This window comes from Streptomyces pimonensis, from assembly GCF_041380215.1.
Lineage (GTDB): Bacteria > Actinomycetota > Actinomycetes > Streptomycetales > Streptomycetaceae > Streptomyces > Streptomyces pimonensis.
The window spans coordinates 171938-218045 of record NZ_JAHWZY010000011.1 but is presented as its reverse complement, the minus strand read 5'-3'; the positions used below and the strand labels follow the sequence as shown (position 1 = coordinate 218045).

The 46108-nt window shown below is 72.0% G+C and carries 39 protein-coding genes, 1 pseudogene and 1 riboswitch (1 of these 41 only partly in view); of the genes and pseudogenes, 23 read left to right on the top strand and 17 right to left on the bottom strand.

What is annotated here, in order from left to right; all coding sequences use genetic code 11:
* Window positions 1-65: 65 nt before the first annotated feature.
* The 4 genes and pseudogenes from KYY02_RS13995 to KYY02_RS13980 all read left to right on the top strand — a co-directional run.
* Window positions 66-638, top strand: a pseudogene (locus KYY02_RS13995) (1-deoxy-D-xylulose-5-phosphate synthase N-terminal domain-containing protein); the annotation flags it as partial.
* Window positions 639-760: 122 nt separating this feature from the next.
* Window positions 761-2164 (top strand): aspartate aminotransferase family protein, encoded by a 1404-nt coding sequence (locus tag KYY02_RS13990; RefSeq protein ID WP_371238243.1) that lies wholly within the window; start codon window positions 761-763, stop codon window positions 2162-2164.
* Window positions 2165-2238: 74 nt separating this feature from the next.
* Window positions 2239-2862 (top strand): helix-turn-helix domain-containing protein, encoded by a 624-nt coding sequence (locus tag KYY02_RS13985; protein ID WP_371238242.1) that lies wholly within the window; start codon window positions 2239-2241, stop codon window positions 2860-2862.
* Window positions 2859-2987 carry a DUF6126 family protein gene (locus KYY02_RS13980; RefSeq protein WP_371238241.1) on the top strand — a complete coding sequence of 43 codons (129 nt, stop codon included), beginning with the start codon at window positions 2859-2861 and terminating at the stop codon, window positions 2985-2987. The genes KYY02_RS13985 and KYY02_RS13980 overlap by 4 nt, the downstream gene beginning before the upstream one ends.
* Before the next feature lie 9 nt (window positions 2988-2996).
* Here KYY02_RS13980 and KYY02_RS13975 read toward each other — a convergent pair whose 3' ends face one another.
* Window positions 2997-3794, bottom strand: a complete 798-nt coding sequence (locus tag KYY02_RS13975; RefSeq protein WP_371238240.1) for a tyrosine-protein phosphatase — start codon at window positions 3792-3794, stop codon at window positions 2997-2999.
* 171 nt (window positions 3795-3965) lie between these two features.
* Here KYY02_RS13975 and KYY02_RS13970 point away from each other — a divergent pair, with 171 nt between their 5' ends.
* The 4 genes from KYY02_RS13970 to KYY02_RS13955 all read left to right on the top strand — a co-directional run bounded on the left by KYY02_RS13970 (window position 3966) and on the right by KYY02_RS13955 (window position 9708).
* A complete protein-coding gene (locus KYY02_RS13970; RefSeq protein WP_371238239.1) occupies window positions 3966-6038 on the top strand; it encodes an alpha-galactosidase in 2073 nt (690 codons plus the stop codon).
* A 315-nt stretch (window positions 6039-6353) separates the two neighbouring features.
* Window positions 6354-6512: riboswitch (cyclic di-AMP (ydaO/yuaA leader) on the top strand.
* Window positions 6513-6516: 4 nt separating this feature from the next.
* Entirely contained in the window at window positions 6517-7431 is a 915-nt protein-coding gene (locus KYY02_RS13965; protein ID WP_371238238.1) for a M23 family metallopeptidase, read from the top strand.
* A gap of 203 nt (window positions 7432-7634) precedes the next feature.
* The gene (locus KYY02_RS13960) at window positions 7635-8420 is read left to right on the top strand and encodes an SGNH/GDSL hydrolase family protein (RefSeq protein ID WP_371238255.1); all 786 of its coding nucleotides are present in this window, start codon (window positions 7635-7637) and stop codon (window positions 8418-8420) included.
* A gap of 94 nt (window positions 8421-8514) precedes the next feature.
* Window positions 8515-9708, top strand: a complete 1194-nt coding sequence (locus KYY02_RS13955; protein WP_371238237.1) for an MBL fold metallo-hydrolase — start codon at window positions 8515-8517, stop codon at window positions 9706-9708.
* A 1145-nt stretch (window positions 9709-10853) separates the two neighbouring features.
* Here KYY02_RS13955 and KYY02_RS13950 read toward each other — a convergent pair.
* The gene (locus KYY02_RS13950; RefSeq protein WP_371238236.1) at window positions 10854-11129 is read right to left on the bottom strand and encodes a hypothetical protein; all 276 of its coding nucleotides are present in this window, start codon (window positions 11127-11129) and stop codon (window positions 10854-10856) included.
* 104 nt (window positions 11130-11233) lie between these two features.
* On the opposite strand from KYY02_RS13950, the gene KYY02_RS13945 reads away from it, so the two are divergent.
* The 3 genes from KYY02_RS13945 (at window position 11234) to KYY02_RS13935 (ending at window position 17584) form a co-directional block, all read left to right on the top strand.
* Complete coding sequence (locus KYY02_RS13945; protein ID WP_371238235.1) at window positions 11234-14344, top strand: SCO1167/SCO6262 family helicase; 3111 nt, start codon at window positions 11234-11236, stop codon at window positions 14342-14344.
* Window positions 14341-15681 (top strand): SWIM zinc finger family protein, encoded by a 1341-nt coding sequence (locus KYY02_RS13940; protein WP_371238234.1) that lies wholly within the window; start codon window positions 14341-14343, stop codon window positions 15679-15681. The genes KYY02_RS13945 and KYY02_RS13940 overlap by 4 nt, the downstream gene beginning before the upstream one ends.
* Before the next feature lie 538 nt (window positions 15682-16219).
* Window positions 16220-17584, top strand: a complete 1365-nt coding sequence (locus KYY02_RS13935; protein ID WP_371238233.1) for a COG1361 family protein — start codon at window positions 16220-16222, stop codon at window positions 17582-17584.
* 283 nt (window positions 17585-17867) lie between these two features.
* Here the strand turns inward: KYY02_RS13935 and KYY02_RS13930 are convergent, their stop codons facing one another.
* Genes KYY02_RS13930 through KYY02_RS13915 form a run of 4 tightly spaced genes read right to left on the bottom strand, consistent with a single transcriptional unit; the run spans window position 17868 to window position 21826 of the window.
* Window positions 17868-18443 carry a GTP-binding protein gene (locus KYY02_RS13930; protein WP_371238232.1) on the bottom strand — a complete coding sequence of 192 codons (576 nt, stop codon included), beginning with the start codon at window positions 18441-18443 and terminating at the stop codon, window positions 17868-17870.
* Between the two features lie 26 nt (window positions 18444-18469).
* Window positions 18470-18838, bottom strand: a complete 369-nt coding sequence (locus tag KYY02_RS13925; RefSeq protein ID WP_371238231.1) for a DUF742 domain-containing protein — start codon at window positions 18836-18838, stop codon at window positions 18470-18472.
* Window positions 18835-19236 carry a roadblock/LC7 domain-containing protein gene (locus tag KYY02_RS13920; protein ID WP_371238230.1) on the bottom strand — a complete coding sequence of 134 codons (402 nt, stop codon included), beginning with the start codon at window positions 19234-19236 and terminating at the stop codon, window positions 18835-18837. The genes KYY02_RS13925 and KYY02_RS13920 overlap by 4 nt, the downstream gene beginning before the upstream one ends.
* Window positions 19237-19249: 13 nt before the next feature.
* Entirely contained in the window at window positions 19250-21826 is a 2577-nt protein-coding gene (locus KYY02_RS13915; RefSeq protein WP_371238229.1) for a sensor histidine kinase, read from the bottom strand.
* A gap of 1071 nt (window positions 21827-22897) precedes the next feature.
* On the opposite strand from KYY02_RS13915, the gene KYY02_RS13910 reads away from it, so the two are divergent.
* The 8 genes from KYY02_RS13910 to KYY02_RS13875 all read left to right on the top strand — a co-directional run bounded on the left by KYY02_RS13910 (window position 22898) and on the right by KYY02_RS13875 (window position 30299).
* On the top strand, window positions 22898-24661 hold the full coding sequence (locus tag KYY02_RS13910) for a sensor histidine kinase (RefSeq protein ID WP_371238254.1): 1764 nt from the start codon (window positions 22898-22900) through the stop codon (window positions 24659-24661).
* A gap of 56 nt (window positions 24662-24717) precedes the next feature.
* Window positions 24718-25152, top strand: a complete 435-nt coding sequence (locus KYY02_RS13905) for a roadblock/LC7 domain-containing protein (RefSeq protein WP_371238228.1) — start codon at window positions 24718-24720, stop codon at window positions 25150-25152.
* Window positions 25153-25154: 2 nt separating this feature from the next.
* On the top strand, window positions 25155-25526 hold the full coding sequence (locus KYY02_RS13900) for a DUF742 domain-containing protein (protein WP_371238253.1): 372 nt from the start codon (window positions 25155-25157) through the stop codon (window positions 25524-25526).
* Entirely contained in the window at window positions 25504-26133 is a 630-nt protein-coding gene (locus KYY02_RS13895) for a GTP-binding protein (RefSeq protein WP_371238227.1), read from the top strand. Before KYY02_RS13900 ends, KYY02_RS13895 begins: the two co-directional genes overlap by 23 nt.
* Before the next feature lie 58 nt (window positions 26134-26191).
* A complete protein-coding gene (locus tag KYY02_RS13890) occupies window positions 26192-26767 on the top strand; it encodes a GAF domain-containing protein (RefSeq protein ID WP_371238226.1) in 576 nt (191 codons plus the stop codon).
* 184 nt (window positions 26768-26951) lie between these two features.
* The gene (tdh, locus tag KYY02_RS13885) at window positions 26952-27980 is read left to right on the top strand and encodes an L-threonine 3-dehydrogenase (RefSeq protein WP_371238225.1); all 1029 of its coding nucleotides are present in this window, start codon (window positions 26952-26954) and stop codon (window positions 27978-27980) included.
* A 177-nt stretch (window positions 27981-28157) separates the two neighbouring features.
* The gene (locus tag KYY02_RS13880) at window positions 28158-29357 is read left to right on the top strand and encodes a glycine C-acetyltransferase (RefSeq protein WP_371238224.1); all 1200 of its coding nucleotides are present in this window, start codon (window positions 28158-28160) and stop codon (window positions 29355-29357) included.
* A gap of 36 nt (window positions 29358-29393) precedes the next feature.
* Entirely contained in the window at window positions 29394-30299 is a 906-nt protein-coding gene (locus KYY02_RS13875) for a LysR family transcriptional regulator (protein ID WP_371238223.1), read from the top strand.
* Window positions 30300-30602: 303 nt separating this feature from the next.
* On the opposite strand, the gene KYY02_RS13870 is transcribed toward KYY02_RS13875, so the two are convergent.
* Both KYY02_RS13870 and KYY02_RS13865 read right to left on the bottom strand, forming a co-directional pair.
* Window positions 30603-31772, bottom strand: a complete 1170-nt coding sequence (locus tag KYY02_RS13870; protein WP_371238222.1) for a 4-hydroxybenzoate 3-monooxygenase — start codon at window positions 31770-31772, stop codon at window positions 30603-30605.
* A gap of 120 nt (window positions 31773-31892) precedes the next feature.
* Window positions 31893-32648 (bottom strand): IclR family transcriptional regulator, encoded by a 756-nt coding sequence (locus tag KYY02_RS13865; protein ID WP_371238221.1) that lies wholly within the window; start codon window positions 32646-32648, stop codon window positions 31893-31895.
* 251 nt (window positions 32649-32899) lie between these two features.
* Here KYY02_RS13865 and KYY02_RS13860 point away from each other — a divergent pair, with 251 nt between their 5' ends.
* Complete coding sequence (locus KYY02_RS13860) at window positions 32900-33580, top strand: TetR/AcrR family transcriptional regulator (protein ID WP_371238220.1); 681 nt, start codon at window positions 32900-32902, stop codon at window positions 33578-33580.
* A gap of 164 nt (window positions 33581-33744) precedes the next feature.
* Window positions 33745-35319, top strand: coding sequence for an MDR family MFS transporter (locus KYY02_RS13855; protein WP_371238252.1), 1575 nt, complete (start codon window positions 33745-33747; stop codon window positions 35317-35319).
* A 370-nt stretch (window positions 35320-35689) separates the two neighbouring features.
* On the opposite strand, the gene KYY02_RS13850 is transcribed toward KYY02_RS13855, so the two are convergent.
* The 7 genes from KYY02_RS13850 to KYY02_RS13820 all read right to left on the bottom strand — a co-directional run bounded on the left by KYY02_RS13850 (window position 35690) and on the right by KYY02_RS13820 (window position 40992).
* On the bottom strand, window positions 35690-36025 hold the full coding sequence (locus tag KYY02_RS13850) for a TcmI family type II polyketide cyclase (protein ID WP_371238219.1): 336 nt from the start codon (window positions 36023-36025) through the stop codon (window positions 35690-35692).
* A 25-nt stretch (window positions 36026-36050) separates the two neighbouring features.
* On the bottom strand, window positions 36051-36533 hold the full coding sequence (locus KYY02_RS13845) for an SRPBCC family protein (RefSeq protein ID WP_371238218.1): 483 nt from the start codon (window positions 36531-36533) through the stop codon (window positions 36051-36053).
* 2 nt (window positions 36534-36535) lie between these two features.
* Window positions 36536-36796, bottom strand: a complete 261-nt coding sequence (locus KYY02_RS13840) for an acyl carrier protein (RefSeq protein ID WP_030829979.1) — start codon at window positions 36794-36796, stop codon at window positions 36536-36538.
* A 27-nt stretch (window positions 36797-36823) separates the two neighbouring features.
* Entirely contained in the window at window positions 36824-38068 is a 1245-nt protein-coding gene (locus tag KYY02_RS13835) for a ketosynthase chain-length factor (RefSeq protein WP_371238217.1), read from the bottom strand.
* A complete protein-coding gene (locus KYY02_RS13830; RefSeq protein ID WP_371238216.1) occupies window positions 38065-39333 on the bottom strand; it encodes a beta-ketoacyl-[acyl-carrier-protein] synthase family protein in 1269 nt (422 codons plus the stop codon). Before KYY02_RS13830 ends, KYY02_RS13835 begins: the two co-directional genes overlap by 4 nt.
* The gene (locus KYY02_RS13825; RefSeq protein ID WP_371238215.1) at window positions 39330-39797 is read right to left on the bottom strand and encodes a cupin domain-containing protein; all 468 of its coding nucleotides are present in this window, start codon (window positions 39795-39797) and stop codon (window positions 39330-39332) included. Before KYY02_RS13825 ends, KYY02_RS13830 begins: the two co-directional genes overlap by 4 nt.
* Window positions 39798-39867: 70 nt before the next feature.
* Entirely contained in the window at window positions 39868-40992 is a 1125-nt protein-coding gene (locus tag KYY02_RS13820) for a SchA/CurD-like domain-containing protein (RefSeq protein ID WP_371238214.1), read from the bottom strand.
* A gap of 232 nt (window positions 40993-41224) precedes the next feature.
* Here KYY02_RS13820 and KYY02_RS13815 point away from each other — a divergent pair, with 232 nt between their 5' ends.
* Complete coding sequence (locus KYY02_RS13815) at window positions 41225-42916, top strand: FAD-dependent oxidoreductase (protein ID WP_371238213.1); 1692 nt, start codon at window positions 41225-41227, stop codon at window positions 42914-42916.
* A 22-nt stretch (window positions 42917-42938) separates the two neighbouring features.
* On the opposite strand, the gene KYY02_RS13810 is transcribed toward KYY02_RS13815, so the two are convergent.
* Both KYY02_RS13810 and KYY02_RS13805 read right to left on the bottom strand, forming a co-directional pair.
* The gene (locus KYY02_RS13810; protein WP_371238212.1) at window positions 42939-43907 is read right to left on the bottom strand and encodes a hypothetical protein; all 969 of its coding nucleotides are present in this window, start codon (window positions 43905-43907) and stop codon (window positions 42939-42941) included.
* A gap of 161 nt (window positions 43908-44068) precedes the next feature.
* Window positions 44069-45514 (bottom strand): glyceraldehyde-3-phosphate dehydrogenase, encoded by a 1446-nt coding sequence (locus tag KYY02_RS13805; protein WP_371238211.1) that lies wholly within the window; start codon window positions 45512-45514, stop codon window positions 44069-44071.
* 198 nt (window positions 45515-45712) lie between these two features.
* Between KYY02_RS13805 and KYY02_RS13800 the strand changes: the two genes are divergently transcribed.
* On the top strand, window positions 45713-46108 hold the 5' portion of the coding sequence (locus KYY02_RS13800; protein WP_371238210.1) for an SseB family protein. It continues 9 nt past the right edge of the window; the window shows 396 of its 405 coding nt (coding positions 1-396); its start codon is at window positions 45713-45715; its stop codon lies beyond the right edge, outside the window.

Below are 46108 nucleotides of genomic sequence, written 5' to 3'. Positions count from 1 at the left end.
ACCGCGCCGGGGGAGCCGGCCGTCACCGTGAGCTGAGCAGCACGGAATCCGAAGGGGGACCGAGTGTGACGATCCTGGAGAGCATCCGGCAACCACGTGGCCTGAAGGCGCTGTCCGAGGCGCGGCTCGGGGAACTGTCCCACGAGATCCGGGAGTTCCTGGTGCGCGCGGTCGCCAGGACCGGCGGACACCTCGGACCCGACCTCGGGGTGGTGGAACTCACCGTCGCCCTGCGCCGGGTCTTCGAGCCGCTCGTGGACCGGGTCCTGTGGGACACCGGCCACCGGAGCTACGTCCACAAGCTCCTGACCGGGCGTCAGGACTTCTCCAAGCTGTGCGGCAAGGGCGGCCTGTCCGGCTGTCCCTCCCGCGAGGAGTCCCAGCACGACGTCATCGAGAACAGCCACGCCTCCACGGCCCTCGGCTGGGCCGACGGGCTCGCCAGAGCCCGCCAGGTGCGGGGGGAGAAGGGCCATGTCGTCGCGGTGGTCGGCGACGGCGCCCTCACCGGCGGTATGGCCTGGGAGGCGCTGAACAACATCGCCGCCGGGGACCGGCCGCTGATCGTCGTCAACGACAACGAACGCTCCTACGCTCCCACCATCGGAGGGCCGGAACAGTTCCTCGCCCACGCCAGACGCGGTGAGGTGCTCGCCGGCATCGGCCTCACCCCGGTCGAGATAGCCGGCCGGATCGGCGCGGGCCTCGCCGTCGGCGAGGAGCCGGCGAAACAGTCACCGGACCCACAGGAGCCCCAGGAATGACCACCGCGGAGTCCTCGCAGACCGGGGGGTTCGACCTCGGCGCGCTGCTGGCCGAGCGCGGAGCCGAGCGCTACGAGCTGCACACCCGGTACCTCAACCACCAGCTCCCGCGCATGCTGCACACCATCGGCTTCGACAAGGTCTACGAGCGTGCCGAGGGGGCGCACTTCTTCGACGCGGACGGCAACGACTACCTGGACATGCTCGCGGGCTTCGGGGTGATGGGCCTGGGCCGTCACCACCCCGTGGTCCGCAAGGCGCTGCACGACGTCCTGGACGCCTCCCTCGCCGACCTCACCCGCTTCGACTGCCAGCCGCTGCCCGGCCTGCTGGCCGAGAAGCTGCTCGCGCACAGCCCTCACCTGGACCGGGTGTTCTTCGGCAACAGCGGCACGGAGGCCGTCGAGGGCGCCCTGAAGTTCGCCCGGTACGCGACGGGCAGACCGCGCGTGCTGTACTGCGAGCACGCCTTCCACGGCCTGACCACCGGCTCGCTCTCCGTCAACGGGGAGTCCGGCTTCCGGGACGGCTTCGCCCCGCTGCTGCCCGACACGGCCGTACCGCTCGGCGACCTCGACGCGCTGGCGCGGGAGCTGCGCAAGGGGGACGTGGCCGCCCTGATCGTGGAGCCGGTCCAGGGCAAGGGCGTGCACGAGGCCCCCCCCGGTTACCTGCGGGCCGCACAGGAGCTGCTGCACCGGCACAAGGCGCTGCTGATCGCCGACGAGGTGCAGACGGGGCTGGGCCGGACCGGCGACTTCTACGCCTACCAGCACGAGGCGGGGGTCGAGCCGGACCTGGTGTGCGTGGCCAAGGCGCTCTCCGGCGGCTACGTACCGGTGGGCGCCACGATCGGCAGGGACTGGATCTTCAAGAAGGTCTACTCGTCGATGGACCGGGTGCTGGTCCACTCGGCCAGTTTCGGGGCCAACGCCCAGGCCATGGCGGCGGGTCTGGCGGTGCTGTCGGTCATGGAGGACGAGCGGATCGTCGACCGGGTCCGGAGCACCGGCGAGCTGCTGCGGTCCCGGCTGGCCGCACTGACCGAGAGGTACGAGCTGCTCGCCGACGTCCGCGGCCGGGGCCTGATGATCGGCATCGAGTTCGGCCGTCCCCGGTCGCTGAGACTGCGCTCGCGCTGGACCGTGCTCCAGACAGCCCGCAAGGGGCTCTTCGCGCAGATGGTGGTCGTCCCGCTGCTGCAACGGCACCGCATCCTCACCCAGGTCTCCGGAGACCACCTGGAGGTGATCAAACTGATCCCGCCGCTCGTCATCGACGAGCGGGACGTGCACCGGTTCGTGGACGCCTTCACCGCGGTGATGGACGACGCGCACGAGGGCGGCCTGATGTGGGAGTTCGGCAGGACGCTGGTGAAACAGGCCGTCGCCGACCGCTGACCCCGCACCCGCGCCGGGTTTGCCCCAGAGGCAAAAAAATTGCCCCTGGGACAAATTCGGGGCTCAATGGAGCCATGAGCTCCTCCGAGGCCGGGCCGCCGGCCGAACCGGCCGGTGCGCTCCCCGCGGTCGCGCCGCAGCTGCGCGCCCTGCGGCGACGGGCCTGCCTCACCCTCGAGGCCGCCGCCCGCGACGCGGGTCTGTCGCCCGCCCACCTCTCCCGACTGGAGACCGGACAGCGCCAGCCCTCGCTGCCGATGCTGCTCTCCCTCGCCCGCATCTACGGTACGACGGTCTCCGAGCTGCTCGGTGAGTCGGCCGCCGGCCGGGACGCCGTGGTGCGCGCCGCCGGCATGGAGCCCACGACTGCGGGCGGCTGGACGTACCGGCAGGCCGGCGCCGCCGGACGCGGCATGCAGGCCCTGCGGGTCCAGGTGCCGTACGGCTCCCAGGGCGACATCGTGCGCGTCCACCCCGGCGAGGAGTGGCTGTACGTCCTCAAGGGGCGGCTGCGGCTGCGCCTCGGGGACACCCCGCACCGGCTCGCCCCGGGCGACAGCGCGCACTTCGACTCGCTGACCCCGCACCGCATCGCCGCTTCCGACTCCGACGGGGTCGAGCTGCTGTTCGTCCACACCCTGCTGCAGAGTCCCACGGCCGCGCTGTGCCTGGGCCCGATCCACGGAGAAGCGACATGACCGGCAGAGACATGGAAGAGAAGCTCCCCCGGGCCCTGTGGGTGCGGCTGTTCATCTACGTGGTGGTGGGACACCTCTTCGCGGCCTTCGTCTACTTCCTCTTCGAGATCGCTCCGAAGAAGTAGGCGCCCGTCTCAGTCGAGCAGGCGCTCACGCAGCTGCTCCCGGTCCTCGGGAGTGAGCCCGAGCGCCTGCTCCAGATACGGGTCCGCACCGCCCCAGGTCTCCTCGATGGTCTCGAAGGCCGCCGACAGGTACTCCGCGCGCGCGTCGAACAGCGGGCTGAGCAGCTCCATGACCTCGGGGGAGTAGGCCGAGGCGGAGCTGCCGCTGCGGCGCACCTTGTAGCGGCGGTGCTTGGCGTTGGACTTCAGGTAGTCGTCGAGGATCGCGTCGCGTTCGACGCCCACCGCGAGCAGCGTCACCGCCACCGAGAGTCCCGCGCGGTCCTTGCCCGCCGCGCAGTGCATCAGTGCCGGAACGCTGTCCTCGACGAGCGAGCGCAGCACCCGGGCGTGCTCGGCGGTGCGCTCCTTGATGATCAGCCGGTAGGAGCTGATCATCCGGTCCGCGCCCTTGCCGTCCGCGAGGATCGAGCGCAGCTGCTCCAGATCGCCGTCGCGGACCATCTTCCAGAACTCGGCGCCGTCCGCCGGGTCGCTGAGCGGCAGGTTCACATTGCGCACGCCCGGCAGCTCGACGTCCGGACCCTCCAGCTTCTGGTCGGCCGCGTTGCGGAAGTCGAAGACCGTGTGCAGTCCGAGCGAGGACAGGAAGGCGGTGTCCTCCGCGGTCGCGTGGGCGAGATGGCCGCTGCGGAACAGCACCCCGTGGCGTACTCGCCGGCCGTCGACGGTCGGCAGTCCGCCCACGTCGCGGAAGTTGCGCACTCCGGCCAGCTCGGGTTCGGTCGACGGCACCTGCTGCGTCACGAAGGACTCCTCCCACTCGGCGCCGTCGGCGGGGCTCGCCGGCGGACGCCACTCGACGATACGACATGCCTGCCTGGGACAATGAGTTCTTCACAGGCATTGCCCGACCGCCCTCGCACCCCCGATGATGTTGGTGTCTGATCGCATCTGTTCGTGTCTGTTGGAGGTTCGGTGACGCAGGTCTCCCAAGACGGTCGTACATGGCTCCTGTCGGGGCAGGCCAGCAGTTACGCGCTCCACGTCACGGACCGTGACGAGCTGGTGCACCTGCACTGGGGCGCGCGCATCGCGCTCGCCGACGCGGAAGCCCTCGCCGCGCGCCCGCTGCCGGACGACTGGCCGTTCGAGTCCCGGCTGGACGGGCGCGAGGAGTACCCGGTCGAAGGCGGCCCCCGCTTCGTCCGGCCCGCCCTGTCCGTACGCGCCGCCGACGGGCGGCGCGGCACCGAGTGGACCTTCGAGGGCCACGAGACCGACAACGGTGAACTCCGCCTCCGCTTTCGCGACGGCGATCTGACCGTCACCCTGCACTACCGGATGTGCGACGACGTGATCGAACGCCGGGTGACCCTGCACAACCGGGGCCCGGCGGTCGAGCTCCTGCGCGCGGACTCCGCCACCTGGACCCTGCCCGAGCGCGAGCACTGGCGGCTGTCCCAGCTGCACGGCCGCTGGGCCGCCGAGTCCCGGCTGACCCGCGTCCCGGTCGGCTACGGCGAGAAGGTCATCGGCAGCCGCCGCGGCCACACCGGACACCAGCACCTGCCCTGGGTCGCGCTGGACACCGACGCGACAGAGGAGCGCGGCGAGGTCTACGGCTGCGCCCTCGGCTGGTCCGGGTCCTGGCGCATCTGCGTCGCCCAACTCCCCGACGCCCGTGTGCAGGTCACCGGCGGCGCGGGTCACGACGACTCCGGCCTGCTGATGCTGGGCACGGACGAGACGTACGTCACGCCGGTCTTCGCCGGCCTGTGGAGCGACGCCGGCTTCGGTGGTGCCAGTCGTGCCTGGCACGCCTACCAGCGGGCGTACGTCGTCCCGGACGCGGACCGGGACCGGCCCGTGCTGTTCAACTCCTGGGAGGCCACCGGGTTCGACATCTCCGAGGAGCAGCAGCGGACGCTCGCGCAGCGGGCTGCCGCGATGGGCGTCGAGCTGTTCGTGGTCGACGACGGCTGGTTCGGGGCCCGTACGAGCGACCGGGCCGGACTCGGCGACTGGACCCCCCACCCCGGCCGCTTCCCCGGCGGCCTGAAACCGCTCGCGGACCATGTGCACGGGCTCGGGATGCGGTTCGGCATCTGGGTCGAGCCGGAGATGGTCAACCCCGACAGCGACCTGTACCGCGCGCACCCCGACTGGGTGCAGTTCCAGCCGGACCGCCGGCGTACGGAGTTCCGCAACCAGCTGGTGCTCAACCTCGCGCGTGACGACGTCCGGGAGTACCTCTGGGAACGGCTGGACGGGCTGCTCTCCGGCACCCCCGTCGACTATGTGAAGTGGGACTTCAACCGCTGCTTCAGCGACGTCGGCTGGCCGGACGACCCGTATCCGCAGCGGCTGTGGATCGACCACGTGCGCGGTCTGTACGCCCTGCTGGACCGGTTGCGGGCGGCCCATCCGGGCGTGGCCTTCGAGTCCTGCTCGGGCGGCGGCGGGCGGATCGACCTGGGAGTCCTCTCCCGTACCGACCAGGTGTGGACCTCGGACAACACCGACCCGCTCGACCGGCTCGCCATCCAGCACGGCTTCAGCCAGATCCATCCGGCCCGGGTGATGGCCGCCTGGGTCACCGACAGCCCCAACGCGATGCTCAACGGGCGGGTCAGTTCGCTGCGCTTCCGGTTCGTCAGCGCCATGGCCGGGGTGCTCGGCGTCGGCGGCGACCTCGCGCGGTGGACGGAGGAGGAGCTCGCCGAGGCGCGGGAGTGGGTCGCGCTCTACAAGGAGATCCGGCCCCTCGTCCAGCGCGGCGACCTGTACCGGCTGCGTCCTCCGGAGGGCGGGCTGAGCGCGGTGCAGTACGTCCTCGGCGACGAGACCGTCGTCCTCGCCTGCCTCCAGGCCCAGCACCACGGAGAGCCCGTTCCGGCCCTCCGGCTGCGCGGCCTCGATCCGGAGGCGTCGTACGAATGCCGTGAAAGCGGCGAAACGCACCGGGGCGCCGTCCTGCTGCACCACGGGCTGCACACCGGTCTGCGGGGAGACCTGGACGCCGCGGTGTTCCGGCTGCGGCGCCGGTGATCGCATGATTGGCGCGTCATGTCCGATTGATGCGCTTCGCCGTAATGTGCCCCGAAAGAAAGGGGGATGGGGAGGGGTGCGTGAGCATCGTCATATCCGTGACGATGTGTTGTCGCCATGCTCACGTAATTCCGTGGAGGGGCAGGGGAATTCGTGCGGGAAGGGAATCCCGGCTGACGCTCGGTGACGTCTTTTCCGTATGTCGATCACGAAAAAGCGTGTTCGCGGTGAACCTCGCGCTTGTCCCACCGCGTCCGGGTCGCTTACGTTCGCCACCGATCCGGACGGACGCCTAATCCTGCCGCCGCCCGGAGCCCGCACACACTGACCCGTCCACGGCAGGAACGGGGGACCCACAGGTACGACTGCCTGTTCCGGTTCCCGGAACGGCTTGGGGTTAAGCCACGCGACAGCGCGGCCGGGCATCTCCAGCCCGCACCCGACAGCTCACCTCGTAGGCGCCGGAGAGGAATTCGACATGCCCGCGAAGGGTAAGCACCGCCGTACCAGGACCCAGCGTTTCACCCGCTCCATCGCCGTCGCCGGAACCGGTGGCGCCGCACTCGCCCTGCCGCTCCTCGGCACCACCGGCGCGCACGCCGCCACGCCGCAGAGCGCCCCCGAAAAGGCCGTCCAGTCCCTTTCCGCCGGCCAGAAGACCGTCACCGACAAGGGCGGCGAGGCCCGCACGTACACCGTGAAGGCCGGGGACTACCTCGCGAAGATCGCCGAGGCGGAGAACGTCGACGGCGGCTGGAAGAAGCTCTACGCGGACAACCGCGAGGCCATCGGTGCCGACCCGTCACTCATCCACCCCGGTCTGAGGCTCTCCGTCGACGTCGGGGCCGCCACGGCCGCGCCGCAGGAGTCGCCCTCCGCCGCGGCCCCGCAGGCCCCGGAGCGGAAGACCGAGCAGCCCGCCGAGCAGCCCTCCCCGGACACCTCCACCCGGACCACGAACACCGACCAGGCCGCGAGCGCCTCCGGTTACAGCTCCCCGGTGCCCGGCGCCGGCCTCGGCACCGCCTACAAGGTGGCCGGCAGCATGTGGTCCAGCGGCTACCACACCGGCGTCGACTTCGCCGTCCCGACCGGCACCTCCCTGAAGGCCGTCGGCGCCGGCACCGTCGTCTCCGCGGGCTGGGCCGGAGCGTACGGCAACCAGGTCGTCCTCAAGCTCGACGACGGCCACTACGCCCAGTACGCCCACCTGTCCTCGCTCTCCGTCTCGGCCGGCCAGGCCGTGACCGGCGGCCAGCAGGTCGGTCTCTCCGGCTCGACCGGCAACTCGACCGGCCCGCACCTGCACTTCGAGATCCGCACCACCCCGGACTACGGCTCGGACGTGGACCCGGTCTCCTACCTCCGCTCGAAGGGTGTCGCCATCGGCTGACCCCCGACGACCTCCCCGACGCGCGCGCCGGAGGCCGGACCCCGATTCCCGGGTCCGGCCTCCGGCGTATTCCGGAGTTGGCCAACATTTTGGAAGTGTCTTATCTCACCGTGCGTCAACCTTTCCTTACGGTCGCGTAGGTCACATTCGAAGGTGAATCATGAGCGGTTGTGGCAGACGATTCGAAGAGTGACAGCAGAGCAGTGATCGGGTCGTACGTGGCGGTGGGGGACAGCTTCACCGAGGGTGTCGGCGACCCCGGCCCCGACGGGGCGTTCGTCGGCTGGGCCGACCGGTTCGCCGTGCTTCTCGCGGACCTCCGGCCCGAGGGCGACTTCGAGTACACCAATCTCGCCGTGCGCGGAAAGCTGCTGGACCAGATCGTGGCGGACCAACTGCCGAGGGCGGTCGAACTCGCCCCCGACCTGGTCTCGTTCTGCGCGGGCGGCAATGACATCCTCCGCCCGGGCAGCGATCCGGACGAGGTGGCCGAGCGGTTCGAGCGGGCGATCGCCGCGCTCACGGCCGTGTCCGGCACGGTGATGGTGACGACCGGGTTCGACACCCGTGGCGTTCCCCTGCTGAAGCATCTGCGCGGCAAGATCGCCACGTACAACGGGCACGTACGGGCCGTCGCCGACCGCTACAGCTGCCCGGTGCTCGACCTGTGGTCCCTCAGGAGCGTCCAGGACCGCAGGGCCTGGGACGCCGACCGGCTGCACCTGTCGCCGGAGGGACACACCCGTGTCGCGCTCCGCGCCGGGCAGGCCCTCGGCCTGGAGGTCCCCGCCGACCCCGAACAGCCCTGGCCGCCCCTGCCGCCCCGCGGCACGTTCGAGGTCCGACGGGACGACGTCCAGTGGGCCCGCGAGTACCTGGTGCCGTGGATCGGCCGCCGGCTGCGCGGGGAGTCGTCGGGCGACCACGTGATCGCCAAGGGGACGCTGTCCCCGGACGACATCAAGGTGCGGATCGCCGCGGTGGCGTGAGAGCCGCTTCGCCGGTGGCGGCGGTCCCCCGCACCGCGGTGCGGGGGACCGCCGCACATAATGGAATGTCTGACCGACTCCACTTGGAGGCACCGTGGCCGGTTCCCGTTCCCAGAGCTCCGGGCCGCGCGCCCTGCGGCCCGTGTCCTTCGGCGCGGACCCGAGTGGCGAGCGCATGGCACGCATCCGCAGATCCCCGCACTTCAAGGACGGGGTCTTCCGGAATCCCGGGGGCGCCGCCCGGATCCGCCCGACGGGGGCGACGCGGGACCTGGCGAAGACCTACTTCGACAAGGACTCCCGTTCCCGCCGCGCCCCGAAGGGCGCCGTCCCGGTGCACCCGACCACCCTGGCCGACATCTCCCGTCCGCCGGCCACCGGGCTGCGCCTGACCTGGATGGGCCACTCCAGCGTGCTCGCGGAGATCGACGGACACCGGGTCCTGTTCGATCCCGTGTGGGGCGAGCGCTGCTCGCCGTTCCCCTTCGCCGGGCCCAGGCGACTGCACCCCGTGCCGCTGCCGCTGGCCGCGCTCGGCCCGGTCGACGTCGTCGTGATCTCCCACGACCACTACGACCACCTGGACCTGCCCACGGTCAAGGCGCTGGCCGGCACGGACACCCTGTTCGCCGTACCCCTCGGCGTCGGCGCCCGCCTGGAGCGCTGGGGCGTATCCTCCGGGCGGCTGCGCGAGCTGGACTGGCACGAGGCGACGGAGGTCGGCGGCCTCACCCTCACCGCCACCCCGGCCCGCCACTTCTGCGGCCGGGGCCTGCGCAACACCCAGCACACCCTGTGGGCCTCCTGGGCGGTCGCGGGCGGGGAGCACCGGATCTACCACAGCGGTGACACCGGCTACTTCGAGGGCTTCAAGGACATCGGCGCCGATCACGGCCCGTTCGACGCCACGATGATCCAGGTCGGCGCGTACTCGGACTTCTGGCCCGACATCCACATGACGCCCGAGGAAGGCGTCCGGGCCCATCTCGACCTGCAGGGAGGCAGTCCGGGCGGGGTGCTGCTGCCGATCCACTGGGGGACGTTCAACCTGGCGCCGCACGCGTGGGCGGAGCCGGGGGAGTGGATGAAGGACGTGGCCGAGGGGGCGGGGCAGGCGGTGGCGTTCCCGCGGCCGGGTGAGCCGTTCGAGCCGGCGGGGAGGCTGCCGGTGGAGGCGTGGTGGCGGGCGGTGTCCGGTCCGATCGCGCACCCGTGGCGGCGTCCCCGGATCGCTGAGGGCGTGGCCGGAGCGAGCAGGGGTGATCTCGATCTCGCGGGTGAGCGGTGAGGTCGGCCGGGGACGAGCTCGGCGAGATGGCCCGGACACGGGAGCTTCTCCCGGCTGAAGAGCAGGATCGTGTACGGGGAGCCTTGGGCAGGGCGCCTCGCACGGAGCGTGATGCCGCTGCTCCGCGATTCAGGTCCTTGCCGTTCCTGGACGGCTCGTCTCGACTCGTCGTCCGGACACGCGCCTTGGAGCGCTGAGCCAGCCGGAGGGAGTCCAGGCCGGGCAGCGCTCGGCCGCACTGCTCGGCCATGGTCGGAGGCAGTGCCCAGCCCTCCGGTCCGGCTTCGCGGTCTTGTAGCGGGTCCGGCTGGGGCTGGGTACGGCCACCGCGTGATCACCGGGGATGGGGTGGACTCCTGAAGATCGTGCGGTGGCCGCAGGTCATGGGGCGGCCCCTGCCCGCCGACGGCTGCCGTGCTGTTCCGCTGATCGGACTCCGGGTGCAACCGGTTGCCGCGGCCGTGGTTCTCCGACGTCCTGCCCGAGTCGGCATGCCACCGCTTTCCGCATGCCCCAGCCGACACCCGTACCGGCGACCTCGGCGGCGGTCGCCCGGCCCAGCGCCTCGGCGGTGCCCGGACCACAGACCGCGAGGGCCGGACCGGCACGGTGTCCGCTCGGGGCCGCCTCGTTGAGTACGGCACCGTGGCTGTGGCGATCGGCCTGTCCCGAGGGAACCGGGTCGAGTCGCCAGGTGTCGCCCGCGGTGCGTGCACCGTCGGTCGGGGCCACCCGGCCTCGCACCCCTCATCCGTGTCGCGCACGCCATCTCGGCAACCTTGTCATGTCTGCAACTTAAATGTTTATTTTGCCGACGTTCATCTGGTGATCGTCAACGACTCATGGGTTCTCGTCCTTTCGTGCTTCCTCTGTGAAGGACGGGGGTATGGGGCGGGGTTTGCGGAGGAGCGCGTTGGCGATGACCGCGGTCATGGAGCTGCTGTTGATGACGGGGGAACGGTCCTCGGCGTCTCCCTCGACCGGGGGCAGTGGCTCCTGGTCGACCGGTCCGGCGCTCGACCGGGTGTACGGCAGTGCGGACGGGCGGTCGCACACGGCCGTGACGGCCGACACGCGAGCGGCAGTGAAGGGCGGCGGCCACGGTCACGAAGGCGCTCCAGGAGGACCTGGGGCGGAGCAGACGTTCACCAGGACATCTCTTGTGCGAAAAAATTCGTAGATTTGTGCGGGATGTCCAGTTCGGTGGCCAATTTCTGGTTCTCCTTGCATGCGGTCCTCAGTTCCGCGCGCAGGGCCGCGATCTCGGCTTCCGGTTCCTGTCTCGTGGCCCCGCTCACCGGGACGTCCTTCGTGTCCGTGCTCGTCGTGCCGCTCTCACCTCGGCGGGCCCGCTCGGCCCGCACCCGGTCGCGCAGCGCCTCCCGGCTGATCCCCAAGAGCCGCACCACGAGGTTGTCCACTCCGGTAGCGTTGGGGCGACCCGGCCGGTGGACTCGCGGCTGGGGCAATCAGTAGGGAACCGGCGGCAGATGCGGCTGGGGGACATCCGCAGAGGAACCAGACGATGGCCACGGTCTACCGCGTGGTGACCATGAACGACGAAGGCCAGGAGCAGAGCGCTCGCTACTTCGATGTGGACGGCCGGGAGATCGGTGATCCCCACCTGTCCAGCCTGTCCAGGAGGCGTGTCCCTTCCCCGCGACGGCACCCTGTGGATCCGCCCGTCACTCCGGAGCGGGTGTCACCCGCTCCCGGGACCGTCGTGTTCGACCCGGTGTGGTGGGAGGACCTGAGGGAGTGCACGGCTGTGTTCCTGCCGGGCGACCCCCCACGCTCCGGACGGATCGCTTTCCACGCCCAGGACGGGCGGCTGCCGGCCGGTGCTCCCACCGAAGAGCTCCTGCTGGTCCTGCCGCACGGACGCGGCGGGCGGCGACGGACCGTTCCCGCGGTGGTGTGCCCGCTCGCCGACGTTCTGCCGTTGCTGCTCGACGAGCCGCCGCAGCGGCTTGCCGCGACAGGTGCCGCATGGCGCCACGCGGCCCTCTACGCGCTGCACATGGCCGGCCGAGGGCTGTTGCTGCCCGGACTGAGCGCAGGCGGGTACGACGCCTGGAGACTGGGGCCGTTCTCGCAGGAGGACGCCGGCTGGGTACGGGCATTGGCCGGATCCCTCGACCCCGCCGCGTACGCGACTCCGTTCGAGCAGGCCGGGCGTGGACGCACTCCGCTGCTTCTGCCGCATCCCTACGACCGGCTGCGTCTGTTCCTGGACGCGGTGGCCGACTTGCTGCCACGCACGCCCGCCGCTGCCGCCGCTGCAGGACAGGCCGCTTTCGCCGGTCGGGACCCCAGGCACCTGCCGGAGCTGTGGGGCTGGGCCGCCGAGGTCGCCGACGGCCGGGACGCCGGTGTCCAGCTCTCCCTCCGGCTCGAACTGCCGGACACGGAGGATGACTTCGACATCACCGACGACGGCACGGGCGTCGCGGACCGCCTCGGAGCGGCGGTGCGGTGTGTGCCCCAGGTGCGCTCGCTGGCGGATCCGTTGCTGTTCGCCGACCTGGCCGAGGTGCGGCGGGGGACCGCGGGCGGGTTCGGGCCTCGTGACCGTGCGCGGGCCGACGCGACGCTGCGTGCGGCCGCCGAGGTCTGGCCCGCACTCGCCGGACTGCTGGAACCGGCCGGGCCGGACGCACTGGACCTGGACGACGACGCCTTTCTCGCCCTGCTGGACGACGGCATCGGCGTCCTGGCACGGGCGGGTGTGGCGGTGCACCTGCCGAAGGACCTGGTCCGGGACCTCGTCGTACAGGCAGTCGTCGAGCCCGGAAGCGGCTCGCCGGACGAAGAACCGGAGGGATCGGGCTACTTCACGCCCGACGCGCTGCTCTCCTTCCGCTGGGAGCTGGCGGTGGGCGACCGCACTCTCACCCCTGCGGAGCTCGACCGCCTGGCACAGGCCGGGCGCCCGCTGGTGCGGCTGCGGGACCAGTGGGTCGTCGTCGACGAGGCGCTGCTGCGCAAGGCCCGGAGCCGGCCACGCGGACTGGGCGCCCTGGAGGCGCTGACGGCCGTTCTCACGGGCGAGGTGGCGGGCGACGACGGAACCGTCACCCCGGTGCGGCCCAACGGATGGCTTGCCTCCCTCCACGACCGGCTGACCGCACCGGAGTACGCCGCGGATGCCGAGCTGCTGCCTCCCGCCGGGCTGGAGGCCACCCTGCGCGGATACCAACTACGTGGCCTGGCCTGGCTGGACCGGCTCACCCGTCTCGGCCTGGGTGCTTGCCTCGCGGACGACATGGGGCTCGGCAAGACGATCACCGCCATCGCCCTCCACCTGCGCCGGCAGGAGGATCCGAGGGCGGCCGGCGGCCCCACTCTGGTGGTGTGTCCCGCCTCGTTGCTCGGCAACTGGGGACGGGAGATCGACAGGTTCGCGCCCGGCACGCCCTGGCGCCGCCATTACGGACCCGCACGTGACCTCGGTGACTTCCGGCCCGGGGAGATCGTCCTCACCACCTACGGCACACTCCGCCGTGACCTGTCCGACCTCTGCGAGGCCGGACCGTGGGGACTCGTCGTCGCCGACGAGGCGCAGCACGCCAAGAATCCCGCCTCGGTCACCGCCAAGGCCATGCGTGCCCTCCCCGCCCAGGCCCGGGTGGCGCTCTCCGGCACACCGGTGGAGAACAACCTCACCGAACTCTGGTCGCTCCTGGACTGGGCCACGCCCGGCCTGCTCGGCCCGCTCGCCGCCTTCCGGGACCGTTACGGCCGGGCCGCCGAACGTGCCGCCCGCGGGAGCGAGGCCGAGGCCGACGCGGCGGCCGCCGGACGGCTCGGCCGCCTCATCCGCCCCTTCGTGCTGCGCCGCCGCAAGTCCGACCCGGGCATCGCCCCCGAGCTGCCGCCCAAGACCGAGACCGACCACCCGGTCCGGCTGACCCGGGAACAGACGGTGCTGTACGAGGCACAGGTACGGGAGTCGATGGACGAGATCCGCAACGCACAGGGCATCACCCGGCACGCCCTGGTCCTCAAGCTCCTCACTGCCCTCAAGCAGATCTGCAACCATCCCGGCCACTACCTGAAGGAGGACACGACGGCCCGCCTCACCGGACGCAGCGGCAAACTCGAACTCCTCGACGAACTGATCGACGTCCTCCTGGCCGAGAACGCGTCCGTGCTGGTCTTCACCCAGTACACGCGGATGGCGCGGATGCTGGAGGCGCATCTGGCCCGGCGCGGTGTGCGGACGCTCCTGCTGCACGGCGGGACACCGGTGCACCGACGCGAGGAGATGGTCGACACTTTCCAGAGGGGCGAGGTCCCGGTGTTCCTGCTCTCCCTGAAAGCAGCCGGCACCGGCCTCAACCTCACCCGGGCGTCCCACGTCGTCCACTACGACCGCTGGTGGAACCCCGCCGTCGAGGACCAGGCCACCGACCGCGCCTACCGTATCGGCCAGACCCAGCCGGTCCAGGTCCACCGGCTGATCACCGAAGGCACCGTCGAGGAGCGCATCGCACAGCTCATCTCGTCCAAGCGCGACCTGGCGGACTCGGTCCTCGGCGGAAACCGGGGAGAGGCCGCGATCAGTGACCTGACCGACGACGAACTCGCCGACCTGGTAGCCCTGCACACCACCACCGACCGGAGCAGCCGATGAGCCGCAACGGCACAGGCAAGCGCCCCGGTGATCTGGTCCTCCCGAAGCCTCCGCCGGTACCGGGACAGCGGAAACTGACGGACGGGCCGTGGGGCATCCTGTGGATCGCCGCCCTGGAGAATCCCCGCAGACGGGACTCCGGGCACGGGGCAAGGCTCGACCGTGCTCGCACCTACGCCCGGCGCGGGGCGGTCGGAGACATCACCGTACGCGCGGGCGAACTGTCCGCCCGCGTCACCGGCAGCGGCCGTCGCCCGTACAGGGTCGCACTCCGCGTTCCCGAACTGCCCGAGGCGGAGGTGGACCGGCTGCTCGAGGCATGGACGGACGACGTCGACGCCGCCGCCGAACTGTCCCGTGGGGAGCTCGGTGAGGCAACCGCGCGCATCGCCGTCTCCGAAGACATCGCCCTGGTACCCGGGCCCGGCTTCACCGACTACGAGTGCACCTGCCCTGACTGGGGCTTCCCCTGCAAACACGCGGCAGCAGTCTCCTACCAGTACGCCCGGACCATCGACACCCGCCCCGACGCCCTCCTGCTGCTCCGAGGCCACCACCTGGACTCCGTGCGTGAGGAAGCAGCGCTCCGGCGCGCCGAACGCGAGGCCGCCGCTGCCGAGCAGGCCGCTGAGGAAGCGGAACTGACCAGGACGGGCGCGGCTCGCGCAGTCCCGGCCGGCGAGGCGTTCGCACGGGCCAGGCAGGAAGGCGGACTGCCGCCCCTGCCGGAGCTTCCCGCCCCGGCGACCGGGCCCGTCACCGTCGGACCGTTCCCGGATCCGGGCCGCGAGGACAGCCTTGTCGCCCCCGACCGGCTGCGTACGCTGGCCGACGACGCCGCCCACCGTGCCGCCGACGCCTACAGCCACGCGGTCGCCACCGGAGGCGCCCCCGCCGCCCGGCTCTGGCTCGACACCGACCCCTGGCTGGACACCGTCCGGCGCGCGGCACGAGCGGACGGCGATCCTTGCGTCGTCGGCCGTCTGCTGAACAGTTCGGACCAGGCGCGTGCACGGCTCGCGCGGGCAAGCGCGGCGTGGAAGCACGGGGGCCGGCCCGCACTGGCCGTCCTCGACGGAGGCCAGGTGCCACCGCGTGCGGCGGAGGCCGCGGCACGCGAACAACTCCTCACCCGGCCGCTTCCCGGCCTGTCGGCCTCCCCTCTGCTGCGCCGCACCGGCGGCCGCCTTCAACTGATCGGTCACGACATCGAGTTGCGGTACGGGGCGGACGGTCACTGGTACCCGTTCCGCAAGCAGTCCGGCCAGTGGTGGCCGGCCGGCCCTCCCTCCCGGGACGCCGTGGAGGCTGTGCTGCCGATCCTGCCGGGGAGATGACCGGCCGGGCCGGATCCGACATCTCGTCCGGTGGATCGCCCGCGTCCGCGATCACGTGCGCCTGTCGCCGGACGCGCGGCACGGCGTGACGGTGTCCCTCCGGGACTCCTCCGGGTACGGAGACTCACGTCCCACCTGGACCTCCCTCTGTGGACCATCAGGATCCGTTGTCAGGGCGTCCACTCCACAGGGTCAGCCTCAACGAAGGGGTGCCCACTCCTCAGGGGCAAGAGCCGGGGCCGCATCGTCACGCGGAGAACCGTCCACCGGGGCTCATGTGCTCGGCCATGTCGAGCCACCGGCCGGCCGCAAGCGCATCCGTCCCGCAGAGCGAGGTCGAAGAGACGGAACCCGGACCGCTGCCACTACCAGTGGCGGTCGCACACGGTCGGGACACGGGACGGATCGCAAGGTCCGGAGAGTTCTTCGGCAGGGCGGGAAATCGGGGCGCGGCGGGTTTCCCTGCCATGTGATGATCCTTCCGGTGCGTCAGGGTTCCCGGTGCACCGGTCGACTCACCACACCCTTGGGGGTAGCAATGAGCCTGTTATCCGCTGGACGCCCGGTACGTCTCGGATCCGCCGCCGCGGCGGTGGCCGGTCTGCTGGCGGCCGGCCTCGCCGCGCCCGCGTTCGCCGCCGACGCCCCGCCGCAGACCGACCAGTTGTGGATCAACCCGCCCTACGAGCAGACGCTGCCGATCGGTACCGACGGCGGTCGGCCGCAGTCCCGCACCCTCGGTGTCGGCGTCTACCACGACAACGACAACTTCACGGTGACCGACGGCAGACTCACCATCGACGTCTCCGGTCTCGCCGGGGTCGCCGAGGTGACCTGGCCCGACAACTGCACGCCGGGCGGCGCCGGCGCGGTGTGCGACATCCCCGTGGTCCCCGTGATCGGGGGCGGCTACGAGGACCAGGTGTTCCTGACGGTGCACGCGGCCGACGGAGCCGAAGTCGGTGCCCAGGGCAGAATCACCTACGAGGCGACGGCCACCGGAGGCCCCGACGGGACGCTCACCGCGCCGCACGAGAGCTTCGACACCACGCTCACCGTCGGCACCGGACCCGACCTCGCCATCGACCCCGTAGCCGACATCGAGGACGGTCTGCCCGGCGATGAGCGGACGATCCCGTTCAGGGTCACCAACAACGGCAACGAGAGCGCGAACGGGTTCACCGTCAAGCTGGACGCCTCGTACGGCCTGACGGATCTGACCCGGTACGACGCCTGCACCCAGACCACGACGGACGGCGACGACTACGCACCGTCGACCAGGGCGATCTGCACGTTCGACCAGGTGCTGGCACCGGGCGACTCCTTCGAGCTGCCCGAGCCGCTGACGGTGCGACTCGCCCCGCACGCACTGAACGAGCGGCTCGACATCGACGTCGAGCCGGGCGACGGCGCCCAGGACATCGACTACCAGAACGACTACGCGGTCCTCCAGATCGGCGCGGAGAACACCGCGGACTTCTCCGTGACCGGTGACGCCGTCTCCGCCGCGGCCGGCGAGACGGCCACGGCCGAGCTCACGTTCAGGAACAACGGACCGGCCTGGTTCGGCAACCTCGGCTCCGGCGACCCCGTCGCCGAGGTCCGGTTGGTCGTGCCCGAGGGAACTGAGGTCACCGGTGTGCCGTCCGGCTGCTTCCCGCGCACCCTCGACGGCGGCTACCACCCGAAGCGGACGGGCGCCCCGCGCTACGACTGCGATCTGCGGTACTGGGTGCTGGAGGACACCCGGCGCACGTTCGCGTTCTCCGTGCGCGTCGACACCGTGGTGCCCGGCGCGACCGGCGCCGTGAGCATCCACCCCCCGTTCGGCGAGTTCGGCGAGCACCCCTTCGACTTCGACCCGGATCTGACGAACAACACGGCGGTCCTGGCCGTCAACTGACCGTCCCGCGGGTCCGGAGCGCGGCCGCCCGGGCGGCCGCGCTCCGGACCCGCGCTCCACAGAGCGGTGGGTGCCGCTCGGCACGCGGCCGGACATCGACCCGCCGGTGCAGGGGTCGTGGCGCGATGATGAGGAGCACCGCTCGCCGGCGGAGGCGGCAGAGGGCGGTGAAGTTCCCGCAGCCGGGTGAGCCGTCCGGGTCGGCGGGCGCTGGTGGCCCCGACGGCATGGGAGCCGCCGGGGCCACCAGCGACGTCCGCGCCCGTGACACGTGGGGCAGGACCTACAGCACCGCCTCGCGCTGGGTCTCCACCGTCAGAACGTGCTCGACCGCCTGGATCAGCGTCTCCTTGACCGAGGTGCGCAGCCGGGCGTCGCAGAGCAGGACCGGTACGTGCGGGCCCAGCGCCAGTGCCTGGCGTACCGTCTCCGCCGGGTACCGGCGGGCGCCCTCGAAGCAGTTGACGGCGACCACGAACGGCAGGCCGCTGCGCTCGAAGTAGTCGACGGCCGGGAAGCAGTCGGTCAGCCGCCGGGTGTCGGCCAGGACGATCGCGCAGAGCGCACCGGCGGCCAGTTCCTCCCACATGAACCAGAAGCGGTCCTGGCCGGGGGTGCCGAACAGGAAGAGCGCGAGACGGTTGTGGATGGTGATCCGGCCGAAGTCCAGGGCCACCGTGGTCGTGCCCTTCCGCTCGACACCCGACAGGTCGTCCACGTCGATGCCGGACCGTGTCAGCGTCTCCTCCGTGTGGAAGGGGATGATCTCGCTGACCGTGGAGACCAAGGTGCTCTTCCCCACCCCGAAGCCCCCTGCCACCAGGATCTTCGCGGCGTCCGGCAGCTCTGTTCGTGGCATGGCGGACTTGCCTTTCCGTTTCGTGCTCACAGTGCGCGCAGCCCTTCGAGTACTTCTCTGATCATCCGGACGCTGGGCCGCGCCGCCGGGTCGGCGGGCTGCCGCACCCGGATGGCCCGGGCGTTGAAGAGGTCCCCGAGCAGCACGCGTACGACTCCCACCGGCAGGTTCATGCGCGCCGCCACCTCGCCCACCGGGCGCGGGCTGCGGCAGAGGGCGAGGATCGCCCGGTGTTCGGGCTGCATCTCCACCTCGTACTGGAGGGTGTCGACCGTCGCGACCACGAAGGCCACCAGGTCGAAGAAGTAACCCTCGTTGCGGGTCCGTCCCCGCACCATGGCGTACGGGCGGACGACCGGGCCGGCCGCCTCGTCCACCCATTGCGCGTTGGTCATCGTGACTCGACCGACATGTGGAAGCCGAGGCGCTTGACCAGCATGGCCATCTCGTAGGCGACGACGCCGATGTCCGCGCCCTGGCGGGTCAGCGCCGTCAGGCAGGAGTTGTCGCCCGCCGCGCACACGAACAGGAAGCCTCCCTCCATCTCCACCATGGTCTGCAGCACCGCGCCGCCGCCGAAGTGGCGCCCGGCGCCCTTGGCGAGGCTGTGGAACCCGGAGGCGACCGCGGAGAGCCGTTCGGCCTGGTCGCGGTCGAGTGCCTCGGAGGCGCCGAGCAGCAGCCCGTCCGTGGACAGCAGGACGGCGTGGCCGATCTCCGGCACGTTGCGCACCATGTCGCTCAGCAGCCAGTCGAGAGGGGAGCCCGTCTCGGACGGGCCGACCTGGTTCATGTCAGCCACGTTGTCAACCACGCTTTCTGGAAGTGGGGGTGGGGGTGGGGGTGTGGGCCGGGAAGGCGGCGTGCGCGTCGTGGCCGAGCGCGTCGCCGCGCGGCCGGCCGGCCGGGTCGCCGGGGGCCGCGTACTGCTCGACCCGGGCGCGGGCCGCGCCCGCCTGGAGGGCGGACATCATCGAACGGACCTGGTCGGGGCGTTCGGCCGCGGGGTGGCGGAGCCGTTCGCCCGGACGGGGCTGGGGGGCGGGGCCGCGCGCCGCAGTTCCCGCCGGCGCCGGCGCCGGCGGGCCGACGCGCCGTTCGTAGTCGGTGCGGCCCCAGTTCATGAGCTGTCCGCGACCGCCGGCATCGCCGCTCGAGGTGGCCTGGTCCGAGAGGTTCGTCTGGGGGACGCGGACCGGGAGGCCGTCGATCATGCCGCCCGGTGCCGGTGCCGGCACCGGTGCGGGTGCCGGGTGAGGGCGTGCCGGTTCCGCCACCGGGGCCGGAGCTGTGTGAGCCGGTGCCGGTGGGCCTGCGTGTGCCGGGGCCGGAGCTGTGTGAGCCGGTGCCGGTGGGCCTGCGTGTGCCGGGGCCGGAGCTGTGTGAGCCGGTGCCGGTGGGCCTGCGTGTGCCGGTGCCGGTGGGCCTGCGTGTGCCGGGGCCAGGGCCTCGGGGATCGGCGGAGCCGGGGTCTGCGACGGAGACTGGGCCCACTCCAGCAGGTCGTCCGGGATGAGGACCACCGCGTTGACGCCGCCGTAGGGCGAGCGGCGCAGGGTCACCTCGATGCCGTGGCGCTGGGCCAGACGGCCCACGGTGACCAGACCGAGGCGGGTGCTGTCCAGGGCGGTGACGTCCAGCGGTGCGCCGAGGCGCCGGTTGGCCGCCTCCAGTTCCTCCGGCGGCATGCCGAGGCCGCGGTCGTCGACCTCGATGACCAGGCCGCTGGCCGCCTTGCCCACACTGACCCGGACCTCGCTGTCGGAGGGCGAGAACACCTCCGCGTTCTCGATGAGTTCGGCGAGCAGGTGGATGACGTCGGCGGCGGCACGGCCCTGGATGCCCACCGTCGGCACGGGCAGTACGACGACCCGCGCGTACTGTTCGGTCTCCGCGATGCCGCCGCGGACGACGTCCACCGCGGGGACCGCCCGGCGCCAGAACCGGCCCGGCGCGGAACCGGAGACGATCAGCAGGCCTTCGGCGTAGCGCCGCATGCGGGTGGCGAGCTGGTCGAGTTCGAAGAGCCGGTCCAGGGTGTTGGCGTCCTCCTCATGACGTTCCATCACGTCGAGCAGACTGAGCTGCCGGTGGATGAGGACCTGGCTGCGACGGGCGAGATTGACGAAGAGCTGGTTGATGCCCTGGTGCAGGCGGACGTCCTCCTGAGCGAGTTCCACGGCGGTGCGCTGCAGCGCGTCGAAGGCGGCCCCGAGTTCCGCCATCTCCCGGTTGACGAAGACGGGGCTCTTCATGCTGGTGCGGACGTCCACCGTCTCGCCGCGGCGCAGTCGACCCACGACGTCACGGAGTTTGTCGTCGGTGAGGTTGCGTGAGGAGGTGTTGAGACGGTTGATGTCGCCGACGAGGGAGCGCGCCATGCGGATCGACATCACGACGGAGGTGATCAGCGAGGCGAGGCTGAGCGTTCCCGCGACGATGAGTTCGACGAAGGCGCGGTGAGCCGGGGGGCCGGTGCGGGTGAAGACCAGGTGGATGTAGTCGAGGGCGGTCGTGCTGTTCACCTTGGCCGCCGTGTCGTAGGCGGCGCGCCACTGTGCGATGGAGAAGGGGAGCGCGCGGGCGGTCGGGCCCGCGTCGATGAGGCTGTCCTCCAGGGCGGTGACCTCGGTCATGGCCCCGCCGGGGGCGGCGAGTTCCAGGAACGGCTTGCGCTGGGCGGCGGGAAGCCGGGCGAGCACCTCGGCGCTCAGCAACCGTCGGGCGCCGATGGTCTGGACGAGGGTGCGGTAGGCGGGGGCGCTCAGCCGGCGGCCGGGGGTGGCGGCGGCGGCCGAGATCAGCGCGTCCTCCCGGGAGAGGAGGTCGCCTGCGGGCACCTGGGTGTAGAGGGCCTGGCCGAACTCCTGGGCGTCCTGGTCGGGGAGGATCGTCATGGTGCGCAGCGCCTCGGCGATGTCGTCGTTGATGCCGGTGTAGGCGGCCATGACCTGGTCCGGCGAGCTGGTGCCCGCGTCGGTTCCGCGCCGGATGTCGCTCAGGGCGGCGAGGGACTTCTCGGCGCGGTCGACGCCCTCACGTACCGAGTCGCTCTCCGCGCTGCGGACCTCGTCGTCGTGCGCCTCCTTCAGGAACTCCGCTATCGCCGCGTCGCTGGCCGCACGCCCGGCGGCCAGCGACGCGGGGTCGACGTCCGGTGCGGTGGCCGCCACGACCGCGTCGCGCCGTTCGCTCTGGAGGGCCACCACGGTCCGGCCGAGGGGAGCGGCGAGGTGATTGCCGATGGTGTCGACGCGCGAGAGGGTCAGCGCGTTGCCGAGAGCCAGGTGGGCGGCGTAGCCGCACAGTGCGGCCAGTGACACCAGTGGAAGCAGGAGAAGCGCCGTGAACTTGCGGCGGATGGACCAGCCCTGACGTTTCATTGATGCCCTGTCGAGTAGCACGGTGGCGCGCGGCTGCCCGCGAACGGATGAGGTACTTCCGGGACGCGGAGAGCACCTCCTCCACGAGAGGAACAGAATGCGTGGCTCATGTGCAGGCCGAGTGGAGGGAAGCTCGTGGCCATGACGAAATCTCCGCGTCTTGATCATGATAGAGCGGGTCTGACGACCTGTTATTTAATAAAGTCCGACATTTTCGTTAACGCGGGAGAGTCCACTGTCGCGCGTCCCGCCCTGCGTGGCACGGGAGTGTCGGACGCCCTCGCGGCGGGGCGGGGCTCGGCCGCGAGCGGTGCGCGGACACGGCCGCCCAGGTGGCGGTGGCCGGTGATCACCGTCGGGGCCGCCCTCCTCGTCGGCGATCGGATGCCGGTGCTCACCGGCGCCGACGGCGTCGGCCGGTCCCGGCGCAACGTTCTGACGCCGGTGGACCGAGGCCGCTCCGGTCCCGTCGTGCGGGCCGTCGGTGCTCACGGCCCGAACGCCGCAGGGGTGGGGCGCCCGCTTCGGCCCGGTCCGCTCATTACGGTGAGTGATGCTCTGGGGTGTTGGTCGAGGTGCTCCGGGGTCGGCCCGGCGTTCCCGGGGCGCCGGCTTCGGGCGGCCGAAGGCGTGTCGAGGGGGCTGGGTCGCCCTGCTCCTCGTGAGGTCGAGGTGACCGTTCATGACCAGCGCTGATTGATTGCTTCTCGCTCCTGATCCCTTGCTCGAGCGGGTTGTCGGCCTGTCGTACGAAGCCTCATACCAGAGCGCGATGCTGTCCGCAGGAGTTTGTCAACTGCCCACCACACGTGATGCGGTGGTGACTACGGTGAGTGCCGGTCGGGTGGTACCGCGGCACCTCATGCCGTAGGGCGCTTCTGCGTCGAGGGGCCGCGTCCAACAGTCGGATCAGGGAGCGGGGACCGGTACGTGCAGCCACAAGGCGGACGAGGGAGCGGACGGGGCGAGGGGCCCCGGCGCCCGGGCCCGGGCGGCGTGCGGAGCGCCGTCGGCGCCACGGCCACGGCCCCTGAGCCGGACCGCGCCGACGCGCATCCCGCCGGCGCCCGGATCCTCCGGTCCGGTCCGGCCGCCCGGGCGGACCGCCGCGAGGGCGGGCGGCACGGCCGGCCGCCCTCGCGGACCGCTCCCGCGCTGCCCGAGGTGCCGATACGGCGCCAACTGCTGCGCCTCGCCGTGCTCCCTCCCGTGGCGGTGGCCCTCAGCGCCTGTGCGGCCGTGCTCTTCACCGTCCGCTCCACCGGGGTCCGGCCGAGCCTCGCCCTGTGGGCCGTCCTCGGCGGCGCCACCTCGGTGACGTGCGCCGGCGTCCTCATCGCCGCCGTGGCCGCCGACCGAGCCGCCCGGTCCGTACACGACCGCATCGGCGCGCTGCGCCGGAGCACCGCCCGGCGCGAGGCCGACCTGCGCGTCCTCGTCGAGGCACTGCGCCGCGGCGACGCCCCGCCCCCGGGCGGGCGGCGGGGCGAACGGACCGACGACCCCGACGGCGACTTCGACCTGCTCGCCGCCGATCTCGCCCGCGCGCACGACGGGGCCGTGCACGCCGTCGTGCAGGCGTCCCAGCTCTCCATCCAGGCCGGCAGCGAACAGAAGCTCGAGGTGTTCGTCAACCTCGCCCGACGCCTGCAGTCCCTGGTGCACCGCGAGATCTCCCTCCTCGACGAGCTGGAGAACGAGATGGAGGACCCCGACCTGCTCAAGGGGCTCTTCCACGTCGACCACCTCGCCACCCGCATCCGCCGCCACGCCGAGAACCTCGCCGTGCTCGGCGGGGCCGTCTCCCGGCGTCAGTGGAGCAACCCGGTCCCCATGACCGAGGTGCTGCGCTCGGCGATCGCCGAGGTCGAGCAGTACTCACGGGTCAAGCTCGTGCCGCCGATCGACGGCACCCTGCGCGGGCACGCCGTCGCCGACGTCATCCACCTGCTCGCCGAACTCGTCGAGAACGCCACGGTGTTCTCCGCCCCGCACACTCAGGTGCTGCTGCGGACCGACCTCGTCACCTCCGGGCTCGCCGTCGAGGTCGAGGACCGCGGACTCGGCATGCCCGCCGGTGAACAGGACCGGATGAACGCGCTGCTCACCGACCCCGACCAGGTACATGTCGCCAGCCTGCTGGCCGACGGCCGGATCGGCCTGCTCGTGGTCTCCCAGCTCGCCAAGCGGCACGGCATCCAGGTCCGGCTCCGGAACAACATCTACGGCGGGGTCCAGGCCGTGCTCGTGGTGCCGCAGGCACTGCTCGGCGCCGAGCCCGGGGCCGGCGTCGGCGCGCCCGGCGCGGCACCGCAGCCGTACGGTCACGGCACCGGTGCCGCCCCGACGAGCCGTCACATGCCCGCCGTACCGGTTCCCGTGGACACGCCGCCCGCGCCCGTCGCATCCCTCGCCCTCGCGCCCCCACCGCTCCGCCCCCACGCCCCGGACCCGTCCCCGCCCGGTGGCGCGCCCGCCCGGCCGCTGCACGGCGCCCACGAGGTGCGTCCCACCCCCGCCGAGGCCGTACCCGGCGTCCATCACGGCGACCGGAACGTCCTCGCGGACCACGGGACCCCGCCCCTCGCCCCGCGTGGCGCCGTGGACAGACCCCGGCTGCCCCGCCGCCGCGCCCAGGAGCACATCGTCCCGCAGCTCCGCGAGGGTCCCGCGCCCCGCCAGGACACCGAGCACGCCGCCGGGCACGACCCCGGCCTGATGGCCGCCTTCCAACGCGGCGTCGGCCTCGCGGAGTCCCGGCAGGAACCCCCCGCCGCGCCCGCACCCCCCACCGGCCACCCCGCCCGGCACGACGGGAGCGCCCCCACAGGATGACCGGCACCACCCCCGACGCTCCCGCAGACCTTCGTACCCCAAGGAGTCGATCCACCATGGCGAGCGATGCACCGACCGTCCAGGTATCCGACCTCGACTGGCTGATGAGCGGCCTCGTGCAGCGCGTACCGCACACCAACAGCGCCGTACTGCTGTCCTGCGACGGGCTGGTGAAGTCCGTGCACGGCCTCGACCCGGACGCCGCCGACCACATGGCCGCCCTGGCCTCCGGCCTGTACTCCCTCGGCCGCAGCGCCGGTATCCGCTTCGGCGACGGCGGTGACGTCCGGCAGGTCGTCGTCGAGCTCGACTCGACCCTGTTGTTCGTCACCACCGCCGGCTCCGGCACCTGCCTCGCCGTCATGGCCGGCCGCGAGGCCGACGCGGCGGTGCTCGGCTACGAGATGGCGATGCTGGTCAAGTCCGTACGGCCGTACCTGGTGACCGCTCCCCGCCAGCAGGGTGTCGAACCGCCGGCGACGAGGCCTTGAGCGTGACGGCGGCCGGTGACGGGCCCTGGCTCGACGACGCGGCCGGACGGCTGGTGCGTCCCTTCACGATCAGCAACGGCCGCACCCGCCCCACCGTCGCCCTCGACCTCATGTCGCAGGTCAGAGCCACCGGCGCCACCCCTCTCGGCCACCTCGGCCCCGAGCACGCGCAGGCCCTCGACCTGTGCCGCGCCCCCGTCCCGGTCGCCGAGGTCGCCGCCCATCTCAGGCTGCCGGTGGCCGTCACCAAGGTGCTGCTGGCGGACCTCGTCGAATGCGGGGCGCTGACCGACAAGCCCCCCGCGTTCCACCACAACCCGACGGACCGGGCCCTTCTGGAGGCAGTGCTCGATGGACTACGACGACAGCTCTGACCACGTCGACGGCGCGGACCGCGGCGACGACCGGTTCCCCACCGCACTCAAGATTCTGGTGGCGGGCGGGTTCGGCGTGGGCAAGACGACCTTCGTCGGCGCGGTCAGCGAGATCGCGCCCCTCAGTACGGAGGAACTCCTCACCACGGTCGGCGCCGCCACCGACAACCTCGACGGCATCGAGAACAAGGTCGAGACGACCGTGGCCATGGACTTCGGCCGCATCACCCTCGACATGGAACACGTGCTGTACCTGTTCGGCACTCCCGGCCAGAAACGGTTCTGGTTCATGTGGGACGAACTGTGCGAGGGCGCGCTCGGCGCGGTCGTCCTCGCCGACACCCGGCGCCTGGAGGAGTGCTTCGCGGCGATCGACTTCTTCGAGCAACGCGGTCTCGGATTCGTGGTCGCCGTCAACGAGTTCGACGGCGCCTTCCGCTACGACCCCGGGGAGGTGCGCGCCGCCCTCGACCTCCCCGCGGAGGTCCCCGTGGTCCGGTGCGACGCCCGTATCTCCAGCTCCGGCGTCCAGACCCTGCTCATCCTGGTCCGTCACCTCATCGCCCACGCCCCGGTCCCCGCGACCGGGCACGGTGCCCACATGTGATCCCCGAGCACCCTCGGAGCCCCTGCATGACCTTCCCCCACCACCTGGGAGCCCGCCCATGAGCTACGACCCGCCCCGTCCGGCAGGTCGTCTGCTGCTCACCCCCGAGGACGGCCAGGCGCCGGAGCGCGCCCGCAGACTGCGCCGGCTGGGACTGGGGGAGCGCCCCGAGCCCGCGCTCGACGCCTTCGCGTACGGTCTCGCCGATCTCACCGGAGCGCCGTACGCCATGGTCAACCTGCCCGGTGAGAAGGGACAGTTCTTCGCCGGCCTGCACACCCCGCCCGTCGCGCCCGTGGTCCGGGGCGACGGCGCCGGCGCCCTGCTGGGCCGGGTGCTGCCCCGCGACCACGGCTTCTGCCCCCATGTGGTGGCCCGCCGCAAGGCGCTGGTCCTGGAGGACCTGAGCGACTACCCGCGGTTCGCGGGCAACCCGGTGGTGGACGAGTTCGGCATCCGCTCCTACCTGGGCGCACCGCTCATCGACCGCACCGGCATGGTGCTCGGCACCGTGTCGGTCACCGACATCCGGCCACGTGCCTGGGGGCAGCCGGGGCTCGCCGCCATCAAGGCGCAGGCCGCGGATCTCGTCGGACGGCTGGAGCGCCGGGAGGACGACGGGCTGCCGCGGTGACTCCGCGCGGCACGGGGCCGGACGGGTGACGGCGTGAAGGAAAGCTGTGGCCGCGCTTAAGAAAACCTCGATGGACCGGTGAGGGTGTTGTACGGCAGATTGCAGTGCGATTTCACTCCTCCTCCCGGACCGGGGCCGCTTCGGCGTGCCCGGGAGCCGGGACTCACCCTCAGGAGCCGTAGCGTTGAAGGCGCTGGTCAAGGAGAAGGCGGAGCCCGGTCTGTGGCTCGCGGACGTCCCGGAGCCCGCCGTCGGACCCGGCGACGTGCTGATCAAGGTGCTGCGCACCGGTATCTGCGGCACCGACCTGCACATCCGGTCCTGGGACGGCTGGGCGCGGCAGACGATCAGCACCCCGCTGGTCCTCGGGCACGAGTTCGTCGGCGAGGTCGTGGAGACCGGCCGGGACGTCACCGAGGTCAGGGCCGGTGAGCGGGTCAGCGGCGAGGGCCACCTGGTGTGCGGCAAGTGCCGCAACTGCCTGGCCGGCCGCCGTCACCTGTGCCGGGCCACGGTCGGCCTCGGCGTCGGACGCGACGGCGCCTTCGCCGAGTACGTCGTGCTCCCCGCCACCAACGTGTGGGTGCACCGGGTGCCCGTCGACCTCGACGTCGCCGCGATCTTCGACCCGTTCGGCAACGCCGTGCACACCGCGCTCTCCTTCCCGCTCGTCGGTGAGGACGTCCTCATCACCGGCGCAGGACCGATCGGCCTGATGGCCGCCGCCGTGGCCCGGCACGCCGGTGCGCGCAGCGTCGTGATCACCGACGTCAGCGAGGAGCGCCTGGAACTCGCCCGCAAGATCGGCGCCACCCTGGCGCTGAACGTGGCCGAGCAGACCATCGCCGACGGACAGCGCGCCCTCGGCCTGCGCGAGGGCTTCGACATCGGCCTGGAGATGTCCGGCCGCCCCGAGGCCGTACGGGACATGATCGCCAACATGACGCACGGCGGCCGGATCGCGATGCTCGGCCTGCCGGCCGAGGAGTTCCCCGTCGACTGGGCCCGCGTCGTCACCTCGATGATCACCATCAAGGGCATCTACGGCCGCGAGATGTTCGAGACCTGGTACGCCATGTCGGTGCTGCTGGAGGGCGGCCTGGACCTCGCCCCGGTGATCACCGGCCGCTACTCCTACCGCGACTTCGACGCCGCCTTCGAGGACGCGGCCGGTGGCAAGGGCGGCAAGGTCATCCTCGACTGGACCGGTTGACCACGGTCCGGTTCGCCGCCGGGGCGCGGAAGTCCGTGTCGGGACGGCGACCGTGCTCGACCCTTCGGGCCCTCGCGCTCCCCGTCTCGACCCCGCTCGAGCGGGAGGCGCCCCGGCTGCCCCGACACAAACGCGCCCCTTTGGCTCACTCGCCCTCAACGCACCCTAGGAGCCTCGATGTTCGAGTCCGTCCGTGACGACCTGCGCGCCACCCTCGACGAGATCCGCGCCGCCGGACTGCACAAGCCCGAGCGCGTCATCGGCACCCCCCAGTCCGCCACCGTGAACGTCACCGCCGGCGGCCGTCCCGGCGAGGTCCTCAACTTCTGCGCCAACAACTACCTCGGCCTCGCCGACCACCCCGAGGTGGTCGCCGCCGCCCACGAGGCCCTGGACCGCTGGGGCTACGGCATGGCGTCCGTGCGCTTCATCTGCGGCACCCAGGAGGTGCACAAGGAACTGGAGGCGCGGCTGTCGGCGTTCCTCGGCCAGGAGGACACGATCCTCTACTCCTCCTGTTTCGACGCCAACGGCGGTGTCTTCGAGACGCTGCTCGGCCCCGAGGACGCGGTGATCTCCGACGCGCTGAACCACGCCTCGATCATCGACGGCATCCGGCTCTCCAAGGCCCGCCGCCTCCGCTACGCCAACCGCGACATGGCCGACCTGGAGCGGCAGCTCAAGGAGGCCGCAGAGGGCGGCGCGCGCCGCACGCTGATCGTCACCGACGGCGTCTTCTCCATGGACGGCTACGTCGCCCCGCTGGACGAGATCTGCGACCTCGCCGACCGGCACGGCGCCATGGTCATGGTCGACGACTCGCACGCCGTCGGCTTCGTCGGCCCCGGCGGACGCGGCACCCCCGAGCTGCACGGCGTCATGGACCGCGTCGACATCATCACCGGCACCCTGGGCAAGGCGCTCGGCGGCGCCTCCGGCGGCTATGTCGCCGCCCGCGCGGAGATCGTCGCGCTGCTGCGCCAGCGCTCCCGCCCGTACCTGTTCTCCAACACGCTCGCCCCGGTGATCGCCGCCGCCTCGCTGAAGGTCCTCGACCTGCTGGAGTCGGCCGACGGCCTGCGCGTCCGGCTGGCCGGGAACACCGCCCTGTTCCGCCGCCGGATGGCCGAGGAAGGCTTCGACGTCCTGCCCGGCGACCACGCCATCGCCCCGGTGATGATCGGCGACGCCGCCCGCGCCGGCCGTATGGCGGAGCTGCTGCTGGAGCGCGGCGTGTACGTGATCGGCTTCTCCTACCCGGTGGTCCCGCAGGGCCAGGCCCGCATCCGCGTCCAGTTGTCGGCGGCGCACTCCACGGACGATGTGAACCGCGCGGTGGACGCCTTCGTGGCGGCCCGGTCGGAGCTCGACGCCTGAGCGGAGCACACCGAGCGATTTGAGACAATCGCATCCATGATCGAAGCGCGGCGGCTCCACATCCTCCGTGCGGTGGCGGACCACCGCACGGTCACGGCGGCGGCCGCCGCGCTGTACCTGACCCCCTCGGCCGTCTCCCAGCAGCTCGCCGCCCTCGAGCAGGAGACCGGCCACCGCCTCGTCGAGCGTGGCGCCAAGGGCGTACGGCTCACCCCCGCCGGGGAGATCCTGCTCGGCCACACCAACGCCGTCCTCGCCCAGCTGGAGCGGGCCGAGGCCGAGCTGGCCGCCTACGGGTCGGGGGAGGCCGGCACGGTCACGGTCGCCGCGTTCGCCACCGGAATCGCCCAGGTCGTCGCGCCCGCGGCTGCCCGCCTCGCCGGGGCGGCGCCCGGCATCCGCATCCGGGTCCAGGACGCCGAGGGGGACGCCAGCCTGCCGATGGTCCTCGACCGGCAGGTCGACGTCGCCGTGGCGGTCGAGTACCGCGGGGCGCCGCCCGCCGACGACCCGAGACTGACCCACGCACCGCTGTACGCCGAGCCCTTCGACGCGGTCGTCCCCGTCACCCACCGCCTGGCCGGCACCGCCGAGGTGCCGCTCGCCGAGCTGGCCAAGGACCCGTGGATCGGCCCGTACCCCGGCAACCCGTGCCACGACGTGGTCGTACTGGCCTGTGAGAGCGCCGGGTTCCAGCCCCGCATGGAGCACTCCTCGGACGACTTCCGCGCGGTGGTCGCCCTCGCCTCGGCGGACGTCGGCGTCGCCCTGGTGCCCCGTTCGGCCCTGCGCGGCATGGACCTCGCGGGCGTGGTCGTCCGCCCGGTCGACGGGGTGGCCCCGACCCGCCGCGTCTTCGCCGCCGTACGCCGCGGCGCCGAGGGGCACCCGCTGATCCGCCCGGTCCTCGACGCCCTCCGCGCGGCGGCCGGGGAGGCGTAGGCCGGCGGGGGTCACACCGGCGGCCGGCCGTCGTCCACCTTTCCTGCTCCTCCGAGGAGGAGCAGGATGTCAACGACAGGTCGCTCCGTCGTCTGTCGTCCGTCGTCTGGCGCCTGACGAACGCACGGGCGCGGGCGGCCGGCCGGCGTCCGGACCGGTTCCAGCGGCCCCGACGTCCCGGCCGTCGGCCCGCACGGTCGCGCGGCGGTGTAGGACGCGGCACCGCGTGATCCGCCCGGGGAACCGTCCGCCGCCGGTGACCGGCGGGTCCTCGTCGGCCGACCGCGCCGACCGCCCCGGCGGTCACCCGAGCGGCCAGCCGGTGTAGCCCTCGGCGAGGTACGCGCGGCCGGCCTCCGACTCGACGACCGAGCGCAGCTCGCCGATCTGGCGCATGCGGTCGAAGTCGCTCGCCCCCGGCTGCAGGTGCAGCATGCTCGTCATCCACCAGGAGAAGTGCTGTGCCTTCCAGATGCGCTTCCGGGCGGTCTCGGGAAAGGCGTCGAACAAGGACCCGTCCCCGTCGAGCAGCAGCGCGCGCAGCGCCTCGGTGAGGACCACGACGTCGGCGACGGCGAGGTTCATGCCCTTGGCGCCGGTGGGTGGCACGGTGTGGGCCGCGTCGCCGACGAGCACCACCCGGCCCCGGCGCGTCTCGTGCGCGACGAAGCTGCGGAAACGGAGCACGTCCCGCTGGAAGACGCGGCCTTCGTTGAGGGTGGTGCCGGGGACGCGCGACCGCAGGATCTCCCACAGCTGTTCCTCGCCGTACGCCCCGGGGTCCGTCGCCGGGTCGCACTGGAAGTACATGCGCTGCACACCGGGACTGCGTTGGCTGATGAGGGCGAAGCCGTTCGGCGAGTTGCTGTAGATCAGCTCCTCGGCGCTGGGCGGCGCCTCGCACAGGATGCCGAACCAGGCGAAGGGGTACTCTCGGAAGTAGCCGCCGTACGTGCCCGTGACGGCCTCGCGGGTCACGCTGCGGGAGCCGTCCGCGCCGATGACGACGTCGGCCTCGATCTCCACGGTGTTGCCCTCGGCGTCCTTGGCCACGACGCGCGGCCGGTTCGTCCCGGCGTCCTCCACGCGCTCGGCGGTCACCCCGAAGCGGAGGTCCTGGCCGGCGGCGAGGCGCGCGGCGACCAGATCCTTCAGCACCTCGTGCTGCGGATAGAGCCACACCGCCCGGCCGACGGTCGCGGCGAAGTCGATCCGGTGGCCCTCGCCGTCGAAGCGCAGCTCCATGCCCTCGTGCTTCTGCCCGGTCGTGAGGACCCGGTCCGAGGCCCCCGTCTCGCTGAGGATCTCCACGGTGCCCTGCTCCAGGACGCCGGCCCGGACGGTGGTCTCGATCTCCTCGCGGCTGCGGGAGTCGAGGACGACCGACTCGATGCCGTGGAGACCGAGCAGATGGGACAACAGCAGACCGGCGGGGCCTGCTCCGATGACGGCGACTCGGGTGCGTACGGGCATGTCGTCTCCTTCGACGGCCGAGGGGGTGGCAGGGAGTCTGACGTCGGTCCGCCCCTGCTGACGACGGCCCTTCCCATTGAACGGGAATCGGATCACCGGGACCCGCGGCCCGGCCGGTGGCTACGGGCGGTGCGCGCCGAGCGCCGCCGAGATGCCCGCGGCGGCGGAGCGCAGCGCCTCGGCCGCGGGACCGGTCGGCGTGGAGCGGGGGAGCACGACCGACAGTGCGGCGACCACCCGCCCGCGTCCCTCGCGCACCGGTACGGCGACGCCCGTGGAGACGGCCTCGACCGTCCCCGGAGCCATGACGACGCCGTCACGCCGGACGCCCGCCAGGACGCGACGCAGCAGCGCCGGGTCGGTCACGGTCTCCGGCGACACCGCCTCGAGCGGCCCGGCGAGGACCCGCTCCCGCAGCTCCTCCGGACCGTGGGCGAGCAGGACCAGCCCCGACGACGAGGCGTGCAGGGGCAGCCGCCCGGCGATCCGGGTGATGTTCGCGCCCGCGTGCGGACGGGACAGCCGCTCCACGAAGAGGGTCTCGCCGTTCTCCAGCACCGCGAGCTGGGTGTGCTCCCGGACCCGGGCCTGCACCCGCTCCATGAACGGCAGGGCCGCCTGCCGCAGGCGCAGGGCGTGGGAGCCGCGCAACGCCAGCTCCCACAGCCGCATGCCCAGCCGAACCCGCTGCTCCTCGTCCCGCTCCAGCAGCCCGCACCCCACGAGATCGGCCACGATCCGGTGTGCCGTGGACGACGGCAGCCTCGCGCGCCGTCCGATCTCCGCCGCCGTCTGCAGGGTCCGGTCGGTGTCGAACGTCTCGAGGACGCGGACGATCCGTTCGGTGACCGTCTCCCCGGACGGTGAGTTCGCCATCGTCCCTCCTTCCCCGCCCTTCCGCGGTGTGCGGCCGGCCTGCCGCCGTGTCGAGTATCGGGGCGGTTCCCCTCGAACAGGGCGTCCGGGACGGACTTCACGCCGCCGTGCGCGGGAGCCCGTCGTCGCCGACGCAGCCGCCCCGCTCGTGCCGCACGGCGTCAGCGGCCCTCCTTCCCCCGCCACCGGTCGCCTCACCCGGCAGGAGCCGGGCGGAAGAAAATTTTGCAGAGTGTGCATCTTTGCATACCATGCAAGGCATGTCGGAGAAGGGTGCCGCGCAGGGCGGGCTGCGAGAGCGGAAGAAGCGGGCGACGCGTGCCGCTCTCGCCGAGGCCGCCGTGCGGCTGGCCGCCGAGCACGGTGCGGAGAAGGTCACCGTCGAGGCGATCAGCGCGGCGGCCGGGGTGTCCGTGCGGACCTTCTTCAACTACTTCGACACCCGTGACGACGCCTTCGTCGTGATCGACGCGGACGCGGGCGCGCGCATGCGGCAGGCGGTACTCGACGCGCCGGCCGCGCTCTCCCCGCTCCAGGCCCTGCGTGAGGCCATGACGGCGGAACTCGCCGAGGCCGAACAGCAGCACGAGCTGTGGCGGCTGCACGCCCGGGTGCTGCACGCCTCGCCGCACCTGCTGGTCCGCACGCTCGGCGCGCACATGGCGGACGAGACCGAACTGGCCGAGGTCATCGCCGCGCGCATCCGCGCCGGCGGGGCGACGGCACCCGTGTCCCCGCCCTCCTGCGCGACCGACGAGGAACGGCGCAGCGCACTCGACCTCTACCCGCGGCTGCTGGCCGCGGTGGCGGGCACCGCGGTGCGGATCAGCGTGGAGCACTGGTGCGCCCGCCAGGAGGAAGCCGCCTTCCTCGACGTCTTCCAGGAGGTGTTCGCCCTCCTGGCCGCCGGTCTCCCGGCGCCTCCCGCGTAGGTCCTCCCCACCCGGCCGGTCCGCCGCCGCCCCCGCTGTCCGTTCCGCGCCCACGAGCGTGCCGGCACCCGCCGGTGCCCGCTCCGCGCGTGACCGTTCGACCATCGTCCGAAAGAGATCCCGTGAGCTCACCCCCGGCGCCCGTCGACGCGCCTCCCGCCTCCATGACCCAACGGCAGATACTCCAGGCCATGTCCGGCCTGATGGCCGGCATGTTCGTCGCCATCCTGGCGGGCACCGTCGTCTCCAACGCGCTGCCGACGATCATCGCCGACCTGGGTGCCAGCCAGTCCTCCTACACCTGGGTCGTCACTGCCGAACTGCTGGCCATGACCGCGACGGTACCCCTGTGGGGCAAGCTGTCCGACCTGTTCAACAAGAAGCTGCTGCTCCAGCTCTCCCTGCTGATGTTCGTGATCGGTTCACTGCTGGCGGGCTTCTCCCACGACACGACGCTGCTGATCTTCAGCCGGGTCGTGCAGGGTATCGGCGCGGGTGGTCTGACCGCGCTCGCGCAGGTCGTCATGGCCGCCGTCATCCCGCCCCGGGAACTGGGCAAGTACTCCGGCGTCTTCGGCGCCGTGTTCGCCGTCGGCACCGTGGCCGGACCGCTGATCGGCGGTGTGCTGGTGGACACCGACTGGCTGGGCTGGCGCTGGTGCTTCTTCATCGGCGTGCCGTTCGCCCTGCTGGCCATCGCCTTGCTGCAGCGCACGCTGAAGCTGCCCACCGTCAGGCGCCAGGTGAAGATCGACTGGCTCGGCGCCTTCCTGATCGTCGCCGGTGTCTGCGCGCTGCTCATCTGGGTCTCGCTGGCCGGCAACCGGTTCGACTGGGCGTCGTGGCAGACCGCCGCGCTCGTGCTCGGCGGCGTGCTGCTGCTGGCCCTGGCGGTCCTCGTCGAGGCCCGTACCGACGAGCCGGTCATCCCGCTCGGCATCTTCCGGAACCGCACGGTCACCCTGACCACGGTGGCCAGCCTCCTGGTCGGTGTCGCCATGTTCGGCGGAACCGTCTTCCTCTCGCAGTACTTCCAGGTGTCCCTGGGCAAGTCGCCGACCGCCGCCGGTCTGATGAGCCTGCCGATGATCCTGGGCCTGCTGGTGTCGTCCACCGTCGCGGGGCAGCTGATCAGCCGGACCGGCAAGTGGAAGAGCTACCTGATGGCGGGCGCGGTCCTCATGACCGTCGGCCTCGCGCTGCTCTCCCTGATCGACGCGGACACGCACTTCGGACTGCTCAGCCTGTACATGGCCGTCCTCGGTGTCGGCGTCGGCATGCTGATGCAGAACCTGGTGCTCGCCGCGCAGAACGACGTCCCCGCGGCCGAGCTGGGCGCCGCGACCTCGGTGTTGTCCTTCTTCCGCAGCATGGGCGGCACGATCGGCACCAGCGTCCTCGGCGCGATCCTCGCCCACCGGGTCGCCGACGAGACGGCCAAGGGGCTGGAGAGGGCGGGCGCCGCCGGAGGGGCCGAGGGCGGCTCGGGCGGCGGACACAGCGTCCCGGACATGAGCACGCTGCCCGCCCCGATGCGGGAGATCGTGGAGCACGCCTACGGTGTCGCCACCGCCGAGCTGTTCCTCGTCGCCACGCCGTTCGCGCTGCTGGCCCTGGTCGCCGTCGTGTTCCTGAAGGAGAAGCCGCTGAAGACCACCAGCGGCATGGAACGCCTCGCCGAGGAGTCCGCCGCCGCGGGCACCGTGCCGGACCGGGACCGGGCGACCCCGGTCGCCTGACCCGCAGCCGCACCCACGGGACATGCGCCACGGGGACGGGCCGCCCACCGCACGGTGGGCGGCCCGTCCCCGTGGCGCTCGAGCCCCACCGTCCTCCTTGCCACGGGACGCCCAGGATCTGTCCGGGGAGGGGCCGTGGCGAAGAGGCCCGCCGCTCACCGGCCGCACCCGCGCACACCGGGAGGGCCGCCGGTCACCTGCTGGGCAGCCCGCTGCCGTGTCCTCCTCGGGCCCGGCGCCTGCCGGCAGGGCGTCGACACCAAGGTGCCGGACCCGACCCTGCGCGGCCACGGTGCCGGCCGCACCGTAAGGCCGCCGGCTCCGCGACTGACGCGGGACCGGCGGCCTCGGGGTCGTGGGCGTCGCTCGCTCAGGAGCCGGCGCTCCGCTCCCAGCGGTAGAAGCACTGCGCCATGGCGTCCTTGGGACTGCGCCACGTGGCCGGGTCGTACGGGCTGACGTACGCCTCCAGCCGCTCGCTGATGCTGCGGAACTCGGGGTGCCCGGCGACCTTCGCGATCGCCGGGGCCGGGTCCTGCTCGGCCTCGATGAGGTGCAGGTACACGTCGTCGCCGAACTGGAAGAGGCTGCGCCGGCTGACACCGACCAGACGGGGGAGTTCACCCCGGTCGGAGGCGGCGAACACGTCGGCGATGTCCGGCGCCGAACCGGGCTTCATCCGGGCGACGATGAGGGCGTGGTGCATCGGGTGTCCTTCCCTGGACCGGTGTTCAGCGCGAGGACGCGACGGACGCGCTCTCGTTGTCGCGGGCGACCTGCTCGATCCGGTCCCGGATGAGGGCCAGCTGGGTACGGGAGTTGCGGTTGATGTTGTCCGTCATCCAGTCGTCGTCGACCGGGGCGTCGGGCTTCATCGCGAAGTCCTGCGTCCAGCGCATCTGCACACCGCCCGGCAGTTCCGCGTACTCCCACACGATGTCCATGTGGGCGAACGGGCCCGTCTCGACACGGCGGGCGCGGACGGTCCGCTTCTCGCGGTCCGGGGTGCGCTCCGACACCCAGCTCCACACCTTGCCGTTCTCGTCCGGGTGCATGGTCAGCCGGAACCTCGTCGTGGCGCCCTCACGGGAGAGGATCTCCACGGACGCGTACTCGCTGAACAGCTGCGGCCAGTTCTCCAGGTCGTTGGTCATCTCCCACACGAGGTCGAAGGGAGCGTCGATGGTGATGCTGTTCTCGGTGTGTCCGGCCACTTTCAGGCTCCAGCCGTGAGGGTGCTGTTGACGAGGTTCAGGAACTCCCGGGGCGTCCGGCAGCGCTCCGAGTCGGGGGGGAGCGACGTGCCGTACCGGTTCTCCAGCTCGCCGACGATGCCGAGCAGGCCGAGCGAGTCGAGACCGAAGACGTCGAAGGGGGACTCCGCCGACTGCTTCAGTTCCTGGGGATCGACGGTGATGCCGGCCGCCTGCTTCATCAGCGAGGCCAGCTCGTCGAAGGTCACTTCGGAAGTGATCATGGGTGCCTGCTCCTTCCCCGCCCGGTCCTAACGGGCGGAATCGTCACCGCGGCGCACGACCAGCGCCGCGTTGGAGCCCATCAGTCCCCTGCTGAGGACCAGGGCGGTGCGCAGCTCGGCGGGGCGAGCGCGCGACATCACCAGGTCGAGGTCGTGGCAGATGTCGAACACGTTGGGTGTCGGGGGCACCTGACCGTGTTCCATGGCGAGCACCGCGGCCACCGTGTCCAGCACGGGCGCCGCGCAGTGGGCGCGGCCGATGCCCGTCTTGGGCGCCGTGACCGGGACGCGGGCGCCGTGCGCCCCCAGGGCGTCGGCGATCGCCAGCGCCTCGGCGCGGTCCGCCTCGGGGACGCCCATGGCGTCGGCGAACACGACGTCGATCTCCTCCGGCGCGCAGCCCGCCTCGTCCAGGGCGCCGTGGATCGCGCGGGCCAGGCCCTCCCGGGACTCCGCCCAGCGGGAGGCCCCGGTGAACGTGGCGGCGTGGCCGGCCAGGACGGCCCGGACGGGCGCCCCGCGCTCGCGGGCCCGGTCCTCGTCCTCGACGACGAGCAGCGCGCCGCCCTCCGCGGGCACGAAGCCGCACGCCTTCTCGGTGAACGGGCGGTAGGCACGGTCGGGGTCGTCGAGGGTGCTGAGCTCGGGGTAGCCGAGCTGGCACACCATCGAGTACGGGGCCAGCGGCGCCTCCGTGGCGCCCACGACCATGACGTCGGTGCCGCGCCGCACGGCCCGGCCCGCGTGTGCGAGGGAGTCCAGACCGCCCGCCTCGTCGCTCGCCACCACCCCGCACGGCCCCTTGAAGCCGCTGCGGATGGAGATCTGGCCGGTGCTCGCGGCGTAGAACCAGGCGATGGACTGGTAGGGGCCGACGAACTTGGAGCCCTTCCCCCACAGTTTCTGCAGCTCGCGCTGGCCGAACTCGCCACCGCCCGACCCGGCGGCGGTGACCACGCCCACGGAGAACGGATCGGCGGGTTCGCCGCCGAGTCCGGCGTCGTCGAGGGCGAGGGCGGCGGCGACCATCGCGAAGTGGCTGAACCGGTCGGTCTGCACCAGGAACCGGTCCTCGATGAGGGCCGCCGGGTCGAAGGCCCGGACCTCGCCCGCCACACGGAGCGGCAGGTGGTCACAGCCCTCGCGGCTGATCAGATCCAGCACGCTGAGTCCTTCACGGACGGACTTCCAGTAGGCGTCGGTCCGCAGTCCGTTGGGCGCGACCACACCGATGCCGGTGACGGCAGCGCGCCCGGGGCGCCGGTTGCTCATCGTGTCCTCCCACCCGGCCCGGACAGCAGCACCGCGGACTGGAAGCCGCCGAATCCGCTGCCGACGGAGAGCACGTGGTTCAGCTTCCGCGGGCGGGCGGTGCGCGGTACGTAGTCCAGGTCGCACTCGGGGTCGGGAGTCTCGTAGTTCGCCGTGGGCGGCACCACCTGGTGCTTCAGTGCCAGGACGCAGGCGACCACCTCGATCGCGCCGATCGCGCCCAGCGAGTGCCCCACCATCGACTTGATGGAGCTCATGGGCGTCTCGTGGGCGTGCGCGCCCAGGGACCGTTTCACGGCGGCCGTCTCGTGCCGGTCGTTCTGCCGGGTGCCGGAGCCGTGCGCGTTGACGTAGTCGATCAGCGTGGGGTCGATGCGGGCCTGGTCGAGCGTGGTGTCGATCGCCCGGGCCATCTCCAGTCCCTCGCTGGTCAGACCGGTCATGTGGTAGGCGTTGCCGTAGGTGGCGTAGCCGCTGATCTCGCAGAGGATCTCCGCGCCGCGGGCCCGCGCGTGCTCGTACTCCTCGAGGACGAGCACGGCCGCGCCCTCGCCCATCACGAAGCCGTCGCGGTGGGCGTCGAAGGGCCGGGAGGCGTGCTCGGGGTCGTCGTTGTTGGGTGACGTCGCCTTGATGGCGTCGAAGCAGGCCATCGTGATCGGTGAGATCGGCGAGTCCGACGCCCCCGCGATGCAGACGTCGGCCCGGCCCTCGGCGATGGTGTGGAAGGCGTAGCCGACCGCGTCGAGCCCGGAGGTGCAGCCGGTGGAGACGGTCTGCACCGGGCCCCGGGCGTCGAACCGCTCGGCGACGACCGAGGCGAGCGTGCTCGGCGAGAAGGCCAGGTGCAGCTTCGGCTCCGCCCGCCGGTGGTCCACGTCCCAGCGCCGGCCGCCTTCGCTGACCAGCACGTAGTCGTGTTCCAGCCGGGTGGTGCCGCCGACCGCGCTGCCCAGTGAGACCGCGGTGCGCCAGGGGTCCGTGGCCCCGGTGTCGAGCCCGGAGTGGCGCACGGCTTCGGCGGCGGCGACCACGGCGAACTGGATGTAGCGGTCCGCGTGCCGGCACAGGTCCGCGTCCAGGCCGTGCTCGAACGGGTCGAAGTCGCACTCGGCGGCTATGCGCGAGCGCAGGCCCGCCGGATCGAACAGGGAGATGCCGCGGGTCGCGGTGCGGCCGGCCGTCAGAAGATCCCAGAACGCCGTCGCTCCGATGCCGCCGGGAGCGACCACACCTATACCGGTGACGGCCACCCGGCGGGTCACTTTATGGCCTCGCTCGGCTCGGCCGACCGGCCGGACTCCGGGCCGCCGACCTTCAGCTGCGGCCCGGAGACGGGGCTTTCGCTCTCCTCGGTGTCGACGTGACCGAGGCTCGGATGCGGGGCGAGCGGGCCCAGGTGGAACACCATGCGGGCCTCCCGGTCGCCGACGTTGCGGAAGCGGTGCCGCATGTCGATCGGGATCATCAGTGCCTGCTCGGCGCGGAGCACGAACGGCTCGCCGTCCAGGTCCACTTCGAGCGCGCCGCTGACCACGTACACGAACTCCTCGGAGTACGGGTGGTAGTGCTCGCCGATGCGCTCACCGGGCTTGATGATCGCCAGGCCCATGAAGCCGCTGGTGGAGCCCACGCTGGTCGGCGTGAGCAGGGTCCTGAGATCACCTCCGCGCCGTCGGTTGGGTTCTGTCTCGCTCAGGTCCACGATGCGTGGATGCTGCTTGGACATGGGGTGTTACCTCCGGGTGTGCCGGTGAGGTCCGGGCGGGCACCGCCGCGGATGTCACCGCGGTCGACCTTCAGGAATGCGCAGAGGTGCGGTCGGTGACGGGCATCATGTCGGCGTGCGCCAGGAGCCGGTGCAGGGTGCGCTCCGAGTCCAGGGAGCCCTCGACGCCGATCGCGGCACCGTCCAGGAGACGCTCCAGCTCGGCCGCCTTGCCCGGGCCCTTGACGCCGAGGGCGGAGAGCGGGTCGAGATCGAGTTCGCCCGTGACGTCGATCATGCGGGTCACGATGTCCTCGCGCTGGAAGACGGTGCTCGCGTACACCGGACTGTCCGGGTCGCTCGCCGCGGCCTCGTCCTGGCGGGCGAGGAACCGGGCCAGCTCCAGGCCGCGGCCCGCCACGGCCGGGTAGTACAGCATGTGACGCCGCAGGTGGTCGGGTTCCGGGCGACCGGCCGCCACGTGCTGCACGGCGGGGAGCGCCGCCCGGGTGAAGAACACCCGGGCGGAGTCGGAGTCGCTCAGGTCCCGGTCCCGCTCCAGGTAGGGGTTGATGGCCTCTTCCACGGCCTGCACCTGGGGCTGGCCGGCCACGTGGCACAGGGTGGCCAGCAGGTCGCCCTCCACCTCCATGGCCCGTACGACGCGGTTGCCGTGCATGAAGAGCGAGGTGCGGTGCAGTCGCGTGGTGCCGTTGATCCGCGTCTCGGGCGCCTCGTAGTTGGCCAGGATGTCCACGACCTTGGACTCGGAGCCGGGTTTCACGGTGAAGGTGAGGGCGTGACGGGTCACCCCGGCGCCCACGCGGGCCTCCTTCTGCAGACCGGCCCGCGCGGCCTCGGTGGTGAGCGGCTGGTCCGGAGAGGTCTCGCGCAGGACGCTGTAGCGCATCGACCGGGTGTCCCGGACGCAGCTGTGCATCGGCCGGACGACCTCGATGTGCTCCTCGCTGTTCACCCACGCGAGGAACGGCAGGGCGCTCTCCCACTCGCTGGTGATGAGCCACTGCGAGGGGTTCTCGATCGACTGGCACAGTTGGTCACTGATGTGGCCGGGAACGGACGCGACCTTGTTGCGCATGTGCTCGTACGCGTCGAGGAACTGCTTCTGGGCTCCTTCGTACAGGTCGAGCAACAGGATCACCCGCAGCCTCGATCCGTCGAACGCCGACTGCGATACGCGTGCCGACATGGTCATCCGGCGCACCTCTCCTCTTCGTCGGAAGGTCGGGAACGACCGCCGTGTCCGAAGGGCCGGGGTCGCCATGAGTCGATCGTTGCCGCGACTCTCCGGTGTGCGCGAGCGACACGGGGCAGGCGGGTGAACCGCGTGTCATCCGGGTGCCGCCTGGACGCGGACCGGCCCGCACCGGGCATGAAAGGTGCGTCCTGTTCCACAGCCCGTCGAGGGCGACGCTGGAGGCGTTTCAATGAATCGATCGGACACGGCCGGCAGGGCGGAACACCGCACGCCGGTCCTCATCGTCGGCGGCTCTCTGGTGGGCCTGTCCATGTCGCTGTTCCTGGGGCGCCTCGGCGTGCCGCACACGCTCGTCGAACGCCACGCGGGTACCTCGATCCACCCGCGCGGGAGGGGGAACAACGTACGCACCATGGAGCTGTTCCGGACGGCCGGACTCGAACAGCGCATCGGCCGGGCCGCGTCGGTCCTGGCGGACAACCACGGCATCCTGCAGGCCCCGAGCCTGGTGGGCGACGAGGGCGAGTGGCTGCTCCAGGAGATCGACCCCGGCGGCGGGATCGCCCGCTTCAGCCCCAGCGGGTGGTGCCTGTGCAGTCAGAACGACCTGGAGCCGGTGCTCCTCGAGGGGGCCCGCGAACTCGGCGGGGACCTGCGCTTCGGGACGGAGATGATGTCCTTCGACCAGGACGCCGAGGGCGTGACGGTGCTGGTCAAGAGCCGGGAGACCGGCGAGCACACCAGGATCCGGGCGGACTACCTCGTCGCCGCCGACGGCCCCCGCAGCCCCGTCCGCGAGTCGCTGGGCATCGGGCGGAACGGCCCGGGTGACCTGTTCCACAACGTGAGCCTCACGTTCACCTCCCGTGGCCTCGCCGGCGTCGTCGGGGACCGGCGGTTCATCGTCTGCTACCTGACCGACCCGGATGCCGACGGAGCCCTGCTGCCGGTCGACAACCGGGAGCGCTGGGTGTTCCACGTCCCCTGGCACCCCGAGCACGGCGAGACCCTCGAGGAGTTCACGGACGAGCGGTGCGTCGCCCACATCCGGAAGGCCGTCGGCGTGCCGGACCTCGACGTGGAGATCACCGGCCGGGCCGCCTGGCACGCGGCCGAGAGGGTCGCAGAACGGTACGCGGACGGCCGGGTGTTCCTGGCCGGCGACTCCGCCCACGAGATGTCGCCCACCGGGGCGTTCGGCTCCAACACCGGCATCCAGGACGCCCACAACCTCGCCTGGAAGCTGGCCGCCGTGCTCGGTGGCTGGGCCGCACCCGGCCTGCTGGAGTCCTACGACGCCGAACGCCGGCCCGTCGCGGAGGCTACCAGCGCCCGTGCCTCCTCCCGTTCGAGCGAGCACAGCCACCCCGGGTACACGCCCGCCCCCGGCGCCCCCGCCCCCGGTGGCCCCGGCGGTCCCGGAGCCGGTGGCCCCGGGATGAAGGGAGGCGGCATTCTCAACGTGGCGCTCTGCTACCGCTACCCGCGCGGCGCGGTTCTGGGCGCCGACCCGGCGGCGCCGGTCATCCCCGACGGGGTGATGCTGACCGGCGAGCCCGGCAGCCGCGCCCCGCACATGTGGCTGGACCGCTCCGGCACCCGGATCTCCACGCTCGACCTGTACGAGCGGTCGTGCGTGCTGCTGAGCGCCGCGAACGGCGCCTGCGACTGGCACACCGCTGCGGCAGAGGTCGCGAAGGACCTGTCCGTGCCGCTCGACGCGTACCGGGTGGGCGACGGCCCCGACGCGGAACTGGCCCCCGAGGACGGCGCCGACTGGGCCCGGGCGCACGGGATCACGGCGGACGGCGCGGTCCTGGTCCGTCCCGACGGCTTCGTCGCCTGGCGCTCCGAAGGGCCCGTACCGGACCCGGCGGGGGTGCTGCGGGAGGTCGTCGCCACCCTCCTGGCGCGGAACTGACGGGGGAGGCGGCCGGTGGGCGTCACGCTCCGCCGACGCCGCCCTGCCGTCCCCGCTCCGCCTTGGCCTGGTGCTGCTCGAACCGCTGGACGGCGGGTCCGTCGGTGTTCCACGGCCAGGGCGTGACCGTGCCCTGCAGCGCCTGGAAGACGTGATGGGCGTCGACGGCACGTCCGGCCGCGCACAGCGCGTACGCCAGTACGTTCAGATCGGCCTGCGCCGCCGCGTGCTGGAAGAAGCCCGGCTTCGCCCAGAGCGCGGCGGCCTGCTCCAGCGCGGCGGCGATCTGTCCGCCCTCCCACAGCTGGCCGGCCGTCATGGCCCGCACCCCGCCCTGCGCCAGCAGTCCCTGGTACTGCCGCACGGCCGCGGTCAACTCGACCGCCGCGCAGGGCGCGTTGGCCGGGATGCGGGTGCGCACCACGTCGACGAAGTCGAGGACGGCCGCGCTGGATCCCCCCTCCTCCGGCGACAGGTACGCGAGCATCTGCAGATACGCCTCACGGTGCCAGCGGTCGCGTCCGGTGGCCTCCCGCCAGATGGTGTTGACGTCGTTCTGGCCGTAGCGCTCGATCCGCGACACGCCGAGCAGGACCACCCACGGCAGCGGATCCTCCGGCCTTCGCTCGGCGGCCTGGTAGCACCGGGAGACCAGCTGTCCGGTGTCCTCCAGGCGCCCGTCCCGCAGTCCGCGCGCCAGCGCGGACCAGGAGTGGAAGACCAGGGCGTCCGCGCTCTGCGGCTCCTTGTCCAGCCACGCCGCCGCGATCCCCGCGTCGGCCGTCGCCTCGGCCAGGACGGACATCCGGTGACCGCGGCGGTCCCAGTCGTCCCCGGTCTCCTTCAGCAAGGAGGACACGAGGGTGACGTCGGCGGCCCTGCCGCCCCCGTTCCGCTTGCTCAGCCGTCCCAGGACGCGCGTCAGTTCGGCGTCGTCCAGGGCGGGCACGATGCGGGGACGTCTGCTGGTACGACTGCTGAAGAGGGCCATGCCGGAAGACTAGGAACTCCACGGGATCCGGCAACCCGGACGGAATGATCGTTACCGATCTGCCCCCTACTGCCGGCACCCCGGACGGTCCGGGGCGGGGCCGGGCGTCCCGCCCCGGCCCCGCCCCGCCGTCGCGTACGTTCCGCTTGCCGGCTCCCGGGTCAGACCGCCGGGGCCGGGTACGTCGGGTACTCCACCCCGGAGACGTACTGGACGACCCGGACGACCTGGCAGGAGTATCCGAACTCGTTGTCGTACCACAGGTAGAGGATGGCGTTGTCGCCCTCGACCTTCAGCGCGCCGGCGTCGACGATCGAGGCGTGGCGCGAGCCGATGAAGTCGCTGGAGACCGCGTCGGGGGCGCTGATGAAGTCGATCTGGCGCTTGAGCGGCGAGGTCAGCGACACGTTGCGCAGGTGGTCCAGGACCTCCTGACGGTCGGTCGTGCGGCCCAGCCGGAGGTTGAGGATCGCGATCGAGACGTTCGGCACGGGGACCCGGATCGAACTGCCGGTGATGGTCGCGTCGAGGTCGGGCAGCGCCTTGGCGACGGCCGAGGCGGCGCCCGTCTCGGTGATCACCATGTTCAGCGGCGCCGAACGGCCGCGGCGCTCCGACTTGTGGTAATTGTCGAGCAGGTTCTGGTCGTTGGTGAACGAGTGCACCGTCTCCACGTGTCCGCGCAGCACACCGTACTCGTCCGCCATCGCCTTCAGCGGCGGCACGATCGCGTTGGTGGTGCAGGACGCGCAGGACAGGATCCGCTCGTCCGGCTTGAGGGTGTCGTGGTTGACGCCGTGCACGATGTTGGGCACGTCGCCCTTGCCGGGCGCGGTCAGCACCACCTTGTCGATGCCGGGACGCAGGTGCTGCGAAAGTCCCTCGCGGTCGCGCCACTTGCCGGTGTTGTCGATGAGGATGGCGTTCTTGATGCCGTACGCCGTGTAGTCGATCTCCGCCGGGTCGCCCGCGTGGATCACCTTGATGGTGTTGCCGTTGGCGATGATCGTGCCGTTCGCCTCGTCGACGGTGATGGTGCCCTGGAACTGACCGTGCACGGAGTCGCGGCGCAGCAGCGAGGCCCGCTTGACGATGTCCTGCTCGCCGCCCCGGCGGACCACGATCGCGCGCAGACGCAGCCCGTTGCCGGACCCCGACTTCTCGATGAGCAGCCGGGCCAGGAGGCGGCCGATGCGGCCGAAGCCGTAGAGGACGACGTCGCGCGGCTCGCGCCGGTCGAACCTGTCGGTGCCGGTCGCGCCGGCCACGGCCTCGGCGGTGAACTCGGCCACCGACCGGCCCCGGTCGTCGGCGCGGTAGGCCTCGGCGAGCAGGCCGATGTCGATCTGGGACGGGCCGAGGTCGAGCGTGGTGAGCGCCTGCAGGAAGGGCAGCGTCTCGGTGACCGAGAGCTCCTCGCCGACGATCTGCCGGGCGAAGCGGTGGGTCTTGAGGATGCTGACCACCGACTTGTTCACCAAGGAGCGGCTGTGCAGCAGAACGGTCACGTCCCGCTCGCGGTGCAGCTTCCCGACGATCGGGATCATCGACTCCGCGATCTCCTCGCGGTGCTTCCAGTGGGTGAACGAGTCTTCGTTGACAGTCACAGGATCATCTTTCGAGCTAGAGGGTGCTCATATGATAGCCACGTGGACCGTCGGGTCCGGAGAGGGTGCCGGAGGGTGCCTGAGCCCACCGGACCTCGCAGGGTTGCGCGACATGCGAACGGGTACGTGTCCGGCACTGTGCCCGGGCCCCGTCCGGTCCCGGGCAGGCCGTACGACCGTCGCTACCAGGGATCTGTCATGGAAACACCCGCGCACGAGAACAACGCCCCCACGCCCGCGCAGCGGGCCCTGGGCACACTGTCGGAGAACACCGAGGACGCGAGGGCGCTGGACGCCCTCGCGAGCAGCGACGTGCTGATCCCGGTGCCGGACGACGCCGGCGACGGGGAGGCCGCCGACCCCGGTGCGGTCGCCCTCCCGGTGCTGGAACAGCCGGGCGGCACCCAGGTGGTGCCCGTGTTCACGTCCGAGCGGGAGATGGCCGGGCTGCTGCCGTTCGTCTCCCGCTACCGGCTCGTCCCACTCGGCGCGCTCGCCGCCCAGTGGCCGGCCGAGGATCTGTCGCTCACCATCGACGGCAGCTCCGAGCACCGTCTCACGCTCACCTCGCAGGGGGTGCGCACGCTGCTGGCC

Coding starts and splice junctions, on each gene's coding strand:
- KYY02_RS13990 (WP_371238243.1), top strand. CDS start 761: ATGACCACCGCGGAGTCCTCGCAGACCGGGGGGTTCGACCTCGGCGCG.
- KYY02_RS13985 (WP_371238242.1), top strand. CDS start 2,239: ATGAGCTCCTCCGAGGCCGGGCCGCCGGCCGAACCGGCCGGTGCGCTC.
- KYY02_RS13980 (WP_371238241.1), top strand. CDS start 2,859: ATGACCGGCAGAGACATGGAAGAGAAGCTCCCCCGGGCCCTGTGGGTG.
- KYY02_RS13965 (WP_371238238.1), top strand. CDS start 6,517: ATGCCCGCGAAGGGTAAGCACCGCCGTACCAGGACCCAGCGTTTCACC.
- KYY02_RS13945 (WP_371238235.1), top strand. CDS start 11,234: ATGGCCACGGTCTACCGCGTGGTGACCATGAACGACGAAGGCCAGGAG.
- KYY02_RS13940 (WP_371238234.1), top strand. CDS start 14,341: ATGAGCCGCAACGGCACAGGCAAGCGCCCCGGTGATCTGGTCCTCCCG.
- KYY02_RS13935 (WP_371238233.1), top strand. CDS start 16,220: ATGAGCCTGTTATCCGCTGGACGCCCGGTACGTCTCGGATCCGCCGCC.
- KYY02_RS13930 (WP_371238232.1), bottom strand. CDS start 18,443: ATGCCACGAACAGAGCTGCCGGACGCCGCGAAGATCCTGGTGGCAGGG.
- KYY02_RS13925 (WP_371238231.1), bottom strand. CDS start 18,838: ATGACCAACGCGCAATGGGTGGACGAGGCGGCCGGCCCGGTCGTCCGC.
- KYY02_RS13920 (WP_371238230.1), bottom strand. CDS start 19,236: ATGAACCAGGTCGGCCCGTCCGAGACGGGCTCCCCTCTCGACTGGCTG.
- KYY02_RS13915 (WP_371238229.1), bottom strand. CDS start 21,826: ATGAAACGTCAGGGCTGGTCCATCCGCCGCAAGTTCACGGCGCTTCTC.
- KYY02_RS13905 (WP_371238228.1), top strand. CDS start 24,718: ATGGCGAGCGATGCACCGACCGTCCAGGTATCCGACCTCGACTGGCTG.
- KYY02_RS13895 (WP_371238227.1), top strand. CDS start 25,504: ATGGACTACGACGACAGCTCTGACCACGTCGACGGCGCGGACCGCGGC.
- KYY02_RS13890 (WP_371238226.1), top strand. CDS start 26,192: ATGAGCTACGACCCGCCCCGTCCGGCAGGTCGTCTGCTGCTCACCCCC.
- KYY02_RS13880 (WP_371238224.1), top strand. CDS start 28,158: ATGTTCGAGTCCGTCCGTGACGACCTGCGCGCCACCCTCGACGAGATC.
- KYY02_RS13875 (WP_371238223.1), top strand. CDS start 29,394: ATGATCGAAGCGCGGCGGCTCCACATCCTCCGTGCGGTGGCGGACCAC.
- KYY02_RS13870 (WP_371238222.1), bottom strand. CDS start 31,772: ATGCCCGTACGCACCCGAGTCGCCGTCATCGGAGCAGGCCCCGCCGGT.
- KYY02_RS13865 (WP_371238221.1), bottom strand. CDS start 32,648: ATGGCGAACTCACCGTCCGGGGAGACGGTCACCGAACGGATCGTCCGC.
- KYY02_RS13860 (WP_371238220.1), top strand. CDS start 32,900: ATGCAAGGCATGTCGGAGAAGGGTGCCGCGCAGGGCGGGCTGCGAGAG.
- KYY02_RS13855 (WP_371238252.1), top strand. CDS start 33,745: ATGACCCAACGGCAGATACTCCAGGCCATGTCCGGCCTGATGGCCGGC.
- KYY02_RS13850 (WP_371238219.1), bottom strand. CDS start 36,025: ATGCACCACGCCCTCATCGTCGCCCGGATGAAGCCCGGTTCGGCGCCG.
- KYY02_RS13840 (WP_030829979.1), bottom strand. CDS start 36,796: ATGATCACTTCCGAAGTGACCTTCGACGAGCTGGCCTCGCTGATGAAG.
- KYY02_RS13835 (WP_371238217.1), bottom strand. CDS start 38,068: ATGAGCAACCGGCGCCCCGGGCGCGCTGCCGTCACCGGCATCGGTGTG.
- KYY02_RS13825 (WP_371238215.1), bottom strand. CDS start 39,797: ATGTCCAAGCAGCATCCACGCATCGTGGACCTGAGCGAGACAGAACCC.
- KYY02_RS13820 (WP_371238214.1), bottom strand. CDS start 40,992: ATGACCATGTCGGCACGCGTATCGCAGTCGGCGTTCGACGGATCGAGG.
- KYY02_RS13815 (WP_371238213.1), top strand. CDS start 41,225: ATGAATCGATCGGACACGGCCGGCAGGGCGGAACACCGCACGCCGGTC.
- KYY02_RS13810 (WP_371238212.1), bottom strand. CDS start 43,907: ATGGCCCTCTTCAGCAGTCGTACCAGCAGACGTCCCCGCATCGTGCCC.